A 57,671-nucleotide genomic window follows, 5' to 3' on the forward strand; every position below is an offset into this window, starting at 1 on the left:
AATAAGCTCTTAACAGATGTAACATTTCTCAGATATTTATGCAGTTTTTTAAGTGAGAAAGCAACTAAAATTTCAGCAAAGTATACACAAAATCAGGCCTATCCACTCGAGAACCGTCTTGCTGCCTTTATAATACTGTCGGCTGATGATAACTTTTATAAAGAAAAACATACTGAAGTATGTGAGTATTTAGGTGTATCATATCGCCATCTGCTACATGTACTAGCTCAACTATGTAAAAAAAATATTATTGAAAAGCAGTCACAAGGCTACATCATTAAAGACAGAGAATATCTTGAAAAACTAGCTAAATTAAATTGAAAATACTTATAATAATTTTGCTTTAAAATAAAGATAATTACATGTATAATTCATACATTTTTAATTAACATAATGAATGTTTTCGGAACACATCAAATATCCACGCAATAGGCTATTGCAAATTTGCTATGCAAAGGTTGCATAGCTGCTGCAACCTTTGAGCAAAATACTCAAGATGGGTAGCGTCCCTTCATTACACTTTCTATTTCATTACACCTAACAAACTACCTCGCCACCTTTCTAAACGGCTTAGGGGTAGTTTGTTTTTTTTAAAAAAACAAGTCATAGAACTTTAAAGACAAGCATATAATCTAAAGAAGGACTCAACATACCTATAAATTGAACTAGTCGATACCCCTTGAATGCATTTATTCAGGGGGTATTTGCTTTTTATATGAATTAAAACATCCTAACTAAAGCAAACTACTTAAAATGACTCATGACATAGTCATCTGTCCTTGATACTGGTAAAGTGTAAAGAAAGCTACTGATTAGGTGTCCCAGTAGCTTTTTTCTGTTTTCAACCTGTATATCGTATACAAGGTTAGTTACCATAATCACAGTTATCGGTGGTGAAAAATAAGCAGTCCTCTTATTAAGGACTGCTTATTTTTCTTATAGGTCTTTATATAGCTCTCCTGATTTAGAAGGAACAAAAACAATCGGATAGTCTATACCTAATTGTTTTTTTACTTGTTCAAAGAGCTGTAGGCCTTTTTTGTTATATTCCTTTTCCATTTCTATTCCGTTTTCCCTTAAAGAATCGGTACTAAAATCAATCCAGTTTCCGTAATCATCAACCCACTCTTCAAGCTCACCTTTGAGATTTTCAGACAAAGGAAATTCTTCAAAATCAAGGTTTTCTCCACAATCACTACACCAGATGGGATCTGCAGAGAAATCAGCTTCTAATTTATATGTATTATGTTTGCAGTTTTCCTTATTAAATAAGCTTTTAAAGAACATACATTACCTCCATTTATATTCTTTATAATACACTGGAATCTTTCCATACCCTATGTCAAAGTTAACATAATGTACCTTTAGGAATTAAATGCTAAAAGAGAGACCAAATATGGTGTCTCCCCATTGTTAATATGTATTTTGCTTAATATATCGTATCGCTTATTAGTATGTAGCTCCTAACCCTTAACTAGAATAACGCTCTGCAAGTTTATCCTTATGGGACTGAAAGATCTCTTCTAGAGGAATATCATACTTATTGGCAATCACAATTAAGTTGCCTAACACATCTCCTAGCTCTTCCGTCAATTCTTTCTTGTTTTCTTCCCAAGTACCAGCTACTTCATCTGGTCTATCTCTCCCAATCTCTAAAGCTCTAATAGCTCGTGCTACTTCACCTGTTTCTTCAGCAAGAAAGCCAATTCGAACAAAAATATCTAGGTCCGACCAACCTCTCATCTTATAGTAGTCCTTTACCCATCTTTGAAATTCTGTTAAATCCATTGATTGGTTCCACCTTCCATTTTTAAATACCAACCTAAGTTTAACAAATGATCCATTATTATGTATAATCATTAACGGTGATTTACTTAGGAGGGGATACTTTTGAAAAGACTAGCTGTATTTTGTGGCTCAAGTAACGGGGCATCTGATCTTTATATTGAAGGAGCAAAAGCTCTAGGAAGAGAGCTTGCTAAGCGTAATATTACGCTTGTATACGGAGGCGCAAGTGTCGGTGTAATGGGTGCTGTTGCCGATGCCGTTTTAGAAGAAGGTGGCCATGTAATTGGGGTTATGCCGAGCTTCCTTGAAGAAAGAGAAATTTCTCATAAAAACTTATCAGAACTTATTGTTGTCGAATCCATGCATGAAAGAAAAGCTAAAATGGCAGAATTAGTGGATGGATTTATTGCATTACCAGGTGGCCCAGGTACATTAGAGGAATTCTTTGAAATTTTCACATGGGCTCAGTTAGGCTTACACCAGAAACCATGTGGACTTTTAAACATTAATAACTATTACACACCACTTGTATCATTATTTAATCATATGACAGAAGAACAGTTTTTACAGGAAAAATATCGTTTGATGGCTCTTGTAGATACAGAACCACAGGGGTTACTTGATCAATTTAATACATACCAACCACCTTCAGTGAAAACTTATATTACAAAGGCTCAAAGCTAACATAATCACAGTTATCGGCACAAATAAAGGGCATGAGAATATAAAATCACTCATGCCCTTTATTTCGTTTAAGCTTCTCCTTGTACCTGATCCTTTATCATGACTCCAAATAAAGCAAAGAAGTTTAGCACAACTAGAAATCCATAATAAACTCCAAGTCCATCAAAAAATAGAGAGAGAATAGGAAATATAATAGATTCTAAGCCAAATAACATAATAATAATCCCAAATCCTTTAGCAAGCTGCTTTTCATTCTTAGGTGTAAACATCTTTCCATATCCAGCAATAAAAGTAGTTTTTCCTCTTCTCCATACAAGCTGCCCTACATAAATAATTAAGCAACTTAAGATACATACCAACAATACTTTCAGCATTAAGAACACACCTTCTTCCTAAACAAGGATCTCATTATATATGTAACATTTTACCATATATTTGTATTTAATAACATGAATATTATATACAGAGCTAGTTTACATAAAACGGATTATCGGAAATAAAAAAGCGTTAAGTTTATCAAAAAACTTACGCTCTTTTTACTCACAATTTATCAACTAGAGAAACTAAGTTTAGAATAGGTTGTGCCTCTTTCTCTTCTTGATATGGCTCAAAATTTATTTCACCAAGTTTTACACCTACATCATATTCACCAATTAAACTATCAAGCATAATAAACGTTGCAGCAATAAACTGATTATTTTCTTCACTATATCCTTTAATGTAAATAACAATATCTAAACAATCCATTTGTTTATTTTCTCTATACGTAAAGAAGATATCTTCTGTATTTAAAACAATATCTTCAAAATAAATTTCTTGTTCACTATTCTGTCTTTGTCTAAACGCCACAACGTTAAATTTCTCGAAGCTTGGAGCTTCTTCTACCAGCTTTATGACAGCAGGAAACGCTGAAACCATTCCTTCTGCGCTGATAATAAATTCTCTTTTTCCTTGGTTCATTTCTAGACTGAATTCAAAAGTTAAATCTTTATGATACTTGGATAATTGTAAGCCCAATTTGTTAAATAAAAGATCATAGTTCTTTTCGTCTAATTGGAAATAATCTTCGCTATTTTTTTCAAACCAAGACCAGAATTCTTTTTCAGTGATTTTTTTCTTAAATAAATTCTTTAACATAAGACCTCCAGGGGTTCTATATACATTTTTAATTCAAGTATATATCAAAAGCTTCACAAGAATATATGTATATTTCATATATCTTTAGTTAACATAAAACGTATTTCTAGGTAGTAAAAAAGCCTTTATACTAATAATAAAGGCTTTTTTGCTATTCTTTATATTTCTAATTCACATACTAATTATGAGAAAAGATTTTCAACAAAGATAATCCATCCAGTAAGTACAATTAATACGGCACTAAGTATAGTGGTTAAAACACTTCTCACAGCTGATTTGAAATTATGAACTCCAAAGAAGCCTATAATACCAACTAAAAATACAACAATTGCTACATAAAAATTTAATCTTAATAATGATGGATGAGCAAAAGTTATGAAAGTTAGACAGACACTTAGCAATAAGAAAACGAATGACCAAAGGTTTATCGCTTTTGTCATCTAAATTTATCTCCTTTATCTATAAAATCTACTGTATTATCTCATATTTATAATCTACAAATCTAGTTACCATAATCAAAATTCTAGGAACTACTATACTGTAAACATATATTGAAACTTCTTCCTCGTTAAGATGGTTATTTCGTTTGATTCTGTAAAAAATAGGCAATATAAACAAGGAACAAGAAGGAGGAATAATCCATATGAATAAAAAAATGATAATACTCTGTATTTCATTAGCTGGAGCTTTAACTACAGGATCTCTTACAGGTTGTTCTAATCAAAATGATTCATCCTCAAACACACCACAAAAAGAAAGTAACTCTGCAGAAAATAAATTAAATTTACAACGGTATTCCAAAGACGCTGATAGTAAACAAGATGAAGATTTTGATCTAGTGGGAACTTTAGAAAAAGAAACAAACGATGAGTTAACACTTGTTATTGATGATAAAAAGGTAAAGGTACCTAAGAGTAATGCGTTTAAAAAGGAAAAAGGTACACCTAAGAATAGTGATGGAAAACAAGTAAATGTAGAGATTAATGCTAAAAATCAAAATGCAGAAAGTTTAGAGTTAACTCCTCAGGCAAAAGCAGATTCAAATGGTATATACGAAAAAGATGCTGATGGAGATTACAGTATAATTGGAAAATTAATTAATGAAACCGATAATGATGTAACAATAGAAGTGTCTAGTGGAAAAAAGACTTATAAAAAATCTAAAGACTTTGAGCAAGATGACGACAATATGCCTGGAGATAGTAAAAACAAAGTTGTGCGATTAGAAGTAAAGAAGAATGATGAAGTTGAAAGTCTCGAGGTAAATCCAGAGGATCAATAAATGGAATAGAGAATTTAAGTAGCTTATTTGTGTTACCTATAATGTATGTTTTGTTCTTTTTAAAAAGGGTAAGAACCAAATAAGATCATGTTCATTCTTAAAGTGAACACTTTTCCCTTTTCCAAACTATTTCGTTGGATATAGGCGCCCTAATAGGCGTCATTTTTTTTGCACAAAAAAGGCAATCTACCACGTTTTCATGAATATAGATAGGAGAATAATAAAGAAAGGGAAGGTGTGAATGATAAGAAAGTTATCTATTCCTATTTTAACTTTAGTGATACTATGGACAATTATTCTTTGCCTAGAGAAACAAGTTATGGTGGCCTGTTTTCTATGGGTCGTTTATAGCGCCTTGCAGTTTTTCCGAAGGGAATAATTTTTATCTTCTACATAAAGATTTTTAGGAAAGTATATAAATGGTACATAAGAGGCGTTCTAATAGACCTTTGAATTTCTTTAGCAATACTACAAACTTAACCTCCTTCCATAAACAAAAGACACTGGCTCTTAACCGGTGTCTTTTGTTTATAATTTTATTTTATGCTCAATAAATTTTATAGAAATGTCATTTATATAAATTATTAGACACTTTTCAGTTCCCTTGGATCTGTTACTTTATTTTTGTATTTCTTTTCAAATTTATTAAACATGGATATATTCGCTAGTACTCCTACAGCAAACAGAAGCAATGTAAGAGAAGAGCCGCCATAACTTACAAAAGGTAACGTTACACCTGTGATAGGAAGAAGGCCCGTTACTGCTCCTAAGTTAACAAATGCTTGAATGCCAATCATGACCGAAATACCGATAGCTAATAAGGCACCAAAAGGATCGTTGCATTTTTTAGCAATTTTTAAGCCTTGCAAAATAATGAAAAATAGTAACCCTAATACAAGTAACACTCCCCAAAAACCTAACTCTTCAGCAATAACTGCCATAATAAAATCTGTATGAGACTCAGGTAGATAACCAGCCTTTTGAATGCCTTGGCCTAACCCTTCACCTGATAGCCCCCCAGTTCCTATAGCTAGGTAGGAGTTAACCAATTGGTACCCATCCCCTTGCTGATTCGCAAATGGATGGAGAAACCCAGTAAAACGAGCTAAACGAACAGGAGAAAAAACGGTAGCCATCTGTCCTGTTACTAATAAAACGATGAGCATAACAAATATTCCTACTACTCCTAACAGAGCAATCTTTAGCATGGATTTTCTAGAAATACCTGAACATAAGACAATAGCTGCAACTGTACCTAAAATAAGGAGAATTCCACCGTAATCGGGTTGTAAAGCAATTAAGAAACAAATAAAAAATACGATAAGAATAGGTGGAATAATAGCACGCTTTAGATCATTGATATACTCTTGTTTATTCGCAAAAACAGCCGATAAATATACAATGATCGTTAGTTTCGTAAATTCTAGTGGTTGTATTCTAATCGGGCCCAGTATAAGCCAACTTTGTGCATTTCCCGCGGTATGTCCAAAAATAAGGACCAAGGCAAGAAGTGTAATCACTGTTATTAATAAGATTTTTAATACTTTTTTCTCTCGATAAATTTTATAGGGAATAAAGGCAGAAACACAGAAAAAGAAGAATCCTGCTATCAGAGCAAGTTTTTGCTTTTGATAAAAATAATCCCCTTCAACACCGTAACGACTAACCGCCGTTACCATACTAGCACTGTAGACCATGACTAAACCGATGAGGCTTAGAACAATTAAGGCTACAATAAATTTGTAATCATAACATTTTACTATTTTCTTAAACATAAAAACTCCTCGTTCCTTGCAAGTGTAAAAATCTTGTTTTTATCATAAAACAAAGATTCTTAGTAGATTATATAGAGTAAAAAGAACACTCAATAGTATAATAACAGTTCCTCGTGCTTTGTTCTTTCCTACGATATAATCATTTATACCATGTAAGAGAAAAGATACTGAAACCATAAGAACGGCTATATTGTACCAGTAATCGCTATCAAAAAGCCAAGCTATACTCATACAAATAAGCAATACAATCAACGTTGCATTTCGAATTCGATTATCAATAAAAATTTGTGCATATTTCATAAAAATCTCCCACTACTATCTCTTTTATTATATATCGTTACGTTTTATCCTCTCCGTCTCACCTTATTAACTTATACACTTCTTAGACGTTCCTGTTTTAAGATTAATAATCCTCTTTCTTCCAAGAACTCAGGACATATAGAACATTTTGTTATATAATAAGTTGTTTTGTATGTTTTAATTATAAACATTAGGATAAGGAAAATAATAAAAAGCGAATCCTTTCTTTTTTATGCTATTCGTTATTATACAGCTACATTGATTTTAGAGCTTTTTTTACCTGATTAAAATATGAAGAGAGACTTATTTAGTATTCTCACACTTGAACGTGAGAAATAAGGAGAATTCCTATGTCATTGACTACTACAGATAATTTCTTTCATTTCTTAATACTAGATATCATTCTTAGTTTCCTCGTGCTTTGTTTTATTATTTTTATAGATAAATATTTTGGTGAAAATAAAGATACAAGTGAAGAAAAGAGAAGAAAGTATCAGAAAGATTTCATTGCCTTGTTAGCAGTTGGATTAATCGTTTATTTTATGTAACATACTATAATGTATAGAATCGTTAATCATATGGAGGAGCAGCAGCATGATTCGAACAATCGCTATTACACAAGACTTACATGTCAAAGAAGATATACCTCTTGATCACTTGTCTGATCCTTCAATTAAGTGGTTCTGGGTAGACCTTGCCTCTCCATCTGAGGAGGAAGCAGAAGTATTAGAGACGTTTTTCCATTTTCACCCTTTAGCTATCGAAGATTGTCTTCATTTATTACAACGCCCTAAACTTGATTATTATGAGGATTACAGCTTTTTAGTTCTTCATTATTTAAATAGCCACACATTAGATGTTGAAGAAGTAGACGTATTTATCGGAGACAATTATTTAGTGACCTTTCACTTTAAACCATTACTTAGTATTGAAACAGTACAACAACGTCTTTTGCAACATCCTAATGGATTTAATAAAGGAGTGTCCTATATTGCCTATGCGATTCTGGATCAATTAGTGGATGATTACTTCCCAATTGTGTATGAAATTGAGGATAAATTAAATGAAATTGAAAGCAAAGATGCCAAAAAGTCAATTGCTTTACTAATGAATGATGTTTTTGATATCCGAAGTGATTTATTAAAGCTTAGAAAAACCGTTCTTCCTATGCGTGATCTGCTATATCGAATTATTAATTCTGAACGTTTACATATACCTGCAGAGCAGAAAGCCTATTTCAATGACATCTACGATCATTTAATAAAATTAACAAGCATGGTGGAAGCCAATCGAGATATGACATCAGATATGAGAGATAATTACCTTTCACTCAACGCCAACCGGATGAACTCTATTATGATGACATTAACCATTATCTCCTCTATTTTTATCCCTCTCACCTTTGTTGTAGGGTTATATGGGATGAACTTTGATCATATGCCTGAACTTCACTGGCACTACGGATATTATATTGTTTTAGGAATTATGGCTTTAATGACAATTGGCATGATTCTTTGGTTTAAACAAAAAGGCTGGTTTAACGTCAATAAGTAGCAGGATTTTTTCTTTCTATACATAAGTTTTTAGTACATTGAGAAAACTACTCAAGACGCCGTGAGGCATCTGCGAAAATCCTTACTGCAATAGAGCAGAAAAACCTACTAATCTCTGGGGTGAGTCCCCTGTCCAGTAGGTTTTTCACTTTTTTTAGCTGTATACGATATACGCCTGTAGTTGACGGAATGTAAATTTTCGGCACAAAAAAGCCTTTAGATTTATAAATCTAAAGGCTTAAAATATGCTTAACACTTTATTAGTTATATCTGATTAAAAGCTTAGTAAAAATAAGTCCACTTAATGATGGGAACAATAAATAAGCTCCTAGTGCTCCTAAAGCCATTCCATCCCATCCGCCTACTACCAAAATGCTAATTGCAATTATAGTTAAAGAAATGACAAATCCAATGTTAAAAACTTTATCCCCTATGTGTTTATCAGAGTTTCTTTTTCTTTGAAGCGAATGAAATATATACGCCAATATTAAAGCAGCTATAATCGTCCCTAAAATGATCTTAACATCCATAGAATACCCCTTTTATCCTTTTAATTCCATTTTAACAATAATATTGGGTAAAATCACTATGTATATGATATGCATTGCTAGTTTACATAAACACTCTTTCCGGAAGACACGAAAAAGAGAACCCTGTGCGCCACTTGGGTTCAGCTAAGAGTCCCTTTTCCGGAGTATACATCTTTTTATACATTGTTGATATGACTACATTCTTTGGATAGTTGAAAGAAACGAGAATGTATAAAAAGCGCTCCTTTTATACATATGTTAACCCCTATAAAAAATAGCCTATATGCGAAAAATATGATGAAAATAGCTTATTCCATACATCAAATATGTATGAGCTCTACTAAAAGCAGCCGAAATAATCACGGTTGCTCTTTTTTTGCCTAAAATCGTGTTGCTAGCGAACTCATACGTAAAATTAAAAGTCTTTTCGTGAGTAGTTGTATTAGTAATTTTCTCATACTACCTCTTATTTTCTTCAACACAAATCAAATAATACGTTTAGGAGGTGTTTTTATGCCAGAACACAGTTTCAATAAAACACATAATAATAACAATCATAGCAATAGTTATGATACAAACGGTGGAAGTATCCAACCAGTAGATGTACCCCAATCTGTCGGAAATAAAATTCCTGCTGAAAACGATGGACTAACTGGAAAAGTAAATGCAAACCTCGGATACCCTCCAAAAAAATAGCACGAAAAAACCGCCCTACAAAAGTAAGGCGGTTCTCCGATAAGTTTTATCTTACAAAACTAAAACCATGTAGAATCTTTATATTTTGGAGATTATACCATTTAACAAAAAAAAGAGCAACCCTAAAGTTACTCTTTTTCTCAGCAAAAACTAAAACAAAATGTGTGCATTGGTGCTCAAGGAGTGTTCAATAAAGTATAAGTTCAGGAATAATAAGAGCTTCATCATAGATAAAAATAGACCATTTTACCATGTTGTTGCAGATAAAATTCATTATGATGCCTGACTTTTTTAGATAGCGAGCTTTTCTTAAGTCATTAATATAAGTGATAACTGTATTTTGTATAAATAATCAAGTTTTAAAGAAGAAAGCTCCGTTATGAATCAACAAGCCCTGAAACTGTTAATTATCTATTTTTTTAATTTAAAGTACGCATATGCACTCAACATGATAGCTACCATCATTATACAAGTAAGAGGAAACAGGATAGTATTAACAAAATGATCATAAAACCAACTATACAGAAAAATCACCTCACATAGTTTAAATTCACATTGATAAGCACTAGTTTAGAAGGATTCACGGATTGTAAGAGTTATTTCCTCCTCAGAAAAATCAAGCAAATGAACCTGTTACTCTCTCTGCTTCTTTCTATTTTTCAAGAAAGCAACAAGAAGCAGCAGAAGAGGAATAATCGCAGAGAGGGGAATATACAAAACAAACATCTCTATCCCCAATCCTTCATGGAGGTGTTCTTGAAAATTGCTAGAAATCGTCATTGACATAAATAGAATCATAAGCCCTATAGGATATGAAAGTCGTGAAGGTGATTTAATCTTAAATAAGTTGGCCGTTCCTATGACAGCCGCATAAAGCAACACACTTATCTTAAAGAAGCCACCGGTAACTAAAGCAATCATAAAAAACACATCAAGACGTTCTAAAAAGTTAGCTACTTGGATGCTTTGTATGGTGCTAAGAAGAGGAAATTGGGAACGTTCAGTCAAATCAACCCCAAGTACACTAATGTTAATCAGCATGGCAATAGTCAAGTTGATGCCAGCTAATCCTGATGCACATAACATGGTCACTTTGGCTTTCTTTGGGTTTTTTAAATACGGTAAAATCATTGTAAACACAATCGCTTCACTGAAAGGAAAATACAAGATTTGAGTAAAAACAACTTTCAAGGGTTGGAATATCCCTTCTTCAAGTACTGGTTGTAAGTTCGTAATATCGATTAATCCTGAACATACAATCAGAATAAAGCCAGTGATGGCTAGGATATACATGATTATAAAAAAGATTTCTCCGGATCGCGCTATTACTTCGATACCTTTGCGAACTGTATAAATAATAACAAGAATCAATAAAGCATTCGCAATAAACAAAGGGGTATCGGGATAGGCAAAGGTTAACAGCATCTCGCCGATATCACGTAGAACCCTTGCTACATTATAGATAAAATAAAAGATATAAAGAAAGGCCAGTACGCTTCCTATGGCTTTACCTAAGATTTTCTGCATGTACTCTGTAGGTAAAATATCTGGATAGTACGAGTAAAGTTTATTATAGACTAGAAACAGAACAAAACTGAATACGGTTCCAAGCAGAATCGCAAGCCAAGAGTCCTGTTTTGCGTCCATAGCAATAGGTAACAATAAAGTAGTACCCAGCTCAAACAAAACCATTAGGATAAAAAGCTGACTGGCACTAATTTTAGCTTTTTCCATTCAACTGGCCTCCTTTTCGATTACGTTAAAGCGATTTTCTGTTTCTTTTAAATTGTTCTTTAACCTTCTTATCACTTGAGATTCTTTGAACATTATGTAGTGGATAGTAGATTTAATTTAAAGTTAGTTCTAGGCTAAAAGCATTCTTTCTATGAATGAAGCTTTCATTAGGCAATTTAACAAGGATGACAATATTCCATATGAAAATTAGCTAGTTAAATTTGTTTTTCCCATGCTTCTTCCTATTTTTAAAGAAAGCTACAAGAAGAAGAAAAGGAGGAACAATTCCAAGCAGAGGAATATGTATAACAAACATGGCCACCTTTAGTCCTTCATGATTATGCTCTTGAAGATTGCTCGCAATGGTAATAGACAAAAAGAGAATGATTAGCCCCAAAGGATATGATAACCGTGAAGGTGATTTAACTTTAAATAAACTAGCAGTTCCTACGACAGCTGCGTAAAATAATACACAGATTTTAAAGAAGATAGTGATGATTAAGGCAAGCATAAAAAATACATCAAGACGTTCTAAAAAATTAGCTACTTGGATGCTCTCAATTGTGCTAAGAAGTGGGTATTGTGAACGTGCAGTTAAATCAACACCCAGTACACACACATTAATAAGCATGGTAATAATTAAATTGATTCCACTTAATCCTGTTGCGCATAACATAGTTACCTTTGCTTTTTGGGGATTGTCTAAATAGGGCAAAATCATCGTAAATACAATGACTTCCGTAAATGGGAAATACAACGTTTGAGTAAATACCACTTTTAGGACAGGGAATAAGCCTTCTTCCAAAATAGGTTGCAAATTTTTAATCTCAATTAAACCAGAAGAAACAATTAAGATAAAGCCAGCAACCGCAAGGACATACATAAAAATAAAAAGCAGTTCTCCTGATCGAGCTATGACCTCAATTCCTTTTCTAATGGTATAAATAATGACAAGCATTAATAATGCATTCGCGATGAATAAAGGTGTGTCCGGATAGGCAAAGGTTAACAGCATCTCACCAAAATCGCGTAGAACCCTTGAGGCGTCATACATAAAGTAAAGAATGTAAACAAAAGCCAGTACGGTTCCAAGTACTTTCCCGAGAATCCTTTGCAGATACTCTGTAGGCAAAAGATCGGGATAATAGGTATAAAGCTTGTGGTAGATTAACAATAGAACGAAACTGAATACCATTCCAAGCAGAATCGCAAGCCACGCATCTTGTTTTGCATCTATTGCAAGAGGTACCAATAAAGCACTACCCAGTTCGAATAGAACCATTAAGATAAAGAGCTGACTAGAACTAATTTTAGCTTTCTCCATGCAATTGGAACCTCCTTTTTGTTTTTATTTAAAGCAACCTTTTGTCTTCTTGAATCTTTTTTTAACGTTTTCATCACTTGCTATTTTTGAACATTATGTAGTAGATTGCTTTAAGGTTAACTCTAGACTAAAAAGATTCTTTCTACTGGTAAGTACCTTACTAAGGAATATAACGATAACGAAAATGTTCTATATGAAAATTAGTTCATCAAATGTGTTTACCCTGATGCTTCTTCTTGTTTTTTATGAAAGCTACAAAAAGAAGGATAGGAGGAATTATTGTGAACAGAGGAATATGTAGAACAACTTTGGCTACATGTAATCCTTCATGAAGGTGTTCTTGGAAATTACTCGCGATTGTGATAGATAAAAATAAAATAACGATACCTAAAGGATACGATAGCCTTGAAGGTGATTTAACTTTAAATAAGTTAGCTGTCCCTATGGTGGCCGCATAAAATAATACGGTAATTTTTAAAAAAATCCCAATCACCATAGCAAGCATAAAAAATACATCCAGTCGTTCTAGAAAATCAGCTACTTGGATGCTTGCTACTGTACTAAGAAGAGGAAATTGCGAACGTGCAGTCAGGTTAACGCCAAGCATACTAATATTGATGAGCATCGTAATAACCAAATTGATTCCACTTAATCCCGTTGCACATAGCATGGTCACCTTTGCCTTCTTAGGATTATTTAAATATGGCAAAATCATCGTAAATATGATAGCTTCGGTAAACGGAAAATATAAAGTTTCAGACACTGCAACCTTTACAGATGGTAAAAAGCCATCTTCCAAAACAGGTTGTAAATTTTTAAACTCAATTAAACCAGAAGAAATGATTAAAATAAACCCAGCAACCGCAAGAACATACATAAAAATAAAAAGCAGTTCTCCTGATCGAGCTATGACTTCAATTCCTTTTCTGACTGTATAAACAATGACAAGCATTAATAATGCATTGGCGATGAATAAAGGCGTATCAGGATAGGCAAAAGTCAACAACATTTCACCAAAATCACGTAGAACTCTTGAGGCATCATACATAAAATAAAGAATGTAAACAAAAGCCAGTACGGTACCTAGTACTTTACCTAAGATTTTTTGCATATATTCTGTGGGTAAGAGGTTGGGATAATAGGTATAAAGTTTATGGTAAACTAAAAATAAAACGAAACTGCCTAACATTCCCAATAGAATCGCAAGCCATGCATCCTGTTTGGCTCTGATGGCAAGAGGTACCAGTAAAGCACTCCCCAGCTCAAATAAAACCATTAGAATAAAGAGCTGATTGGCACTAATTTTTGCTTTCTCCATTTAACTGGCACCTCCTTTTCCTTATTTTTGATTCTCTTTTACTCCTGAAAGAAATGACTTGTTTCGTAAGCCAGCGCGACGTACATAGGCTTCCACTGTAATATCTACATCTAACTTCGGAAAGTACACATCATTCCATTCCATTTTCATTTTCTTAAATTGATTTGGTCTAGTACGGTGAACTACTTCTCCAAATCCCAAAATATCCGTTTTGTTTTTTTGGGCACGTTCAATAGCTGTCTTTAGCTCTTTTTTAATTTCTTTCCTCACGGATTGTTCGATTTTTGTAATGACCTTTGGATTGGTGATATCAACAGGTACCTCCATGTCACCGATATCTCCTTCAACACGTGTATGAACAGAAATATGAGGTTTGCCATTCTTCACTTGAGTAGACACACTTGTTTTTTGTCGTACAGTTTGATAAGCAATAGCTTCTTTCTTTCCTGCCCAATCAATATTAATATCCGTTCCTTGGATTTTATCAAGAATCCATACCGTTCCTCTTGCTGGTTTTCCATACAACCAATCTACTAGCTTTCCCTGTTTTAAGACAGCAATTCCAGAAGCACGAAGCGTTGCTTCGGGTGCACTTTCCTGAAGGTTATCCAGCTTTTGTGCTTGCTGGGGATTTCCATCTAGACGAAATCCTGATACGACAGTTCCTCTTCCAGGAGATTCAAGGCTCTTCATCACCTCTTGAAGCGATGTTTTTACATTCTCTCCCCATTTTCTTTCCGTAAATTCTAAGGTTTTCAGCACTTTATTCGCTGGAATCTTATCAACCGGCGTTAACGTTTTCACTAGATCAGCTGCGGACGAATGGTTGGCAATCACGAGGGTGGAAGTATTTCGAAATTCTGGATCTCGATCAAACGCATCAATTAATGTATCAAGCCCTTCTTCTTTAGCCAATTTTTCACCAACCACGACCAAGTTTGTATGAGCATAATACAATCGTCGAGAAATTCTGCCCGAAGCCCGTCTACTTGCTTCGACTACATTGTCTCCTGAAGCTGAATAAATGGTAATAGGAGGGCTTTGAGTACCGCCTCCCCCTCCTTGTATACCAGCCACATTCCCTGGATTAATAATTTGGAGCGTTATGTGATATCTTCCATCTTTTGTTTTATCGACGCCCAGAGCTGCCACGATAGCAAGGTCAGTTAACTCTTTTTTACTCCAACAACTGGTGAGCAAGATGGTTACCGTCATCATCAATAAAAGAAAAACTCCTTTACGCTTCATTGTTGTCACCTTCTTCAAAATCACGATTCACCATACCACGAGATGCAGGGGGGTGCGGGTTTTGATTTGATCCTTCTCGAACCGTGTTAGCAGTAATTAATCGCGGTCTTTGTCTCAGTGTCCACCACGGTAATCTTATAACGGTATCTCCATTGTTTACAGGGATGAAGGGAGCAAATGGAGCCATATAAGGTACCCCAAACGAACGTAAACTGCATAAATGTACAACCATCATTAAAAGGCATAAAATGATGCCATAGAAACCAAATGTTGCTGCGCCAATCATAAACAAAAACCGAATTAAGCGAGCTGAAATCGCCATATCAAAAGAAGGTGTGGCAAAACTGGCAATGGCTGTGATCGATACAATGATAACCATTGCTGGTGACACAATACTTGCTTGAACGGCTGCTTGACCAATTACAAGGGCCCCGACAATGGATACGGCTGAACCAATAGCTTTAGGTAAACGTATCCCTGCTTCTCGTAAGATTTCAAAGGTTAGCTCCATAAGAAGGGCTTCCACAAATGCTGGAAAAGGAACAGCTTCCCTCTGTGCCGCAATTGCTACAATGAGCGTGGTTGGTACCATTTCCTGATGGAAGGTTGTTACCGCGACATAGGTAGCAGGCGCGATTAACGAAATCATAAACATAAAAATACGTAAAAGGCGAATTGAGGTTGCAATGTCAAAACGCGCATAATAATCTTCAGCCGATTGGAAGAATTGCATGAACAAAGCAGGTGCAATCAGTACAAAGGGGGTTCCATCCACAAATATAGCAATCCGCCCTTCTAGTAGGTTTCCTGCTACAACGTCAGGTCTCTCCGTGTTGTACATAGTTGGAAAAGGGGTGAATGTTTGATCCTCTATTAGTTGTTCAATATAACCTGATTCCAAAATGCTATCGATATCAATTCGCTTCAATCGCTGACGAATTTCTTTAACGACTTTATCATTGGCAATGCCATGTATGTACATAAATGTCACATCTGTCTTTGTTACGCGTCCTACTTTTAAAGACTCCATCCATAAATCAGGGGTTTTAATGATGCGGCGTACCATAGCTGTATTGGTCCCAAGAGACTCGGTAAAGGCCCCTTTTGGTCCTCGAACCACCATTTGAGTAGTAGATTCCGCGATGGAACGTTTTTCTCCACCTTTGGTGCTAGCACTTAGTGCTTGTTTTACTCCATCCACTAGGATAAGAGTATCTCCTGCCATTAAAGATGCAAATAAATCATCCAAGCTAGTGATGGAGGATATGTTTCCAATTGTCATTATATCTTTAGAAAGGAGGTCTATCGCATTGTGCTGATTTAATTCTTCTTTATGATCATCCTTCATCATAGATTGCAGTAGATAATCTTGAATCGACTGATTGTCTACAATTCCTTCTACATAGACAATCGCTGTTTTTATGTCGGAAGCCCCTCCCATTTTTATCTCACGAATAACGACATCTGAACTATTTCCGGTTTTCTGCTTAATCATGTTAAGGTTGTCTGATAATGAAAATTGTATCCATTCTATTTGATGATCAGGAGTTTGATTTTCTTCACTCTGTGATCGTTTCTTTTTTGGTTTGCGATCTTTAAAAAACGAAGGCATAGATTTAAGCACCCTTCTTTAAATTTTTATTAATTTAACCATATAGAAACTTTTTATGTAAAAATTAACAATAAATATTTATGTATCATCATAGAAGAAAAAGAAAAACCTATTAAATGGAGCGTGATTGATATGAAAATCATAGGTATTAGCCTTTTAATGATGGGATGCTTAATGGGATTTTCTTTAGGCATTGATATTCTTCAAGGATTTGATGTTTCTCAGGCGTTGTACAACGCCTTGAGTCCTTTTCGAGTAATGGAAGTTGCCGAATTATTTGTGCTCTTTTTTCTTCTTTTTCTTTTTTTTGCTGAATCTGCATATCTTTTTATAAAGAAGAGGAATCAAAGCAAGTAACTGCATACTTATAAATCGCTTTTTGAAAAAAGGAAATGGAAATAATAGAGATGTAGTTCAGGCTATTCGTTTCAATTGGTTCTTTTATTAATCAAGATTCACATAAGATAATTCATTGTCTATATTCATTAACTGGTTTTTTATCCACTCCTTCACATTGTTCATTCTGGAATCAAACGCCATTTGAAAGAGACCAGTTAACTGAAAATCGGTGAAATGACTTCCTTTTAATTTGAGAAAAGCCTCCTCATAAGAAGAGAAATGAAGCTGTCTGAATAAAAAATCGACCATTGCCTCCCGAACGTATTCTTCATTTTTCCAACAATTCATGGGAACATGAGCAAATTGCCAAGGTTTAAAGACTCCAGGATAAACAGCCTCTACTACTTGAAAAGGGGATTGGCCGAACAGGGAAAAGACACCTCTCAGGCTATGTTGACTAAAAAAGTGAATATTAACCTGAATAGGAATCTCTTTAAGAGGGATTTTTAGTTTTTCCTCTATTACGTACTTTACTGCTTCAATAGCTCGTTTTCTTCCTTCGTCTCCATCCCAATATTTATCAGGAACTTGTTGAAACTGCCAAGCTTTAAATCTTCCTGGATAAGCGTTATCAATGACTTCGTAATAATTCCATTCATAAAGCATAGCAGGTGGTTTAAGACGGTTAGACCATAAAGTGCCTGCCGTTACCTGTAGAGGAATCTCGTGAATAGGAATCGATAATCGTTGCTCAAGTAGATAGCATGTCATATAGCGCATATATTTTTTTCCTTCATTACCTACAAAGAAATAGTTAGGAAAACGTTTTCTTTTCTTTTCTAGAACATCTTGGTAAATATCGATGACTTGTTCTCTATTCACTATCCGAAGCCCCTTTTGAGAAAGTATATTTGTTTATTATTATGTATAATAATGGGATTTATATACGGATGGAGCTGAATCTGATAAGATACATAATGAAAAGAAAAGCTACTGATCCTTTATCAGTAGCTTTTCTTTTCATTATGTAAATAGGGATATGGGAATTGATAAAGGAAAAATAATATACGTGTGCATATTGATTCTTGAAACCAAACTCCAACAAGTCCGCCATCCTTTCTAAGCTACGATTTTTTTGTGTTTAAAACAAAAATGTAATCGCTTTCCACTTTGAATTGTTGTAAAATAAAAAAGGCATGTTAATTGGAGATTTTTCGAAATGTCATCTTAACTCATTGAGCCTATTCCCACATAACAGCACAAGGGAATAGGTTTTTTTATGCAATTATAGATATAATATTTAAACCCAAATTTGAAATAGGATTATTTGTATAAATTTAACAATAACACAAAATATACCGTTCATAAAAGTATACTTTTACGAACTTTTCTTTTATATAAGAAATCTATCATTCTCACCGTCCGTTTAACTCAAATAACAAAATACGAACGTCCTTTTAAATACATGCACCTTAACGAACGTTTGTTGATAAAACAAAAGATATTTATATGTGAAAAAACTCGTCTAAAAATTGCTTACCTCTTAGAGGTAAGTTTATTTTAGACGAGCTTCTATAATAATTATAAAACAAACGTTAATAACGAAGCGTACAATATAAGAGATTAATATGCATTCACAGCTAGTTTAGAGTCGTTAAAATAAATAACCTCCGAAAGGATCTTACAGCCTTGGATTTCTTTAAAAGCTCTTCTTGCTTCTATTTCGTTTTCATATTCAAACATCGTAGTATTGTTTAAATTTGAATAAGTAGTGATTATCCACATAAAAATAGCTCCTTTATTTGTATTGACTTTAAATTTAAGAGATATTTTTCTCTACTTCTATTTTTGTTATATTCCTTCTGTTTTTTGTAAGAAAGAAAGATCCTACAATGAATAAAGCTATTAGTAAAGTTAAAAGGAACTGTGTACGTAAAGAATCAATAAAAGGCATTGCGATAAAAATACTAGTAATGCCAGCAATCGTGCCGTATGTTAAGTAAGGAAACAGCCACATTCTTATTTTGAGTTTCTCAGGCTGCTCCTTTTCATAACTTTTACGCATACGTAATTGAGAGAAAGCGATTACCAAATATACAAGAAGAGCGACTCCCCCAGAAGCATTGACTAGAAACAAAAAAATCTTATCAGGAGAAAGATAATTAAAACCTACGCTGATATAAGAAATAATTGTACAGCCTATAATTGCATTAAAAGGAATTCCTTTTCTATTTACCTTTAAAAACAGTTTAGGAGCATCTCCTTTCTGAGCCATAGAAAATAACATACGAGAACTTGTATAAAGACCTGAATTTAAGCAAGAAAGTACAGCTGTTAACAAGATAAAATTCATTACTTGAGCTGCTGCTGGAATATTGACAATTTCTAAGAGCGATACAAAAGGGCTTTTCATCAAACTTGAAGAATCCCAAGGAAGAACTGTTACAAGAATCAGGATAGAGCCAAGATAGAAAAGTAAAATTCTGTAGATGACGGTATTTGTTGCGGATATAATTGCTTTTTCTGGATGAGGTGATTCACCTGCGGCTGTGGCTACAATCTCTGTTCCCATAAATGAGAACATTACAACAGTTACTCCTAAGAAGATCGAACTTATTCCATTGGGAAGGAATCCACCTCTGTCGAGAAGGTTTGATGTACCAGGTGATTCTACTCCTGGTATAAAACCACATATAATAGCTCCTCCAAGGATTAAAAACAGACCCAAACTTACTACTTTAATTAAAGAAAACCAATATTCAAATTCACCAAAAGATTTAACAGAAAATATGTTAGTTAAGGTTAACAGAAAGGTAAGAATTAGGCTCACGGACCAGGATGGCAAAGAAGGAAACCAATATTGAATAATTGTTGCACCAGCTATTGCTTCTACTGCAATAACAATAACCCAAAAGAACCAGTACAACCAACCAATAGTATATCCAGCCCATGGTCCAAGTGCCTCTCTGGCGTAAGTAGCAAACGACCCACTCGATGGATTGGCTGTTGACATTTCACCTAGCATCCGCATTACTAAAATGACTAATAAACCAGCAAATGCGTACGAGATAATCGAACCAGGTCCTGCAGTATTAATTAATGTTCCACTTCCAATAAATAGTCCAGCACCAATGACACCACCAAGAGAAATCATGGTGATATGACGTGTTTTTAGTTCTTTTTTGAGCTCAGGCTGTTGATCATGCATATCCTATAACCTCCTTTGTAAAAATTAATATTCCTATCCATAAAGTAAGGAAATTTAATAGTTGAGTAGAGAAGAAAGTCGTCAGAAAAAGCCTTTGCTCACATAACAAAGGCTATTTAATTTTTTTGACAGAACCTCAATTAAATCTAAATATTATGAAAATTTAGATATTTATTTAGAAAAAAAGCCTTTTAATGCAAATGCAACATTTTGTGGTCTTTCTGCCATACGACGCATAAAATATCCAAACCAGTCATTTCCAAAAGGGACATAAACACGCATTTTATAGCCTTCTTTAGCTAGACTCAACTGCATATCGGTTCTAAATCCGTATAGCATTTGAAACTCAAATTGATTACGATTGATGTGATGTTTTTCAGCAAATTCTTTTACTTTTTCGATAATATTATGATCATGAGAGGCAATAGCTGTATAGCTTCCACTTAATAAATGTTCTTCAATAATTCTCATGTAATTATTATCTATTTCCTTCTTTTCTTGGTAAGCTACTGTAGGAGATTCTTGATAAGCCCCTTTAACCAATCTAAGAGAAATGCCTTTTAAGTCTTTTACATCTTGCTCAGCTCGAAATAAGTATGCTTGAATAACTGTACCTACGTTATCATAACTATAAGTTTGACGTAATTTTTTTAAGATATCTAACGTAATTTGGCAATGTGCATAGTCTTCCATATCAATTCGTACAAAATTATTATATTTTTTTGCCGTTTCAAGGATTCGACGCATATTTTCCATACAGAAATTTGGATCAATATCCAGACCAAGCTGGGTCATTTTAACGGATAGATTACAATTTACCCCTGATTTCCCCATAGCTTCTAATGTACGTACGTTATATTGTGTTGCTTCTATAGCTTCTTCTCTACTAGATACAAATTCTCCTAGATGATCAAGAGTGCAAACTAACCCCTTTTGATTTAATTGATTTACTTTTACCATGGCACTCTCAATTGTATCCCCCGCCACAACTTGAGAAGCTCCAAATTTAAGACCCCATTTTTTTGCAGCCTTATTTAGTACTCTATTTTGAGAAGCATGAAGAAAAACATTTTTTGAAACCTCTGCTAACATGAAAATCCCCCCCTAAATATATGTACCTTTCTTTAAACCCGGGACAGCCTCGAAAAGCTGTCCCATTGTTTTTAAAGTGATGTACTTGTTGTTTTTGCTTGCATGTGCAGGATTAAGTAATCCGGTCCTCCTGCTTTTGAATCAGTTCCAGACATGTTAAATCCACCAAACGGATGATAGCCTACAATTGCACCTGTACAACCACGGTTGAAATAAAGATTACCTACATGAAATTCTTCTTTTGCTCTTTCAATATGGGCAGGTGTATTAGAAAGTAACGCACCTGTCAAAGCATAGTCAGTGTTATTTGCAATCTCCATCATATGATCGAAATCGCGTGCTTTACAGAAAGCCACTACTGGACCAAAAATCTCTTCCTGCATTAGGCGTGCTTTTTCATCGACATCTGCAAAGATTGTTGGCTGAATGAAGTAACCCTTAGAGTCATCTGCTTCTCCACCTGTCATCAAGCGCCCCTCTTCTTTACCGATTGCAATATAAGATAATACTTTGTTGTAAGAAGCCTCATGACTAACAGGTCCCATATAAGTAGATACATCTTCTGGATTCCCTACTTTTAATGTTTTTGTTAATGCAACTGCTTTTTCAAGTACAATGTCATACACATCTTGATGAACCACAGCACGAGAACCAGCTGAACATTTTTGTCCTGAGAAGCCGAATGCAGAGTAAACGATAGAAGATGCTGCTAAATCTAAATCTGCATCTTTATCAACAACCACTGTATCTTTTCCACCCATTTCAGCAATAACACGTTTTAACCATTTTTGCCCTGGTTGTACTTTTGATGCTTTTTCATAAATACGGCAACCAACTTCACGAGAACCTGTGAATGAAACAAAACGTGTTTTAGGATGTTGAACTAAATAGTCGCCAATCTCAGGTGTAACGCCTGGAATAAAGTTTAGTACTCCTTTAGGAAGACCAGCTTCCTCCATTACTTCTACAAATTTCGCTGCTACGACAGGAGTTGCATCAGCAGGTTTTAATAAGATTGTGTTTCCTGTAACGATTGCTGCAGCTGCAGTCCCTGCCATAATAGCTAACGGAAAATTAAATGGAGAAATAATGATTCCTACACCAAGTGGGATATAATTAAATTTATTTTCTTCCCCTTCACGACTTTGTACAGGTACCCCGTCTTTTAACTTCAACATTTGGCGTGCATAAAACTCTAGAAAATCAATAGCTTCTGCTGTATCTGCATCAGCCTCATTCCAAGGCTTACCAGCTTCCTTAACTAAATAGCTTGAGAATTCATGTTTACGACGACGGATAATGTCAGCTGCACGGAATAAAATGTTTGCGCGTACTTCTGGATCTTCTTTTTTCCATGTATTGAATGTAGAAAGAGCTGTTTGCATAGCTTTTTCAGCTAATTCTTGATTCGTTTTAGACACTCGTCCAATAATCTCTACTTTATTTGCTGGGTTAATCGATACAATTTTTTCATCTGTTGTAATTAACTCTTCACCAATAACTAGAGGATAATCTTTTCCTAGTTCGGCTTGTACAGTTTCTAAAGCTTTACTAAATTCTTTTTTATTTTCTTCAAGTGTAAAGTCTGTAAAAGGCTCATGTTTATATGCTTTGATTTCTGTAAGAGTTGTTGTCATTGTACTATTCTCTCCCTTAAAAGTTTTAATAGATTTCTGATTTTAAAATCGATGTGTTTTGTAGTACTGGCCAATACTATCTTCAAATTATCAATACTTATTAGATAATTAGTTCTAAAAGTTTGAAATAATAAATTAATTTATAATTTTTAGAACATTTACTCTTTATAAGAATGTATTATAAACACCTTTGATGGGTTTTGTACATACTTTTTTTTACGAAAGTGTTCAATTCTATATTTTTGAACACTTTTGTTCATAAGATAGAATGATTATATTACTTTTAAGGTTTTATGCAAATATATGGTTAGATAATCTGACATATTTTTTATATTTAATATTCAGGTATTCCAGCATGAGCTAATAGCTTTCCTAATTGACTATCCTTTTAAAAAACGTTGTCTAATTAAAACTTTATTTTGATAAAGCTCACCCTTGTATTCATTTGAAACTGTTACAAAACTATTTTTAAATATGATTACAAATAAGAAACTATGAATAAAATTATGTAATATCTTTACTGCTATAGCTCTTAATAAATTAGATTACAGCAGAAAATTGAACTTGATACGTTGATGAAGCTTTAACAGAGGATACGAACAATTCCACTGAATTAAAACTATTGACACTACATTTACTAGCGTCATTATGATAGATAAGTCTCTAACTTACAAATGTTATCCAATCATGTAAATATGAAGTTATTTATAGTTTTTAAATTCCCCTAAAGGTAAAAATCACTATAAAATCATCTTCTAGTCAAGTAATTTGGAATAAGGAATATAGAAAGATTCCTTCACCCTAAATACTCTTTTAGTAAAATGATTGTCTTTGGAAATAAGAATGACAGCTATGTTTTAAACACCTTAGTTTTTAACGAGAATTAATCTTGGATTAACTACATTTATTTTTTATAGAAAAGATTTTAATTGGTTCCTAAAATCAAACTTATGGAAACCAAAATTACTATTTTAAATTAGTTAATGTTTTAAAATAAAGGTTAATCAATCCAAGTTAGTGAATGCCATTTCAAACATAAGTTAGATAATATATAATTGTATTATTAATTTTGACCAATATTGACTTAGGGAGGAAGAACATAATGTGTAGTAAGAGAACATTCCCTTTAGTTTCTGGCTTTCTTTCTATTGATTTGGTAAATACAGAAGTTATAAGTCATGGTCGTCGCCATGAATTGATGGTTCATGAACAAGATCTTTTAGACTGGCTTCATACAATGTATGAACAAATTCCTTCTCTTGATAGGGAGATTTTAAATATATCCAGGGATGAAGCAACTGAAATACTACCTCATATTCATGAGTTTCGCTTTACACTAAGAGAAAATTTCGAAGGAATAGCAGATGGGAATTCTATTAATAACAATTGGATCTCAAACTTAGAAAAAAACATTGAGAATGCCCCTTACGTATATCAATTTGAGTCAGGTGAACTAAGAGAAGTTCCTAAAGGCAGCAAACTAAATAAAATTTTATCTCTCTTATCATTAGATGCTTTGCGTTTGATTGCTGATGGTAAGCTACAAAAAATCAAAAGATGTAGTAACCCTGATTGTGTGCTATTATTTATTGATTTAACAGGCAGACGTAAATGGTGTTCAATGAAAATATGTGGGAATCGAAAGAAAGTAGCTCGATTTCAACATAAAAACAATAAAAAGGCTTGAATTCTTAAAATGAATTCAAGTCTTTTTTGTTACCGTCATAAACTAACCTATTAAATCAATATTGACAGGTTAGTTTTAATGAATGTAAAATAAATGAAAAATAAAAAGGAGTGAAGCATATGAGTGTCACAGGTTCAGTTCAATCAAAAACAGAAGGTACAGCTATACCTAAAAGGAGTTTCTTTTCAAAAATGGTTACTAATACAAAAAGTCCATTAAAGATTAATCTTAAGGATGCTTCCACAGGATTAATTGGAGGTCTTATTAGCATTTTAGCTCTAGGATTATTGACAGACATGACTCCAACGCCCTGGTTGATGGCGCCATTTGGAGCAAGTTGTGTATTAGCATTTGGGGTATGGAATGCTCCTTTGTCTCAACCACGAAATATCATCGGAGGACATTTAGTTGCTACTCTTGTGGGTTTAGTGATATATCATGCATTTGGAAATAATGCTTGGACTTTAGGAGTAGCTGTTGGCTTAGCGATTGCGTTAATGATGCTTACTAAGACAACACATCCTCCAGCAGGAGCCGATCCAATTGTTGTTATCTTAGGTGGGGTATCGTGGAGTTATATTATTACGCCTGTTCTAATTGGATCTTTACTTATTGTGCTTGTAGCCTTAGTCGTAAATAATTTACGAAGTGATAGAGCTTATCCAACTTTTTGGTTGTAAAGGAGGAAGAAGATTAATGATGGAACATTATATTTGCAATCAACTAAATTTTGCGCGAGAAAATACAATTAAACTAGTTTCTCATATGGATGATGCTTTCACAGAGATTATCCCAGATGGGCTAAATAATAATATAAAGTGGAATCTAGGCCATATATACGTTGTACAAGAGAAATTTGCTTTTTCTTTTGCTGGAGAAGAAATAAATATACCGGAGCATTATAACAATATATTTGCACCCGGTACCAAGCCATCAGAATGGTCTATAGAACGACCAAGTTTAATTGAACTGTTAAACTTATTAACACTACAGAATCAGCGCTTGAATCTTATACTACCAAAAAAATTAGGCGAAAAGAGCTTACAGCCATACATAACCTCTACTGGTCTAAAGTTAAGGTATATAGATGAATTTCTGAGTTTTTGTCTATATCACGAAGGAATGCATTATAATGCTCTTAAAAATATCAAATCTATTTTAAGTTAACTGGAATAATGTGTTTTTTAATATGGGGTTAACCTTAAAATAAACACAATTCATTTTTTATAGAAAAGGTTTTAATTAGTTCTAGAATTAAAATCATGGTAACTAAACACGAAAAGAAAAAGCCTGTATCTAAGGAGATACAGGCTTTTTTCTCACTCCACTTTTAAATGATAGTTTGTATTCCTTTTCCTATAGGATAGCAATAATCGGGAAAAGGTATGATATTCCACTGGATAAAGAACGTTTGTTCGTATATAATATACAGAACAAACGTTCTTTTATTTGAGGAGTATTTTCAATGGAGGATGAACAGTTACCAAACAGAATCATTATATGTATCGACATGAAGGCGTTCTATGCGCCCGTTTCTTCTGTCATAAGAGGATTAAATCCGTTGAAAACAAAGCTTGCGGTAGTAGGAGATATCAAACGGTCGGGATCCGTTGTATTAGCTACCACGCCATTATTAAAGAAAGAAGGGGTCAAAACAGGAAGTCGTCTTTTCGACATTCCTAAAAGGAAAGATATTCATGTGGTGAATCCATCTATGGAAAGATATATCAAGGCTTCGACCTATATTTTGAGCTTGGTGTTACAGTACGTGGCTCCTGAGGATTTTCATGCCTATAGTATTGATGAGCTGTTTATTGATGCGACAGCTTCGCTACATCTATTCGCTCATACACCAGAAGAATTAGCCCATAAGATTATTAATGAGATTTATCGTAAGACACGCCTGACAGCTACGGCAGGCATAGGCCCTAATCTCTTACTGGCCAAGGTAAGCTTAGACCATGAGGCAAAGAATAGCCCAACAGGAGTGGCGTATTGGCGATATGAGAATATTCCCTTTAAATTGTGGGCTATTCATCATCAATCGCACTCATTATAGCGTTGACTCCTTCATTTCCGTTAAGCTTATATGTACCAAAACCTATAGCAGGCTAGGTTACCCCGTCATTAAGGGTTATTTCAGGAATTACTTTACTCATTATTATCCACTCCTTTCGATCATGCTCTAAGATTGGCATATATTATCCAATACTTGAATAAATTTGCACCACTCATTTTCACAAAGGAGTGGTGCTGTCAAACAATCAAAAAAGTGATTACGGAGAAACCTCCGTTTTAAACTCATTAACTTCGCACTTTTCTGTTTCTTTCTTGTTTTTAGTTAACGTAAAGAAAGCTACAAAACCTAAAAGCGCCGTACTAAATAAAATAGCAGCCATCGGAATAGCTGTGGTTTCGTTAATACCCACTAAAGGAGAAACAATTGATCCTAAAGTTAGTGGAAGCATGCCTAACACGGCACTCGCACTTCCTGCTCTATGTCCTTGATTTTTCATTGCCAATGTCACCGAGCCTGTGATTGTCATTCCTATAGAGATCATGTAAATAAAAATGGGAATAACAATCGTAGCCAGCGGCCCTTTAAGCATGGTCATGATAAGAAGTACGCTAGTAGCACTTACAGCCGTAATCACGGCAATGCGAAGCAGGCTTCTTTCATGAAGAATTCCGCTAAAGCGCCCAATAATAAAGCTTCCAGTCACAATGGCTAAGCCGTTAATGCCAAACAAAATGCTAAAAACTTGCGGAGAAACATGGTAGATCCCTTGATAGACAAATGGAGTGCCTGATACATAAGCAAAGCTACCTCCGTGGACCAGTCCGACAATTAAGGCATACCCAATAAAAGAACGGTCTTGTAATAGACTGCCCATCGTGCGAATGGAATGACCAATTGAACTTGGCGTTCTATTTTCAATTGGCAAAGTTTCTTTTAAACGCATTGAAATTGTTAAAACAATTAAAAGGCCTATTAAACTTAAAAACAAGAAAATAGTATGCCAGCTTGCAAAAGGAAGAAGCAAAATAGCACCTCCGGCCATTGGTGCTATCATTGGCGCAAAGGCATTGATAACCATTAACAGAGCAAAAAACTTCGTAAGCTCTCTTCCACTAAAAACGTCTCTGACAATGGCTCGAGAAAGAACAACTCCTGCCGAAGCTGTAAACCCTTGTAAAAAGCGTGCGATGACTAAAGCTGTAATAGTAGGAGCCAAAGCACAGAGCAAGGACGATATCATAAATAAAGAAATGGAAATGAGTAAAGGTCGTTTTCGTCCCTTCGCATCACTGATTGGACCGATCACGATTTGACCAATGGCAAGGCCTAGTAAACACGATGTTAAACTAAGCTGAACAAGTGAAGCTCGGGCATCTAAATGATCAGCAATAGCAGGGAAACTTGGCAAATACATATCGATATTAAGCGGACCTAATATCGCAAGCGTGCTGAGAAGAAACGCCAATCCTAGACGTTTTTTTCCAGTTGGGTTATGAAGCATAATAGCAGAGCACCTTCCTTGCCTAAATATTGTATTTTCACAGATAATCTTTAGTCTATTGAAAGGCATCTCTTCTGTCTAGGACATTTGTCTAAAGATGTAGGTAAAGTTCCGTTCGCAAAAAAGGATGTATGACTGATGACATACAGTTGATATTCAAAAAACAACGCTTGAAATATCCTTAAGATACTTCAAGCGTTGTTTGAGCGTTTGTTATATACTATCTAATGCCTGCTGTAAATCTCTCATAATATCTTCCCAAGCTTCCAGGCCAACTGATAAACGAAGGAGTTCATTTGAGATTCCCATTTCTTTTCGAGCTTCTTCCGGCACAACTGCATGCGTCATCGAGGCAGGATGCTGAATAAGTGTTTCAGCATCTCCAAGACTCACCGCAATGGAAATGAGCTTAAGCTGATTAACCACTTTTGCGGTTTCTTCATAACCTCCTTTCACTTCAAAAGAGAGAAGCCCCCCTCCTTTTCTCATTTGCTTTTGCATGAGAGAATAAGCAGTGCTCTTTTTATCACCTGGATAATAAACGGCTTTCACCTTGGGATGGAGACTTAATTGTTTTGCGATATGTTCAGCATTTTCACAGTGACGATCCATTCGAACGGCCAGCGTTTTTAAGCCTCTGAGTAACAGCCAAGCATCAAACGGTGAAAGAATGCCTCCGATATCTTTTTGCGTCGTTTTGCGCAGTACGGAAATAACCTCTTTGTTCCCTACTACAATTCCTGCGACAACATCTCCGTGTCCACCAATAAATTTTGTTGCGCTATGAATGACTAAGTCGCACCCAAGCTTCAGCGGCTGTTGCAAATAAGGAGTTGAAAAGGTATTGTCTACTACCACAGGAATTCCTTTTTGTTTGGCGATAGAAGCAACTAACTCTAAATCTACTAAAGTCATAGTCGGGTTAATCGGTGTTTCAATATAAATACATGCTGTATCTTTTCTGATAGCAGCAAGAATTTCTTCCTCAGTTTCCAAGTTGGAGAAAGAATGATGGATTTGATATTTTTCCTCAAGCATTTCTAAGAGACCAAATGTGCATCCATACACTCCTTTAGAACATAAAATATGATCGCCTGCTTTTGTAAGTCCAATCAATACAGCCGATACTGCAGCCATTCCCGATCCAAATGCCAAAGCGGCTTCTCCTTCTTCAAGCTGTGCCATACGCTCTTCTAAAATGGTGACCGTTGGATTCGATAACCGGGAATATACATAACCATCTTCTGCTCCGCTAAACCGGTTTGCACCTTGTTCTATAGATGAAAATGTAAATGTAGACGTTTGATAAATAGGCGGAGCTAAGCTATCAAAATGATGTTTTGATTCATACCCTGCGTGAATGGCTTTTGTTTCAAACTGATATTTCTCTTTTTCGTTCATACGGCTTCCCCCTTATGCACACAAGCACTATGTCATTTTTTAAAAAAATGTAAGCGTTTTCCTTTATTATATTTCTCTTTTCTTTTTTCGTTCCCTGCCTCTCCATATAGATAATCCCACCGTAGAGAAAGAAGCGACATGCACCCTGCACCTCGCTTTACTTCATCATTTGTTTAATTAGTGCTGAATTACGTTTTTTGAATACTTCATTATGAGAAGAAACCATAGCCGCCTTAGCAGCAGAGGGCTGAACGAATTGTTTTGCTTTGTTTACGGCATTAGCAGCGTCTTGAAAAGCACCTGTAATCAAATGGACTTTTCCTTCGTGCATGAGAATGTCTCCCGCTGCATACACGCCTTCTACCGACGTTTCGCTTGCTGCGTTACCTGCAACATAGCAGTCATCAATGGTTTTAATATATACTTCACTGTTTTTTAACAGCTCTGTATCTCTTTCATAACCGTGATTAATAATGACTTCGTCAATCGGTAAATAAGAAATTTCACCGGTTTGATGATTAGTTAGCTCAACTTTTTCAATAAATTCATGCGTCCCATCAGCCACTAATTTTGTAATAGATGTGTTAAGCAGACACCGAGCTGAACTGTTTATTAATTGTCTCACTTGTGCTTCATGACCGTTTAGTTCACTGTTTCGGTACGTAATATATACTTTTTTAGCAACGGACTCTAGCTCATTTGCCCAATCAATGGCTGAATTTCCTCCCCCGGAAACAATCACCGTTTTATTTTTAAAATGCTGCAAAGATTTAACCGTATAGTTTAAGTTTGATATTTCAAATCGTTCTGCCCCTTCAATTTTGAGCTTTTGCGGATTTAAAATACCTCCTCCGACAGCAAGGATAATGGTTTTAGAGTAATGATGTTCACCTGAAGAACTCGTCAGCTGGAAAATACCATCTTCTAAGCGAGAAATCGATTCAATCTTCTCATTTAAAACAACAGTTGGATCAAACGTCAGCCCTTGTTCAACAAGCTGTTCAATAAGCTTCGCACCAGAAATAGGCGTTTGCCCTCCTACATCCCAAATCATTTTTTCAGGATAAACGTGAAGTTTTCCGCCTAATTTTGGCTGATATTCAATCAGCTTTGTTTTCATTTCTCTTAGTCCACTATAAAAGGCAGAATAAAGGCCGGCCGGTCCCCCGCCTATAATCGTCACGTCAAACAGTTCGTTATGTGTCATGAACACCCGCTCCTTGCAATTAATTGTTATTGATTATCATTCTCATTTGAATATACATCTTCTTCACCGTTTTGACAATAAAAATAACTATTGACATCCGGAAACGTTCGAATTATAGTATGTAAAGTAAACGATATTGATAATCATTATCAAGTATTTGTTGTATTAAACGTAAACGGAGGGTCAGATATGGTTCGCCTATATACAGAGAAATTACATATTAGTTATGGTGAACGTCTAATAGTAAAGAATTTAAGCGTTAACATTCCAGACAAAAAGATTACCACGATTATTGGTTCAAACGGATGCGGCAAATCAACGCTTTTAAAAGCCGTCACCCGCATTATTTCTCATCAATCCGGTTCCGTCATTTTAGATGGCGAAAATATTTCAACAGAACATACAAAAGCACTCGCTAAAAAAATGGCCATTCTCCCTCAAACCCCTGAAAGTGCCAGCGGCTTAACTGTTGGAGAACTTGTATCTTATGGGCGATTTCCCTATCAAAAAGGGTTTGGGCGTCTGTCGAAACAAGACTATCAAACGATTGACTGGGCGCTTGAAGTAACCGGAACAAAAGATTACAAATTTCGTCTCATTGACTCTCTTTCAGGCGGTCAGCGTCAGCGAGTGTGGATTGCAATGGCTTTAGCTCAAGAAACAGATATTATATTCCTCGATGAGCCGACTACCTACTTGGATATGGCTCATCAGTTAGAAGTGCTTGAGCTGCTTCAAAAGCTAAACAAAGAGCAAGAACGTACCGTCGTAATGGTACTTCACGATTTAAATCAAGCCGCTCGTTTTGCAGATTATATTATCGCTTTAAAAGATGGAGAAATTGTTAAAGCCGGAACGTGTGACGAAGTCATCACGCATGACGTTCTAAAAAAAGTGTTTCATATCGACGCTGAAATCGGACGAGACCCGAGAACCAATAAACCAATGTGCATCACGTATAACTTATTAAGAGGAGATAACTAAATGAAAAAATTACTGCTTCCATTCATGCTCATATTCGTACTACTTATTAGTGCCTGCAGCAGCGGTTCAACTGAAAGCAAAAATGATTCTAGCAAAAATGGCGAATCTAAGACAATCATATATCAATCTGAAGACGGCCCTGTAAAAGTTCCGGCTAACCCGAAACGTGTTGTAGTGTTAGGCTCCTACGCAGGTAACGTCATGTCGTTAGGTGTCAATATTGTCGGAGTTGATTCATGGTCTAAAATGAATCCCCGCTTTGAAAAGAAATTAAAAGGCGTTGAAGAAGTATCAGATGAAAATTTAGAAAAGATCATTAAATTAAAGCCTGACCTAATTATTGGCTTATCTACTACAAAAAACGTTGATAAATTGAAAAAAATTGCTCCTACCGTCACGTATACATACGATAAAGTAGACTACCTTACTCAGCATGTAGAAATCGGAAAACTATTAAATAAAGAAAAAGAAGCACAGTCATGGGTAAACGATTTTAAAAAGCGTGCGGCAAAAGCTGGTTCTGACATCAAAGCTAAAATTGGCGACGATACCACGGTTTCAGTTATTGAGAACTTTGACAAGCAGCTTTATGTATTTGGCGATAACTGGGGACGCGGAACGGAGATTCTTTATCAAGAAATGAAATTAAAAATGCCAGAGAAAGTAAAAGACATGGCTTTGAAAGATGGTTACTATGCAATTTCACCAGAAGTTCTTCCTGAATATGCCGGAGATTATTTAATCTTCAGTAAAAACCAAGATGGAGATACATCATTTGAGAAAACAGATACGTACAAAAATATTCCTGCTGTAAAGAATAATCACGTATTTGAAGCAAATGCAAAAGAATTTTATTTTAATGATCCAATCACATTAGATTATCAACTAGATTTCTTTACTCAAAAATTTCTTGGCAAGTAACTCATTCAAGAGGAATTCTTTTTAGAATTCCTCTTGCTTTGTTTTACTAAATTTATTCTTACATGAAAAGATGGGTGTTTTATGAAAATAGACAATCAGCGTTTCATTCCTTTTTTATATAAATTAATAGGTGCCTTGCTCGTATTCATCATAATGTTTGGTTATTCAATGATTTTTGGCGCTGCTGATATATCGATAAAAGATGTGTGGCTAGCACTTTCATCAAGCAGTGTAAACGAACAGATTTCGATCATCCGAGATATTCGTTTACCTCGTGAAATCGCCGCTGTTTTTGTTGGCGCTGCTTTATCAGTATCAGGGGCGATTATGCAAGGTATGACAAGAAATCCTCTTGCAGATCCAGGACTTTTAGGCTTAACTTCTGGCGCAAATGCAGCTTTAGCTGTAACCATTGCCTTTATCCCTTCTGTAAATTATTTAGGTATTACGATTGCTTGCTTTATCGGAGCTGCGGTTGGCGCAATTTTGGTATTTGGAATTGCTGCTATAAAAAGAGGCGGTTTTTCTCCGCTTCGAATTGTACTAGCCGGGGCTGCCGTTTCAGCGTTTCTTTATGCGATCGGAGAAGGCGTCGGTATTTATTTTAAAATTTCAAAAGATGTATCGATGTGGACTGCTGGCGGAATGGTAGGCACTTCTTGGGAACAGCTTCAAATCATTGTTCCTTTTATTGTGGGAGGTATATTCATTGCCCTTTTGCTTTCCCGGCAGCTTACTATTTTAAGCTTAAACGAAGAAGTCGCTGTGGGGTTAGGTCAGCAAACAACAAAGGTCAAAACCGTTTTATTTGTTGTCATGATTCTTCTTGCAGGTGCTTCTGTTGCGCTAGTCGGAAACATGGTGTTTATCGGCTTGATGATTCCTCATATTGTACGAGGAATTGTAGGAACCGACTATCGTTATATTATCCCTATGTCCGCTGTCACTGGCGCAGCGTTTATGCTGCTCGCTGATACGTTGGGCCGAACCGTAAGTGCGCCTTATGAAACACCGATAGCAGCAGTTGTATCCATGATTGGTTTACCTTTCTTTTTAGTCATTGTTCGTAAAGGAGGAAAAGCATTCTCATGATCCACCCAGCGCTTATTAGAAAACAACGAATAATTATGATGCTGCTCACTGTTTTGATTCTTGGAACGATTGTAATAGGGATGGGGCTTGGGGATGCCTCCCTTCCTTATAATAAAGTATTTCCTACTCTTTTTGGCAAAGGGGATTTTGCAGATGAGTTTGTTCTTTTTTCAATTCGACTTCCGCGAATTATCATTACTCTTTTAGCAGGAATGGCTCTAGCTTTATCAGGCGCTATCTTACAAGGTGTTACGCGCAATGACTTAGCGGAACCTGGAATTATAGGAATTAATTCGGGAGCAGGCGTCGCAATTGCCGTATTCTTTTTATTTTTTCCAATTGAAGCTGGCTCTTTCGTGTATGCTCTTCCGTTAGTAGGGTTTATCGGTGCCTTGTTTACAGCTTGTCTTATCTACCTTTGTGCATATAGTAAAAGCCAAGGACTGCAGCCTGTAAAACTTATTTTAACAGGCGTAGGTTTTTCGATGGCTCTTTCTGGAATGATGGTGGTGATTATGTCATCAGCTGATCGTGCTAAAGTTGATTTTATTGCTAAATGGATTGCAGGAAACATTTGGGGGACAGACTGGCCTTTTATATGGGCACTTCTACCTTGGCTGCTTGTCTTGATTCCTTTTATATTGTACAAAGCAAATTCATTAAACATTTTTAACTTAAATGAAGCTGCAGCTATTGGAGTCGGTATCGCTATGGAGAAAGAGCGTATCACATTGCTTCTAGCCGCGGTTGCATTAGCGGCAGCCGCAGTTTCAGTTACAGGCGGCGTGGCCTTTATTGGGCTTCTTGCTCCTCATATTGCCAAAGGCTTAGTCGGACCGAGAAACCAGCTTTTTATTCCCGTTGCCATTTTACTTGGCGGCTGGCTCTTGCTGATTGCAGATACAATAGGACATAACATTGCCGATCCTAACGGTGTACCAGCAGGAATTATTGCCGCCGTAATCGGTGCTCCTTACTTTGTTTATTTACTTTTGAAAAAATAATAAACGAGGCTGAGAAATAACGAACCACTAATCAAACATTTCGATTAGTGGTTCGTTTTTCACTTGGGCTAAAATACTTTTATCTCAGCTTTAGTTTTGCTTTTTTTGTCTTTCATCTGCAGCGTTCGCTCTAGCCTGAGCTTCTAAATCGTCTTGGTCTGCTAATTCACGAGAAAACTCTTCGTCTACTCCATCTGCTTTAGATGAAGGATAATCCGCTACCTTTTTTAATTGTTTTTTCAACTCTTTTTCATTCATTATAAACACTCCTTTATTTTAGGCTGTTACTAGTATGCGTTTGTCGTTTCTGCACTATGTGGAGAAAGAAGGAATTTTACCAATAAGAACGAAAGCATACGTAATAAGAAAAAGAAAGGACGTTTTATATGATCATCATTATTACGCTCTCTATTATCATTGTATTTGTTATTTTACTGCTATGCATAGTTACTACTTCGAAAGCTTACGATTACAAACATACGGTAGATCCGCTTACAAAAAAACAAGACGAAAAAAAGTAGGTGCGCTCGTTTCACACCTACTTTTTGTATTACCCTTGCAGTGTTTTTAAATCGTGATCGTTCAATTGAAATGCTTGCTTAATTTTGTCTTCCAAGTTTTTTGTTACTCTTCGCTTCCCCACTTCAACCAGTGCAATTAAAGAAAAACTGCAGTTTACTGCTTGAGCGAAGTTTCGCTGATTCATATTGTAGTTTTTTCGAATGTTTTTTACCGTTTCTTTATTCATTTACACTCACTCCGCTTAACTCAATATACTTTTTTCTACTCAAGTTCAAGTCACATGTTCATCTAGCTGTCGACAGAGCGTGAGAAATTGCTGCTGTTCTTCTTCTTTATAGCAAGCAAACAGTTTTTCAACCCCTTGCTGCATGTCTTTTTCAGCAGCTTGAATCACTTGCTTCCCTTTGTTTGTAAGCTCGACCATAACTTTACGCCGATCTCTTTTTGAATGGTAGCGCTCCACAAGATTCAGTTCATACAAACGTGTAATCGATGCTGTAATAACGCTTGGGCTCGCCTTTATCTCGTCTGCCACTTTGGTGACAGGCATTGTATCTGCACGTTCAACAATCAGTAAAATATGATATTGAAAAGGGGTAATTCCGTAATGCTGTAAAAGGCTTTTTACATTTGTCATTACTTTTTTGTTTAAAGATATTGAAATTCTTTGAATTTCTTCACCAAATATCAATGGATCCATCCGCCTCACTGCCCCTTTCTCTCCAACATTTTTATGATGAACTTTAGATTTCTATAGCTCCTTATGAATTTATACTTTTCGGAGCTGGAAGCATACGAATATCTTCCTCTTGAGCTTTTGATTTCTTTTCTTCGACTACTTTATCTTTACGTACGTCACGAAGGAAGAAACTTAAAATTAAACCAATAACAGAAATTGCTGTTGCCCAGTAAAAGGCATCGTTGATACCTTGGATCGTACCTTGCTGCGTCATTTTTCCAGATAAAACCTTCAGCGCTTGCTGCTGAGCCTGATCTTGTGATAAATGCAAAGTAGCAGCTACTTTTTGTACAAATAAATGAAAGCTGTTCATAAAGAATGGATCAGACGTATTCATGGAACTGCTGATTTCATTTACATGATACGTTGTACGGTTCGTAAAAATGGTCGTCATTAAACTAATACCAATTGAACCACTTACTTGACGAAGCGTATTAGACATTGACGTTCCGTGACTGCTTAGTCGCTGCGGAAGCTGATTCAAACCGGCTGTCATAATCGGCATCATTAAGAGTGACATACCGAACGAACGGATAATATAAATCGCTAAAATATGATTAAACGGTGTATCCATCGTCAGCTTCGTAAATTCAAACGTTGAAATAGATGTAATGAGCATACCAACGATTGCTAGCGGACGAGGTCCCACTTTATCAAACAATGTACCTGAAATCGGCGACATAACCAGCATAACAAGTGCGCCAGGAAGCAACAGCAGTCCTGAATCAAAAGCAGAATATCCGCGGATATTTTGCAAGTAAATTGGAAGCAAGAACATGCCTGCGTACATACTGATTGTAATCGCAATACTAATAATATTTGATAGTGAAAAAATATTATATTTGAATACACGCATATCCAATAGCGGCTTTTCAGATTTAATTTGTTGAAGAACAAATATAATTAAAAGAACTGCCCCGCCAATGATTGTAGAAAGAACAACTGAATCCGTCCAGCCGTCATTTCCAGCTTCACTGAATCCATAAAGCAATAATCCCATACCTGCAAGTGATGTCACAACAGAAGGCATGTGAACTTTTACATCCTTTGGAGGCTGAATGTCTTTTAATTGAAAGAAAGCAATAATTAATACAATGGCACCTAATGGCACCATGCCGTTAAAAAGGATGTGCCAATCATAGTTTTGAATAACCCATCCAGATAACGTTGGTCCAATAGCCGGTGCGAACATCATGGCTAAACCAAAAATCCCCATCCCTTTTCCTCGCATGTGAGGAGGGAAAATAAACACGATAATGGTCATAACAAGAGGCGATAAGACACCTCCGCCAATAGCTTGAATTAAACGGCCGGTAAGCATAATCGAAAACGTAGGTGCAATTCCGCAAATCAATGACCCTACTGTAAAACAAAACATTGCAAATAAGAACAAACGACGCACACCAAATCGTTCAATTAAAAAAGCTGAAAGCGGAATTAATGCCCCGTTCACAAGCATATATCCAGTTAACAACCACTGAGCTGTATTTGCCGTTACGCCAAACTCAGTAATCAAATGCGGGATGGCTACGTTCAGTAACGTTTGGTTTAATATCGCAAGAAACAAACCAAGCATTAAAACAATCAATAGCGGAATATGCTTTTTGATGGATCCATCACTTGTGTTTTCTATACTGGCTGTCATCATATTTCCTCCCTTCTTGAACTGTTGTAGTAAGAATTAGTCTTTCGAAATTTTTACTTCTGCGTTCATACCTGGCAGTACATGCTCTGAATAATTAGAAATAGAAATTTTCACAGGAACCGTTTGAGACACTTTTGTGTAGTTTCCATCTGAGCTTGAGTTCGATGTTAAAGATGAAAGTGAATTGGTTGCATATCCAATTTCTTCGACTTTGCCGTCGATTTTTGCACTGCTGTCTCCGTCTACCGTTACATCTACATCGTCGCCTTCTTTAATATCCTTAAGCTGATCTTCTTTAATATTTGCTACGATAAATAGGTCTTTCATATCTACTTCCGTTGCAATTTGCTGTCCAGCTTGAACCATTTGATTTTCTTTTACGTTTGTTTGAATAATTTTTCCATCTGCTGGCACTTTAGCAGCTACAGACCCTTTTTCAGCTTGAATTTTAGCAATTTCAGCATCTTTTGATACATCATTTCCTTCTTCTACTGTCCAGCTTGCTACTTTACCTGCTGCAGGTGCAACTACATTGTATACATCTCCGGATACTTTAGCGTTATCCGTTGTAATATAGTTCGATTTTTGAACGTAATAATATCCTCCTCCAATTAATAAAGCTAAAATAACGATAATTCCAATAAAATTTGTTACCATTAAGCGACTTCTAGACATTCATTACTCCTCCTTAATACTTCACTAATAAAATTACTTTTTTATATAGCTTTTTCATAAAGATATAATCTCCATCTATTATGAGATATGTTTCTTTACAATCATCTATTTGGTTAACCACCTAAATAACTTTATCATAAAGATATTTTTTCGTAAAGATATTAATTTAAAAATAATAATGGTGGTTAAAGATAATCATTGCCATCCTTTACAATTGTTTCATTTTATTTTAGAGTTAGTTTATATACGTCCGTAGTGTACAAGGAGATGGAAGCTAGCATGGATAACAATTTAGATTCAAAAATTGAACACCTTTATCAAATTAACACATCTTTTTTTCAATATATGCGGCATTTAGTCGAAGAAACATTAAAAACACAGCCTTATCACTTAACACCCACTAAATTTTATATCTTAAACTACATTGCCAGCGGCACAAAGTATATGGTAGCAGATATTTCAAATAAACTTCACTTAACCTCGGGCGCTACAACTAGCTTATTAAATCAATTGGAAGAAGAATCTCTCATTCAGCGCGTGCGAGACGAAAAAGACCGGAGAGTCGTGTGGGTTTCACTGACCGATGAATCAAAGAAACTTGTTTCAATGATTACAGAGAAGCGAAATGGATTTTTAAAAGATATGCTAGCAGCTCTAAGTGTAGAAGAACAAGAAGAATATTTTCGCTTATTAAATAAAATGGACGCCCTTTTAAGTGATAAATATGGATTTTCATATTAGATTATCCAAAAGAGCTCCGCTTCGAATTGAAGCGGAGCTCTTCGCTATTTTAGAAAGCAGAACTCATTAACGCACCTGCTTTGTCAGGAAAATCGATAAAAGGATTTCGGTTGCCTTGCAACTCAAAGATTGCTGCATTGCGATGTTTTTCATAAAGTAAAACAGTAAATTCTTCATGCCATTTTAGTAAAAGAGGAAGATCTACTCGCGAAGAGTCAATTTTATTATGATAGCGAATTAAAAAATAAAGAGTTGATCGAGCCACAATTCCTTTTCCATATTCAGGTTCAAACTTACCTTTTTCTGCTTTGCCACATCCTTCTTTCACATCTGATTGTTTTACTTCCGGCGTATAATCCGTGAAGTCAATATAAGAAGAATTACCTCTTCGACTGTTACAAGAAGGTTCACACGCAAATAAATGATGCAAATCGCCTCTCATAGGCTCTTGTTTCCCAAACCAAGATTGTGGGACAACGTGCTCACAGTTTAGCAGTATATCATTGCTTGAAAGAGAGGAGTTACTAAGCGACTGAAGTTGATCAATATCTTGCTGTATAGTTTCTAACGGATCCATCCCTTTCCCTGAGTATAGACTTTTCAGCTCCCCATTCTCCTGTAGATCCACCCAGGGATATACATATTTATGCGGCGAATAACTTAGCAAATGCTGATGCGTTTCCTTTAACAACGTTTGCATGGCTTCTCTTTCAAAGAGCGTATCTTGATAATAAAGATTTTTATTTTCTTCATCTGTCTTTTCATCATAATAACTTCGATTGTTTGCGTATTCGTGATAAAGAGCTTTTGCCTGCTGCTTTTCCATCATTAGCATATCTAAACTGCTTCTCATCCGATCACCTCTGAAGTCATTTGACGTTGAATTTCACGCAACAGCTTTTCAACAACGGTCAAGTGCACAAATCCGTTTCCTACTTCTCTTGGTGATTCATTTAATGGAAGGGTTCTTCTGATTAACTGTGCATAAAGCTCTGGTTCTGTAAGTTCTCTTCCAAACATTTCATTTGAAAGAACTTTTATCAATCCTAAGGCCCCTGCTACGTGAGGTGTTGCCATAGAGGTTCCGCTCAGTGCGGCATACTTTCCATTCAAGTAAGTTGATACGACCTTCTCTCCCGGAGCTACTACATCTACTTCGTTGTTTGAGTTGGAAAATACCGAAGATCGTTTCTCTGAATCAACAGCTCCTACGCTAATCACTTCATTATATGAGCCTGGGTACGCAAACTCATCTGTGGAGCCTTCTCCATCTCCTTCATTTCCCGCTGCGCAGACAACTAAAATATTCTGATCAACAGCATCTTGAATCGCTTCATGTAGCTCAGGCACATCCGACGGACCTCCAAGCGACATCGAAATGATATCTACTTTTTGCTCGATGGCGTAGTTAATACCTTGAATAATCCACTCGTATTGACCTGAACCATTTCCATCAAGTACTTTTAGGATAAGTAAGCCCACTTCAGGAGCCACTCCTACAACACCCGTTCCATTATGCGCTGCTGCAATTGTGCCTGCTACGTGAGTGCCGTGACCATTATAATCTTGAAAAATATCTGGATTTTGTTGATCATCTTGTGTAAAGTTTTTTCCTCCAATAATTCGCTCCTGCAAATCTGGATGTGTAACATCACAGCCGGTATCCAAAACCGCTATGGTTATTCCCCGTCCCTTTGTTTGCTTCCATACTTGCTCTGCTCCAATTAGAGCGACTCCTTCTGGGACTTCATTAAATTGATTCAATTGTTCAACTACTTGAAATGGGATAATGCGCACTTTGCTCTTCATTCAGATTCCCCCTGCAGGATTAAATGGAAGGTAGTTCATGGTGGGATCACTTTTAATCGCTTATTTTTGGAGCTTACTCATCGAGGTTTGTTGCTTCTAAACTTATTATAACACAAAAAACAGAACATATGTTTGTTTTTGTGAATTTTTTTGCAAATAAATAAAAAGCAGAAGCGGAAATTCCGCTTCTGCTTTTTATTTATTGTTGGTTTTTAGAGGAATCAGGAACGGCACATTGACCATCTGCACAAAAGGCATCATCTGCGCCTTCTGGAGAAAGGCTCTTCAAAGCGGGAGTCGGATTTTCTTCTTCCCATACTTGTTGGAGAGCTCCTACAAATGTTTCGACTGGCTGTGCACCTGAAATCGCATATTTTTGATTAACAACAAAATATGGAACACCGCTAATGCCATATTGCTGAGCCGTTGCTTCATCACTGCGCACTTCATTTGCGTATGCGTTTTTATCCGCGAGAATTTGACGTGCTTCTTCTCGGTCAAGACCTGCATCTTCTGCAACAGCAACCAGCGTCTCTTCTTCACCTAGATGTTTTGATTCAGTAAAGTATGCATATAAGAGTTTTTCTGTAATGGCTGCTTCTTTTCCTTGAGCTTTTGCAAATTTAGCTAAGCGGTGAGCATCAAATGTATTAGTTGGCTTCATATCGTCAAAATTAAAGGATAAGCCCACACTAGCTGCCTGCTGTCCGATTCCTTCATTTGCTTGCTTCGCTTGTTCAATCGTCATTCCATATTTAGCAGCAAGAGCTTCATTAATTGTTTTGCCAGTATTAACTGGGGCGTTTGGATCTAGCTCGAAACTTTTAAATTCAACCTGCACATCATCTTTGTGTGCAAATTGCTGAAGCGCTTGCTCTAATCGGCGCTTTCCAATATAACAAAAAGGACAGACAAAATCTGACCATACTTCTATTTTCATCGTGACACCTCTTCAATTCAAGATAATTCTTATCGTAGCATACCTTTGAAGAAACTCCATCATAACTTGCTCACACAAAGCAAAAAATAAGGTGTTGATTTACATACTAAGTATATTAAATCAACACCGTACTTTTATCTCACTTATTTTAAATTCATTGCTTTTAGAAGAGCATCATGTAAATACGTATTTTCGTATACTCCAGTAAATCTTTCTGAGCCGGCACCCATTGCATTTAAAGGAACGTCTGATGACGTATGCTCTTCAGTTGTCCAATCCGCAACGAACTGCTCTTTTGAATGAGCGATTGCAAATGGTCCATCTTCTTTTGATGCTTCATCTCCACCGTTATCTTTATTGTCTACTTTTTCAAGTGCTAAACCTCCGGTTGCATGGTCAGCTGTTACTAATACGAGAGTGTCTGGGTGTGTTTTAGCATAAGCTTTAGCCATCTTCACCGTATCATCAAGCTGCTTACCTGCTTTAATCATAAGTTCAGCATTATTATTATGAGCCATTTCATCAATCGCTTCCTCTTCTACTACAAGAAAGAACCCTTTTTTATTTTGTGATAGCGTATTGATTGCTTTTTTTGTCATGTCTTTTAGAGATACTTGAGGGTTGTACACATCACCTTGGCCTTCAGGAGCTTGTTGAAACATTTCTTCATTAGCAAACAGACCGAGCAATTTTGTTCCTTTAGCATATTTTAATTCATTTTCGTTATTAACGTATGTATACCCAAGTTTTTGTGCTTTGTTTACTAAGTTTCCTTGCGTTCCTTTGCTTCCTTCAGTTTTATCTTCTGGCGGGGCATCTGGATGTGCACCTTCATTTCCTTTTGTGTACCAATAATCTTCTCCGCCACCTAGAATCACATCTATCTTACTGTTTTCAAGATACTGCTTCGCGATGTCACTTTGAGCACTTCGATCTTTAACATGTGCGCCAAAAGCAGCTGGAGTTGCGTCTGTTACTTGACTTGTTGTCACAAGCCCCGTCGTTTTCCCAGCTAATTTTGCTTTTTCTAAAACTGTTTGAACAGACTTTCCTTTCATATTTACGCCAATAGCGCCATTATAACTTTTAACTCCTGAAGCCATGGCTGTAGCAGCTGCTGCAGAATCCGTAACAAATGAATTTCCTGAAGATGTATGGACTCTCCCTACTGCCGGCATATCATCCATTGCTAACTTTCCATTTGCTCCTACGGCGGCCAGTCGGATCGCATCACGATGATCGGTACCCATACCGTCTCCAACAAAAAGAATAACATTTTTAGCTTTTTGGTTATTTACGCCTTTAGCTGCTTTAGCATCTGTTGGTGAATTTGTTCCAAATGCCAGCGCTGCTACAGTTACCGCTGATAATACTGCCGCTCCAATTGCACGTTTTTTCATTGTTTACACCCTTTACTGTTTATTATTGACATAACTTAACTGTACACGCAGTCTGTTAAATCAACTTGAATAAAAGGTTAAAGGTGTGTAAAGATATATAAACTTCCATTTACAATGCATGAAAGAGGCTTTCCTTTTAGCTAATCAATACTTGGCGGAACTTCAAGCCAGCCTTTTTTAATCATAATTTCTGTTGCTTCGCTTGCATATTGAAACGCCTCTTCTCCTATCAGCATCATTTTAGCCACAATATCTCTTCGAAAACTAAATGCTGCTCCAAACGCCTGACTTCCGATACTGAAGTTACTTAGTAAAATATCGCATGTCAGCATCAAACGATCCGAAAAAGCAGGCGTTTCAGAAGTCGTTATGCTTCCTGTTGAGGCAACAGAAGGTGAAATATCGTCTTGTATAATTATTTCTTCAAGTCGCGTAATAATTTTTTTACTAAGCTCTTTTCCTTTCAAAAAATGCTTTTTCACTTCGGCATCTTTCGCCGTTTGAGAAAAAGCCTTCATTAACTTCATCCCGACAATGTTTGTTTCGACTCCATGATAAATCTGCGCTAGCTCCATCGTATTTAGTACTCTTTTGTCCGCAAATACATTTAAGCCGCTCAGATATTTTCTATCCGAAACAAACTCAACGGTAGTTGGCATCGGAATATAGGGTGGGCGGGATAAAATTCCTTTTCTCAATAAGTACTGCGTACAGGAATCGTAGCACTCTTGCGTAATTTTTGTTAAATCTTGATAAAATTTCACCACATCTTCTCTGTAGGCCTTGCCTAAACTTAATGTATACATCCCCATACTAATTTCTTTGATGACACGAAGAAACATAATATCAAATCCGTTAGTAAATAGTTTTGGAGCCTGTACATTTACGTCTTGAGATGAAAGCCCCGTTGGCACTACCGCTCCTTCTTTTTCAAATATTGTTTTTATTTTTCGTATGTATATAATGAGCTGCTCACGCAAGTCCGTCATAATTGTTTTAGCATCTTCATCATCCGCATGTTCAATCATATAATCTAACAAGCAAATAATTAACGTTTTCTGCTGATATGTCATCCACAGCGTCCCAATTTCGCTTGAGGTAATACTAGGTTTGTCAGGCACTGTTACTTCCCTCCGCTTCTTCAGCTTTGTTGAGTACGTCTGTTTCTTTGAAAATAGAGCATACTCATTGTACATTTACTTATCATTATGCTATCCAACATTCTGTTTTTTATTTCCCCCCTGACCTATAGCTTTTGGGCAATAAAAAAACAGCTCTAATTACAGAACTGCTTCTTACGTTTGATTTGCACAGTTAAGATACTAATTAATATGAAAAGGCTCATTTTTCATTAGATCACCACTATAATAAAAATTAATTAAACAGAGAATTTGTATTCTTCAGATTGGGCGGGATCAATGAAAATTTCTCTTTTAATATTGTCCATTTTCTTTTAGCTATTACTCCAATGAAACTAAGCTGTATATTCTCATCTATTGCTATCTCTTTTTAAATATGTCTTTATTACAGATGAGGTATACAGGTGCACTGTGGACAATTACAGCATCCGTATCAAAACTAAAAGCTAACTGATTCACCTTTACCCTTTTTGTCGTTTAAAGATTGTCACGAAAAAATTTTACTTTGTCCATAAATCTTTTTACACGGTCAACATCCACATGGTTTTCAAATTTACCGTCGTATTTAAATGTTGTACCTACAACTGCCCCATCAGCAATAGATAACTGTTCTTTGAAATTAGTGAAATTAACTCCTGTATTAGCAAGTAAAATTGTATTAGGAACAGCCTCCTTTACGCGCATTAATAACTGCACATCCGTCTTAGCCCCTGCTGTTAATCCAGATACACATAGCGCATCTGGTCGATTGTTAAATACCGTAGATGCAGCAATACTTTCAATTTCCCGCTCAGCCAAATACGCAGCAGATTCAGGAACAACATTATATAATAATTTAACGTTTTTGGCCCCAATTCGATGCTGATGTCTAATTGTTTCTCCAACGTTGGTATTCCAAGTACCAAAATCACTTGCATATACGCCTGTAAAAATTTCTCTAACAAACTTAGCACCAGTAGCAGCCGCTAAATCCAAAGATTTCTTAGCATCCCACAATACATTTACTCCAAAGGGCACTTTAATTTCCGACATCAATTCACCTATAATTCGTGCCATCGCAGCTACAGTTTCCGTTTTAACATCCGTTAAATACGGCATGCTAAACTCATTTGAAAACATAATAGCATCTACTTCGCCTTCTTGAAGAGCATGCAAATCCTTTCTTGCCATTTCTACTACATAGTCCATACCTTTTTCACTATTAAAATATGGATCTCCAGGCAGCGGTAACAAGTGACACATAGCAATAATAGCTTTTTCTGTTCCAAGTATTTCTTTTAACCAGGTCATATACATTGCCTCCTTATTCTACAAATACTATATATCAAGTCAACTAGTAAACCTCCTTCCAAAATAATCAGAAGGAGGAAATTTTCAAATAAAAACATCAAATAATAGAACGCTTCCAAAAGCAATAAACGAAAGCAGTGTTTCTAGTACCGTCCATGTTTTAAACGTCTCTTTTACTGTTAGACCTAGATATTCTTTTACTAGCCAAAAGCCTGCATCATTTACATGAGAGAACATTAGTGATCCTGCTCCTGTCGCAATAACCAGCAGTTCCAGATTGACTCCAGACATATGCACAATGATTGGTGAAACAATGCCGGCAGCTGTTGTTAATGCAACGGTTGCCGATCCGGTAGCAATACGAATTAATCCTGCTACCATAAATGCTAAGACAATAGGAGAAAGCGATATTTGCTCAGACATTTGAGCAATTGATGTACCTACACCGCTATCAATTAAAATTTGTTTAAATCCCCCTCCAGCTCCAATAATTAAAATAATAGATCCAACCGGAAGCAATGATTCTTCTACTAATCTTTTAATTATATCTTTCTTCATTCCCTGACGCATGCCCAAAAGATAAAATGCGGCAAAGCAAGAAATTAAAAGTGCGATGACAGGGCTGCCTATAAATACAAAAAATTTAGTTAAAAAGCTAGAAAGCGGTATATACGGAGCCATAACAGATAACACCATTAATAACACAGGTAATAAGATAATGAAAAATGAAATACCTGTGTTAGGTAATTTTTCAGATGAAGTGCTGATACGAATTAATTCAGGTTCCCCTTCAGGAATCACACGTTTATGTACCCATTTTGCGAATACAGGCCCTGCTACTATTGCTGCTGGAAGAGCAATAATCAATGAATAGAGCAAAACTTTTCCTAAGTCTGCATTATATATTCCAATGGCTGTCATCGCTCCCGGGTGGGGGGGCACAAGACCATGTACAATCGATAGGCCTGCAATTACAGGCAGTGCAATTAATAGAATATTTTGTCTTGTTGTTTTATGAATAGAAATCACTAACGGCAGTAAAATAACAATTCCAACTTCAAAAAAAACTGGAATACCTATTATAAAACCAGCAAAGAGCATCGCCCATGGCAACTTTTTGATTCCAAAAAACCTAATGAAAAACTCCGCCACCTGCATGCCAGCCCCTGAGTCTGACATCATTTTCCCTAAAATCGTTCCAAGCGCCAAGATTCCAACAAGGTGACCTAAAACACTGCCGACTCCTGTTTCATAAGCCCCCACAATTTTGTCCATCGAAAGCCCTGACATAATAGCCAGAAATAAACTGGCAACGGTTAAGCTAATAAAAGCATGCCACTTCCACCAAGAGACTCCTAATACAACAATAACAATTGCTAGGCATGTCACAAGCAATAGATACATATCCATACTAAATTCCTCTTTTCCCCCATTTAGTAAACGCTCTCATTTTTCAGGCGAAAAGAATATGTATTCTTCTCGCACTTCTTAAATATCGTAATTCACAATGTATTGCTGCATCTCTGTATTATAATAGCCCTCACTGTATTCGATGATATTTCCTTCTTCATCATAGGAATACCGTGATCTCTTTAATAGCGCTTCTCCAGCCTGCACATTCAGTCTTTCGCCTACATAAGAATCAGCTTTTGCAACAGCAAACTGATCTCGAAATTTCTCCAATGTAATATCTTGTTCTTCAATCAAATCGTATAACGACTGTGCATTTAAGTGTGTTAATTCTATCCCTTCCATACGTTGCATGGTTAAATAATGCGTGTAATGAATATAAGGTTCATTATCTAAATAGTAAAGACGTTCTATTTGAATACATTGCTCACCAAACAGCGTATATAAAGTTGTTTCTGGTGCATTTTCAATTGTCTCCGCCCCAAGCAACTTTTTCTGAATGATATGCCCTTTTTCCACCAACACTTCGGTAAAGCGTTTTCCTTTTGAGAGCCTTGAAATAGATGTATTTCGAATAACTCTTGTTCCTTTACCGCTTTTTGTTTCTAAATATCCATCTTTCACAAGTTCTTTAATAGCATTTCGAACCGTAATTTTACTTACTTGAAATTCCTCTTCCAGCTGCGGCTCAGAAGGAATATTTGTTTGAATGGGATACACGCCATGCAAAATTCGATCTTTTAAGATATTTTTTATTTGTAAATACAGTGGTCCTTTTTTTCGAGATACGTTCACTATTACATCCTCTACCTTTCTACATCGCCTACTGATTCTGTCATCGCTTTTTGTATATCGTACTGGGATGACATAGGAGTATCGCCTACGATTGTATGAGCAAGCATTCCCGCTGTTACAGCGAATGCCACAGTCTTTTCTGCTGAAAAGCTCTCTAACTCGCCATATAAAATGCCGCTTGTATAGGCGTCTCCTGCGCCTATTCTATCATAGACAGAAAAAGTAATCGTATCAGAAAATGTAAATGTATGATTTTTATATATAAAACCGCATAAAGAGTGCTTATTGTTCTTATTAATAGATCGGTGCGTACCGGCTACGACAAAAAGACCGTACTTCTTTGCTACCTTTGGAATTAGTTTCATCAGCTGCTTTCTTCTGCTTATTTCTTCTGTTTCCATCTTAAGAATGTGCATAGCATCTTGTTCATTCATCATTACGATATCTGCAAGGTACAGCATATCTTCATAATGAGGCTTTGCGCTTTCATATCCTTCATCTCCCCATAGAGACGGGCGGTAGTTACAGTCAAATACGACCATACCACCGCGTTCTTTTACCGCTTTGGCAAATGATTTCATATAGGATCGGACGGAATCATTCATTGCTAGAGAGATTCCACAAAAATGCACCACATCTACTTTCTCCGCAATATTCTCAAAATCATATATGCCTTCAGGAGCTCTGTTGAAGCTGCTTTCTGAACGGTTGGTATATGTAACTCGGCTAGATCGGGACCCAAATCCATTTTCTAAAAAATACATACCGACATGTTTTCCGCTGCGTTTAATAAATGACTGCGAAATACCTAACTTTTTAAGATAAGATACAGCCGCATCTCCCACAGCGTTATCCGGTAAAGCAGTGATCAAATATCCCGTATATCCGAAGTTCGCCAACCCCGCCGCTACATTTACCCCTGTACCAGAAAACGAATAGCTTAATGTATGAGCTTGAGAGAGTAATTCATATCCTGGTACTTGTAAACGCATCATTACCTCTCCAAATGCTGCAAAGTTCTTAGCCATGCTGATCAACTAACTTTTTCATCTTTTCGAGGAGCTCACGTACATCATTTACTTTTGTTTTTCCTGTTTTCTGGTCAATGATTGACGAATAAACATGCGGAATAATTTTTGGGACGTCGGCTTCCAAAGCAATACGCAAAATTGTTTCAAAGTTTTCTTTATCAATTCCTCCAGTTGGCTCTAAAGCGAATTCTTCTTCCCCGCAAGCGTGTGCCACAGCTCGGAATTCCTCTTCATAGCTTAACCCTTTCATAGGAAAATACTTGAGCGCGTTTCCTCCCATATCACGTACTAGGGCAATAGCTGTTTTGACTGGTACAATAGCTTGTTCATTATGCGCTGCGCTAACTGGGCCAGTCGAAATATTTACGTAGCCGACTTTGCCGGTTGGGGATACTAAACTATTAATCCAGCTATCCTTTTCACCTAGATTAGCACGTGTTGCTCCAACAGCAGGAAATACTTGATTAATATGGCTGCCAGCATAATTCTTTGCAATTTCTGCTACTACAGCTGCTTGACGATTGTCTCCAGCACCTAAACCAATTGATACTGCTCCATCAATTTCCTTTCCGTATTCTTTCATTGCTTTTACTGCTTCTTCTACAGTAGAATAATCCTTAGATAACACGCCTACTAATACATGCCCTTCTGCAGCCTCAAATACTTCTTTGGCATTTTCGACACTGTTTGCTAATACGTTTAATGCTGCACGCTCTTTATAAAAACGTTTTGTAATGTTTGACATGTCAGTTTCCTCCTACAATTTCGCGTATTCTAGACTCAATTACATGTATATCATCGCCCTTTAAAGGTCTTGGGTCGATGTCAAAATATCCTTGTCTTATCCCGTAATCACGTGTATAAATAGCAATTTCACCTTCACTCAACTCTTTTACAACTTCTTCTGCAGTTATATTAGCCTGTTCTGGAATGATTTGAATTCTAGCTCGGAATATAGCTCGGCCTGCCTCATCTTGAACAATTGTTACGTTAACGCCTTCTATGTCTTTTAATGACAGTAGCGCTTGTAAACTCTCTTTTTCTTTTGCACTTTTATCTTTCTTTTCTCCATACTCATCAAGTGCTTGAAGTAACCCAAATATTGTTTCCTTTCCTACTTTCATACTTCTTCCAATACAATGTAGTTGAACTTTCAGCCATTCGATATATTTACGTTCACCTCCAACAATTCCAGAAGTTGGTCCTTCAATTGCTTTTGAGCCACTGTAGATTGCAAGGTCTGAGTACTTTACATATTTTTGAAGGTTTTCTTCTGCGGCAGCATCCACAATTAACGGAACATTGTTTTTCTGTGCAATTTCCCACGTTTCTTCCACAGAGATCATATTTTTTTGAACTGTATGATGAGATTTCACATAAAGAATGGCGGCTGTGTTTTCAGAAATCGCTTCTTCAATATGAGTTGCTCTTCCTTCATTAGCGTAGCCAACTTCAATAAGCTTTCCTCCACCTAAATAAACCATTGTTTCAACTGGTGCCCCGTATTGTACGTTATGACCTTTCAGAATAATAATTTCTCTTTTAGGAATTTCTTCTTGATGAAGACGCTCGCTCTTGCGGCGATTTCCCTGTGTAACAAGAGCAGCTACAGAGAGAGCAATTCCACTTGAAGCTGAGTTAACAACCACACCTGCTTCTGCTCCTAAGATCTCAGCAATATAATCGCCTGCTTTATCAACTAAATCAGCGATTTCAACGTAATTTTGTCCTCCTTTTTTCATTGCATCCATTACTGTATCAGTCGGTGCTGATACACCTAAAATACTCATTCGACCGCTCGCGTTAATTACTCGTTTCAAGCCATATTTAGCATTCAATGAACGTTCCATTTACAACTACTCCTTTTGCTTTAATTATTTGCTTACCTTCTCTCTTCTCTCCTTCGGAATCAACAAACAGAACAGGCTTGTCTTCTATAGTAAAAAGAGTTAAATTGGCACGGTCTCCAACTTGTATCCTTCCTAGCTCCGGTCTATTAAGCCACTTTGCCGCATTAACAGTAACGCCATTTACTACTTCTTCAAGGCTGTATCCTAAATAAAGAAATTTAGATAATACATGAGCTAAGCTGTATACAGGCCCATTTAGTCGATTCTTTCGATAAATATCTGTGCTAATTGTATTGAATTTAACATTATGTTTTTTGGCAGCTTCTGCTACTTGAAACGAAAAACTTGCATTTCCGTGCCCTACATCTAAATGAACACCTCGTTGGATGGCCTCCATTAGGAGTGGAAGCGGCTTTCCTTCATCATCAAATAGATTATTAGCTTTTCCATTCAAATAGTGAGTAATAATGTCTCCTTTTTCTAGAATCGAAACAACTTCCTCAATAGCAGGAGGACCAGACCCGACATGAACCATTAATGGAAGTGAAATTTTACTAGACATTTTTCGAGCAAAATATAAAGGCTCAATACCGCTTTTACCTACTACACTTTTGCTTATACGGGCTTTTAAACCTACAATATTGTTTCTATATGCCTTCATGGCTTCAAAAATGTTTTCCGCTTTTAGCCAGTCCATATTTGAAAGCTCATCTGTGCGTTTTAAACCAATATGTGAAATGTTTAAAAACGCTAACAAATTAGTTTTTGCTGCATATTGGCTTTGAATTAAATCTGCTATTTGATCAGCACCGCAGCTTCCTGCATCCACTAGTGTTGTTACTCCTTGCTTCACTCCTATCTCGTCTATCTCATCTCCATATGGTTCGAAATCTGGAAACGCATGAACATGTAAATCAATCCATCCGCTGGATATGTAGGTTCCTGAGTAATCATAAACAAGCGGTGCTTTTCCTTCACCAGCTTTTGCTATCTCAGAAATTTTTCCATTTTCTATAACAATATCAAACTCTTTTTCAGTGACCGATTTGACATTCCTTAATAGAAACCGATTCTTCATTTCGTTCACTCCTCTTATGGTAGCGCTTACACTAATATTAATTATTTTTCTGTTTTTACAAATGTAGAATAACATACAGAAATAAATAAGTAAATATAACGTTATAATGTTTAAGTTTAAAAAAAATAAAAAGCGACCAATAGCCGCTGGTTTTTATCTTTTCTTGAATATATATGTCACTTTTGTTAATTCTTCCGATATGCTCCATAGCCTTTCAGCTACGTCCGGTTTAAATAAAACATCTCCCATCCTATCTTTTGCAGGATATCCTTTTTTAGCATCTTTTCCGTCTGGCCCAATATATGTACCGCCTTCTATTGATTCAGTGGCTGCATAAAGAGTAGGCAGCGCGCCCATTTCTGCAGATTGACTAAATAGCTTGACTAAAAATTTCAGCAAGCCGTTTGGCTCTTTACCTGAACCTCGTGATAATAGGTTAGTATTTGAAATACCCGGATGTACCGCAGCACTAATTGTCGTCGATCCAGCTGCTTCTAAGCGGTTTTGCAGTTCTTTAGCAAACAATAGGTTGGCGAGTTTACTTTGCCTATAGAACTTCATTGGACTGTAGCCTTTTTCCCCGTCTAGATTATCAAAATAGATTTTTCCAGAATTAGCAGCTATACTGCTTACCGTTACGACTCTTGAATGTGGAGTTGCCATTAGTAAAGGAAGCAGCAAACCCGTAAGCGCAAAATGTCCTAAATGATTACAGCCAAACTGCAGTTCAAATCCGTCTTTCGTTTTGCTGTGAGGCGGAACCATCACGCCTGCATTATTAATGAGAAGGTCCAAAGACGAGTATTGTTGAAGAAATTGATTAGCAAAATGCCGAATAGAGCTCAAGTCACTGAGATCTAATGACATAATAGTCACTTTAGCATTTCCGTTATCCGCTTTAATTCTCTTCTTAGCTTCTTTCCCTTTTTCCTCATTACGCACAGCAAGAATGATTTCTGCTCCGCGAGCTGCTAGAGCCCTTGCTGCTTCAAATCCAATACCGCTGTTTCCTCCCGTTATAAGGGCTGTTTTTCCCGTTACACCGGGCATTCGTTCAGCTGTCCATTTTGTTATCATATAGGTTCTCCCTTTCAGCTATAGCTGTTTTTCTAAAATTCACGCGTCTAAGTCACACTAAATTAACGTTTTTTTAAAATTAAGGTATGTATAAAGTATAATGTCTTCAAAACAAAAGGGACAAGCTTTTTCAAAGCTTGTCCCTTTTGTTTGTTTATGTGGTTCGCGGAGAATCGTAGCGTCCAAACCAGTCGTATCGGTTTGTGGAGACCCATTTGTATAGCGGACTAAACGCTTTGTTCATTAATGGTAAATGCAAAAGCACACCTATTGGGAATGTAAGAGGCAAAACAGCTAAAAGCCGTCTGACCGTTTCAAATCCTGCTAGAACTTCCCCTTTTTTGGTCACCATATGAATTTGATCATATAAGTCTCTTCCCTCTTCTTTTAAGTAACTATACTCCGTTCGTTCAATGTATTGAACTGGAATCCACTGAATTTGGTTCGTCCAGTCCAGCGCTTTAATTATTTTTTTTACGTTGTAACATAAAGGACATTGCGCATCAAAAAATACTTTGTGTTTCATTGTTTCCACCTTTCTTCTTTTGTTTCTTTTTCCTTAATTTATAAATACCCTTTTCTCCTTTTTAATAACCACTATTGGGAGGCACTTCTTGTGCATCCTGGCTTTAAAACAAACATTTTTTGTGGGGTTTCTTTTGTGAAGCCGCGAAAGAAGACAGGATTTTTTTATAAAATATCACTTTTTTGGTTTAAAGCGCTAAAAACATGTTAGAATAGATTTCATATTGATTTGAAGCAGTAGGTGCACGCATTTAGTCACATACTAAAAAGGACTAAATAAATATAATGATAAAAGGTAAAGGTAATGTCTTCATAAACTTATCATGGAAGTAGGTTTATAAATAACGAAGAAAAAAGGAGGAACGGGTGTTACTTTTATCCCTTTCATATAAGCTTTTTTACGTAAGGATGTGTAAACGATGAAAAATAAGTACATGCTGTCAGCTTCAGGTATGTATATTAACTACTTTCTACTGGGCATGGTCAATATCATGCTTGCATCAAATATGTCATTTTTGACAAAACAATTAAATACCGACGGTGCTGGAATCAGCTATATCATTTCTGCTATCGGAATTGGAAAATTGCTTTCGTATTCTCTATCAGGCGTCTTGTCTGATAAAGTCGGACGAAAGCCTTTGATTATTGTTTCGTCTCTGACGATGGCGATTTTTTTAATTGGCATTCCATTATCGCCAAATTATCAAACAGCCTTTATCTTTGCTATTATCGCTGGTATTGCAAACTCTGCTATGGATGCTGGAACGTACCCTGCTTTGATTGAGGTCTTTCCTAAATCTTCAGGTTCAGCCAGTGTTCTTGTAAAAGCATTTATTTCTGCAGGAGCGGCACTTCTGCCGTTTATGATTGCCTTTTTTGCAGATCGTGATTTGTTTTATGGGTATGCTTTTTTTCTTCCTGCTCTTATTTATTTACTAAATATGATCTTTATGTTCAAACTGCCTTTTCCCAATCATAAACGCGAACAGAGTACAGTTCAACAGCAAAATACAGCAGAGAATAAATTTATCTCTGCTCCTAAAATGAAACAAGAAGGAATTGCTCTTATTGTGATTGGATTTACTTCTACAGCGCTTTTTACGGTGGCTCAAATTTGGCTCCCTACTTACGGTCAACAAGTATTAGGTATGGCTGAAAGCAGCTCGGTCCGCCTTTTAAGCTACTACAGCATTGGAGCTTTAATCTCTGTTTTAGTATTAGCTGTATTATTAAGCAAAGTGCTTCGTCCTGTAACGGTTATTCTCGTTTACCCGATGATTACCCTTATAGCCGTACTTACGCTTCTTTTTGTTAAAGTACCTGCTATTGCAATTGCAGCTGCTTTTTTCATGGGATTTTCTACGGCTGGGGTCTTTCAATTAGCGATTACTGTTATGACCGAGCTTTTCTGGAACAAAAAAGGAACGGTTACTGGAATTGTAGCGACGGCTGCTGGACTAGCTGCTATTTTATTGCCTTTAGCAACAGGGCTTATGTCTAAAACGGGACATATTTCAATTATCTTTATTTTTGATGCGATGCTTTCAGTAGTAGGTATGGCAGCGGCAGCTTTTGTTAATTACCGCTACCGCAAAATTTTAAATAAAAATCGCAGCGAACAAATTCAAGAAACAGCCTCATAAAAAAGAGGCTGGGGCAAAAATATTTTAGAGAAAGTAAAAAAACGAACCATTAATCAATGGTTCGTTTTTTTGCTATGGTGAATGTATGTGTCATTTGTTTAGGTCCTTCTAACAGTTGATTGGGGAGCAAGGCGAAAATTCCTGCGGGAAAAGTGGAACAGATCAGACCCCGCAGGAGCGCAAAAGACGAGGAGGCTCATCGGCCACCCGCGGAAAGCGAAGACTTGTACGGAAATCAACTGCGGTGGCACAAGCAATCCATACGAGCTCATGTATACTATTTGTCCGCCTTTAGATTGAATTAATTGGGTAATGTCTCAACCTCTTCTTAACTTTTCTTTTTAACTCATTTTCTCAGCTGATTTTTGCTTCATAAACAGGAACATCACACCTGAAATAACCGCGAAAACAGCTAAAATGTAAAAAGTAGAAGGCAGCGGAATCACGCTGACTAGTGACCCCATAGCTAAGCTGCTGACAACTGCTGAAGTTTGTATAGCCGTCATATATGCCGTTGTGGCTAGTCCAATTTGACGCGGAGCCAGTGACTGAGCATATACCATTCCCACTCCCATTGTAGCGGACAGAATAAAAGCATAAAATACTTGAAGCACAATTAACCCACTCAGCGGTAAATGAAGGCTCGTTAAAATAAAATAAAGCACTTGGCAAGCAATTCCAATGATAAAGAATCGTTTAACTCCGATTTTATCAGAAAAATAGCCCCCTAACGGCATAAATACTAGCTCAAAAACAGATGTAACGGTAAAGAGAATCCCTACAATCGAAACGGATTGTTTTAACGTATCCGTTATGTAGAGCGGCAAATACATAGAACGCCCGGAATCACCCGCAAAAATGAAAAGAGCTGCTACGAATACAGCTATTAATACAGAAGGTATACCGGCTGGCGCTTTTGAAGATGCATGAGCCGAAGTTTGAGGCATACTGTCTTCTTTAAGCGCAAAAAGAACCCACCCTAAAGTTGCTAGCGATAACAACCCTGATAATAAAAATAAAAGAGTATACCCTCCGTGATCAATAATTAAAGCGCCAAGCATAGGTCCAAAAATATAGCCTTGTGAAAAAGCCATTCGCACGGTACCAGTAATCGTACCTGCCTGCGATTTGCTTTCTTGCTTTTTAACAATAAAATCATTCAGCAGGGCAAAGAAAAAAGAAAACGCATTAAACCCTCCTATAGCAAGTAAAATGAGTGCTATTGTATAAGAATGCGTAAACGCTAACGGCACTCTTGAAATGGTTCCAATCAGTAACGCCCAAATAATAAATGGCTTTCGTTTCCCCCATTTGTCTGATAACGAAGCTAAATAAAACGATACGATTAAACCAATAATGCTCATTGGCACAAATAAAAATCCTGCTTGAAAAGAAGTGGCATGCAATGTATTTGTTGCCCAAACCGTTAAATAAGGCATAAAGCCGCCAACGGATAATCCAATAATAAATAATGAAATAAAAATCGTTCGAAAATCCCGGTCTGTAAACACAATCTTTATGCCTGATACAAACGAATTTTCTATTTTCGACATAAACTCATTTCAACCCTTTCTATCCAGCTGTCAAACGTTCCATTTCCGCAAAAAAATGCACCTTTCTTCAAGAAAAAGTAGAAGAAAGGTGTGTAAATGAAGGTTATTTTCCAATTTGTACAGCAATTTTTTCTTTTTGTTCTTCTTTGCTGATAAGTTCTTTGAATTTGGTCAAAAGAGGTGCTTTTAATTCTTCATCTTTTAATGCAAAAGCAAGAGTCGTAAAAATAAAATCTAACTTTTCTCCTGCATCATAACGTTCGCCCTCGAATTCGTAAGCATAAATAGAACGGTCTATATTCATACGCTGAATAGCATCTGTTAGCTGAATTTCCCCGCCTTTTCCAGCTTCCTGCGTTTCAAGATACTCAAAAATGTCAGGTGTAAATACATAGCGTCCAATAATTCCTAAATTAGACGGAGCTTCTTCGACTGATGGTTTTTCTACAAAACCATTCACTTCGTATAACCGGTTTTTATTTGCTTTTGGATCTATAATCCCGTAACGGTGAACGGATTCTTCCTCTACGCGCTGTACGCCGATAATCGATGATCCCGTTTGGTTATACTGGTCAATCAGCTGTTTTAAACAAGGCTGATCTGGGTCTGTTAAGTCATCTCCAAGTAAAACTGCAAACGGTTCGTTTCCAATAAACTGTCGAGCACAGCCAATTGCATGGCCAAGGCCCTTCATTTCTTTTTGACGAACGTAATGAATATTCGCTAGTTCAGAGA

General features: G+C 36.4%; 57 protein-coding genes and 2 pseudogenes (1 of these 59 running past the window's edge). 18 read left to right on the forward strand and 41 right to left on the reverse strand.

From position 1 onward, the window contains the following. Positions 1 to 321 (forward strand): helix-turn-helix domain-containing protein (locus AC0KUU_RS12485; protein WP_473452324.1); only part of this gene is annotated, 321 nt, incomplete at its 5' end. Positions 322 to 936: 615 nt separating this feature from the next. On the opposite strand, the gene AC0KUU_RS12490 is transcribed toward AC0KUU_RS12485, so the two are convergent. Continuing rightward, complete coding sequence (locus AC0KUU_RS12490) at positions 937 to 1,287, reverse strand: hypothetical protein (RefSeq protein WP_322551918.1); 351 nt, start codon at positions 1,285 to 1,287, stop codon at positions 937 to 939. A 183-nt stretch (positions 1,288 to 1,470) separates the two neighbouring features. Beyond that, positions 1,471 to 1,788: a MazG-like family protein gene (locus AC0KUU_RS12495; RefSeq protein WP_322551917.1), complete on the reverse strand. Its 318-nt coding sequence runs from the start codon at positions 1,786 to 1,788 to the stop codon at positions 1,471 to 1,473. Positions 1,789 to 1,890: 102 nt separating this feature from the next. On the opposite strand from AC0KUU_RS12495, the gene AC0KUU_RS12500 reads away from it, so the two are divergent. Beyond that, positions 1,891 to 2,472 (forward strand): LOG family protein, encoded by a 582-nt coding sequence (locus tag AC0KUU_RS12500; RefSeq protein WP_098599586.1) that lies wholly within the window; start codon positions 1,891 to 1,893, stop codon positions 2,470 to 2,472. Positions 2,473 to 2,540: 68 nt separating this feature from the next. Here AC0KUU_RS12500 and AC0KUU_RS12505 read toward each other — a convergent pair whose 3' ends face one another. The 3 genes from AC0KUU_RS12505 to AC0KUU_RS12515 all read right to left on the reverse strand — a co-directional run bounded on the left by AC0KUU_RS12505 (position 2,541) and on the right by AC0KUU_RS12515 (position 4,049). Next, entirely contained in the window at positions 2,541 to 2,846 is a 306-nt protein-coding gene (locus AC0KUU_RS12505) for a hypothetical protein (RefSeq protein WP_322551916.1), read from the reverse strand. Positions 2,847 to 3,012: 166 nt separating this feature from the next. Continuing rightward, positions 3,013 to 3,609 carry a hypothetical protein gene (locus AC0KUU_RS12510; RefSeq protein WP_322551915.1) on the reverse strand — a complete coding sequence of 199 codons (597 nt, stop codon included), beginning with the start codon at positions 3,607 to 3,609 and terminating at the stop codon, positions 3,013 to 3,015. Between the two features lie 182 nt (positions 3,610 to 3,791). Next, the gene (locus AC0KUU_RS12515; RefSeq protein WP_074683070.1) at positions 3,792 to 4,049 is read right to left on the reverse strand and encodes a hypothetical protein; all 258 of its coding nucleotides are present in this window, start codon (positions 4,047 to 4,049) and stop codon (positions 3,792 to 3,794) included. A 203-nt stretch (positions 4,050 to 4,252) separates the two neighbouring features. On the opposite strand from AC0KUU_RS12515, the gene AC0KUU_RS12520 reads away from it, so the two are divergent. Beyond that, positions 4,253 to 4,891: a hypothetical protein gene (locus AC0KUU_RS12520; protein ID WP_322551914.1), complete on the forward strand. Its 639-nt coding sequence runs from the start codon at positions 4,253 to 4,255 to the stop codon at positions 4,889 to 4,891. Between the two features lie 584 nt (positions 4,892 to 5,475). Here AC0KUU_RS12520 and AC0KUU_RS12525 read toward each other — a convergent pair. Then, positions 5,476 to 6,666: an FtsW/RodA/SpoVE family cell cycle protein gene (locus AC0KUU_RS12525; RefSeq protein WP_322551913.1), complete on the reverse strand. Its 1,191-nt coding sequence runs from the start codon at positions 6,664 to 6,666 to the stop codon at positions 5,476 to 5,478. Positions 6,667 to 7,316: 650 nt separating this feature from the next. Here AC0KUU_RS12525 and AC0KUU_RS12530 point away from each other — a divergent pair. Together AC0KUU_RS12530 and corA are read left to right on the forward strand one after the other, a co-directional pair. After that, positions 7,317 to 7,514, forward strand: a complete 198-nt coding sequence (locus tag AC0KUU_RS12530) for a hypothetical protein (protein ID WP_322551912.1) — start codon at positions 7,317 to 7,319, stop codon at positions 7,512 to 7,514. A 46-nt stretch (positions 7,515 to 7,560) separates the two neighbouring features. Continuing rightward, positions 7,561 to 8,520: a magnesium/cobalt transporter CorA gene (corA, locus tag AC0KUU_RS12535; RefSeq protein ID WP_322551911.1), complete on the forward strand. Its 960-nt coding sequence runs from the start codon at positions 7,561 to 7,563 to the stop codon at positions 8,518 to 8,520. A gap of 259 nt (positions 8,521 to 8,779) precedes the next feature. Here corA and AC0KUU_RS12540 read toward each other — a convergent pair whose 3' ends face one another. Next, a complete protein-coding gene (locus AC0KUU_RS12540; protein ID WP_318619211.1) occupies positions 8,780 to 9,049 on the reverse strand; it encodes a YesK family protein in 270 nt (89 codons plus the stop codon). Between the two features lie 513 nt (positions 9,050 to 9,562). On the opposite strand from AC0KUU_RS12540, the gene AC0KUU_RS12545 reads away from it, so the two are divergent. Then, positions 9,563 to 9,745: a hypothetical protein gene (locus AC0KUU_RS12545; protein WP_322551910.1), complete on the forward strand. Its 183-nt coding sequence runs from the start codon at positions 9,563 to 9,565 to the stop codon at positions 9,743 to 9,745. A gap of 633 nt (positions 9,746 to 10,378) precedes the next feature. Here the strand turns inward: AC0KUU_RS12545 and AC0KUU_RS12550 are convergent. The 5 genes from AC0KUU_RS12550 to AC0KUU_RS12570 form a co-directional block, all read right to left on the reverse strand. After that, positions 10,379 to 11,479 carry a GerAB/ArcD/ProY family transporter gene (locus tag AC0KUU_RS12550; RefSeq protein ID WP_028410103.1) on the reverse strand — a complete coding sequence of 367 codons (1,101 nt, stop codon included), beginning with the start codon at positions 11,477 to 11,479 and terminating at the stop codon, positions 10,379 to 10,381. Between the two features lie 211 nt (positions 11,480 to 11,690). Then, positions 11,691 to 12,803: a GerAB/ArcD/ProY family transporter gene (locus AC0KUU_RS12555; RefSeq protein WP_322551909.1), complete on the reverse strand. Its 1,113-nt coding sequence runs from the start codon at positions 12,801 to 12,803 to the stop codon at positions 11,691 to 11,693. Positions 12,804 to 13,011: 208 nt separating this feature from the next. Then, the gene (locus tag AC0KUU_RS12560; RefSeq protein WP_322551908.1) at positions 13,012 to 14,121 is read right to left on the reverse strand and encodes a GerAB/ArcD/ProY family transporter; all 1,110 of its coding nucleotides are present in this window, start codon (positions 14,119 to 14,121) and stop codon (positions 13,012 to 13,014) included. A gap of 21 nt (positions 14,122 to 14,142) precedes the next feature. Then, positions 14,143 to 15,369, reverse strand: coding sequence for a Ger(x)C family spore germination protein (locus AC0KUU_RS12565; RefSeq protein WP_322551907.1), 1,227 nt, complete (start codon positions 15,367 to 15,369; stop codon positions 14,143 to 14,145). After that, positions 15,359 to 16,981: a spore germination protein gene (locus AC0KUU_RS12570; RefSeq protein ID WP_322551906.1), complete on the reverse strand. Its 1,623-nt coding sequence runs from the start codon at positions 16,979 to 16,981 to the stop codon at positions 15,359 to 15,361. Before AC0KUU_RS12570 ends, AC0KUU_RS12565 begins: the two co-directional genes overlap by 11 nt. Before the next feature lie 132 nt (positions 16,982 to 17,113). On the opposite strand from AC0KUU_RS12570, the gene AC0KUU_RS12575 reads away from it, so the two are divergent. Further along, positions 17,114 to 17,338, forward strand: coding sequence for a YczF family membrane protein (locus AC0KUU_RS12575; RefSeq protein ID WP_029325680.1), 225 nt, complete (start codon positions 17,114 to 17,116; stop codon positions 17,336 to 17,338). Between the two features lie 87 nt (positions 17,339 to 17,425). Here AC0KUU_RS12575 and AC0KUU_RS12580 read toward each other — a convergent pair whose 3' ends face one another. From AC0KUU_RS12580 to pruA, 4 genes are all read right to left on the reverse strand, one after another. After that, positions 17,426 to 18,202, reverse strand: a complete 777-nt coding sequence (locus tag AC0KUU_RS12580; protein ID WP_322551905.1) for a DUF4046 domain-containing protein — start codon at positions 18,200 to 18,202, stop codon at positions 17,426 to 17,428. Positions 18,203 to 19,139: 937 nt separating this feature from the next. Continuing rightward, positions 19,140 to 20,528: an amino acid permease gene (locus tag AC0KUU_RS12585; RefSeq protein ID WP_322551904.1), complete on the reverse strand. Its 1,389-nt coding sequence runs from the start codon at positions 20,526 to 20,528 to the stop codon at positions 19,140 to 19,142. A gap of 171 nt (positions 20,529 to 20,699) precedes the next feature. Continuing rightward, complete coding sequence (locus AC0KUU_RS12590) at positions 20,700 to 21,620, reverse strand: proline dehydrogenase family protein (RefSeq protein WP_043979283.1); 921 nt, start codon at positions 21,618 to 21,620, stop codon at positions 20,700 to 20,702. A 71-nt stretch (positions 21,621 to 21,691) separates the two neighbouring features. Then, positions 21,692 to 23,257 carry an L-glutamate gamma-semialdehyde dehydrogenase gene (pruA, locus tag AC0KUU_RS12595; protein WP_028408064.1) on the reverse strand — a complete coding sequence of 522 codons (1,566 nt, stop codon included), beginning with the start codon at positions 23,255 to 23,257 and terminating at the stop codon, positions 21,692 to 21,694. A 1,102-nt stretch (positions 23,258 to 24,359) separates the two neighbouring features. On the opposite strand from pruA, the gene AC0KUU_RS12600 reads away from it, so the two are divergent. The 4 genes and pseudogenes from AC0KUU_RS12600 to AC0KUU_RS12615 form a co-directional block, all read left to right on the forward strand. After that, positions 24,360 to 24,944 carry a CGNR zinc finger domain-containing protein gene (locus tag AC0KUU_RS12600; RefSeq protein ID WP_043979286.1) on the forward strand — a complete coding sequence of 195 codons (585 nt, stop codon included), beginning with the start codon at positions 24,360 to 24,362 and terminating at the stop codon, positions 24,942 to 24,944. A gap of 119 nt (positions 24,945 to 25,063) precedes the next feature. Further along, entirely contained in the window at positions 25,064 to 25,624 is a 561-nt protein-coding gene (locus tag AC0KUU_RS12605) for an HPP family protein (RefSeq protein ID WP_043979289.1), read from the forward strand. 16 nt (positions 25,625 to 25,640) lie between these two features. Then, complete coding sequence (locus tag AC0KUU_RS12610) at positions 25,641 to 26,111, forward strand: DinB family protein (protein ID WP_322551903.1); 471 nt, start codon at positions 25,641 to 25,643, stop codon at positions 26,109 to 26,111. A gap of 298 nt (positions 26,112 to 26,409) precedes the next feature. Then, positions 26,410 to 26,979 (forward strand): annotated as a pseudogene (locus tag AC0KUU_RS12615) (Y-family DNA polymerase); the annotation flags it as partial. A 4-nt stretch (positions 26,980 to 26,983) separates the two neighbouring features. Here AC0KUU_RS12615 and AC0KUU_RS12620 read toward each other — a convergent pair. The 4 genes and pseudogenes from AC0KUU_RS12620 to AC0KUU_RS12635 form a co-directional block, all read right to left on the reverse strand. Further along, positions 26,984 to 27,103, reverse strand: a pseudogene (locus tag AC0KUU_RS12620) (aldo/keto reductase); the annotation flags it as partial. Positions 27,104 to 27,220: 117 nt separating this feature from the next. Continuing rightward, on the reverse strand, positions 27,221 to 28,465 hold the full coding sequence (locus AC0KUU_RS12625; protein ID WP_043979293.1) for a Bcr/CflA family efflux MFS transporter: 1,245 nt from the start codon (positions 28,463 to 28,465) through the stop codon (positions 27,221 to 27,223). Between the two features lie 213 nt (positions 28,466 to 28,678). Next, on the reverse strand, positions 28,679 to 29,866 hold the full coding sequence (gene megL / locus AC0KUU_RS12630; protein WP_322551902.1) for a methionine gamma-lyase: 1,188 nt from the start codon (positions 29,864 to 29,866) through the stop codon (positions 28,679 to 28,681). A 157-nt stretch (positions 29,867 to 30,023) separates the two neighbouring features. Next, positions 30,024 to 31,073, reverse strand: coding sequence for an NAD(P)/FAD-dependent oxidoreductase (locus AC0KUU_RS12635; RefSeq protein ID WP_322551901.1), 1,050 nt, complete (start codon positions 31,071 to 31,073; stop codon positions 30,024 to 30,026). A 189-nt stretch (positions 31,074 to 31,262) separates the two neighbouring features. Between AC0KUU_RS12635 and AC0KUU_RS12640 the strand changes: the two genes are divergently transcribed. The 4 genes from AC0KUU_RS12640 to AC0KUU_RS12655 all read left to right on the forward strand — a co-directional run bounded on the left by AC0KUU_RS12640 (position 31,263) and on the right by AC0KUU_RS12655 (position 35,074). Further along, entirely contained in the window at positions 31,263 to 32,057 is a 795-nt protein-coding gene (locus AC0KUU_RS12640) for an ABC transporter ATP-binding protein (RefSeq protein ID WP_237074702.1), read from the forward strand. Next, complete coding sequence (locus tag AC0KUU_RS12645; protein WP_162213909.1) at positions 32,058 to 32,978, forward strand: iron-hydroxamate ABC transporter substrate-binding protein; 921 nt, start codon at positions 32,058 to 32,060, stop codon at positions 32,976 to 32,978. An 81-nt stretch (positions 32,979 to 33,059) separates the two neighbouring features. Next, entirely contained in the window at positions 33,060 to 34,070 is a 1,011-nt protein-coding gene (locus tag AC0KUU_RS12650; protein ID WP_098791553.1) for a FecCD family ABC transporter permease, read from the forward strand. Next, positions 34,067 to 35,074, forward strand: a complete 1,008-nt coding sequence (locus tag AC0KUU_RS12655) for a FecCD family ABC transporter permease (RefSeq protein ID WP_322551900.1) — start codon at positions 34,067 to 34,069, stop codon at positions 35,072 to 35,074. Before AC0KUU_RS12650 ends, AC0KUU_RS12655 begins: the two co-directional genes overlap by 4 nt. Before the next feature lie 90 nt (positions 35,075 to 35,164). On the opposite strand, the gene AC0KUU_RS12660 is transcribed toward AC0KUU_RS12655, so the two are convergent. Continuing rightward, positions 35,165 to 35,332, reverse strand: coding sequence for a YfhD family protein (locus tag AC0KUU_RS12660; RefSeq protein WP_081085297.1), 168 nt, complete (start codon positions 35,330 to 35,332; stop codon positions 35,165 to 35,167). A 128-nt stretch (positions 35,333 to 35,460) separates the two neighbouring features. Here AC0KUU_RS12660 and ytzI point away from each other — a divergent pair, with 128 nt between their 5' ends. After that, complete coding sequence (gene ytzI / locus AC0KUU_RS12665) at positions 35,461 to 35,595, forward strand: YtzI protein (RefSeq protein ID WP_016763550.1); 135 nt, start codon at positions 35,461 to 35,463, stop codon at positions 35,593 to 35,595. 29 nt (positions 35,596 to 35,624) lie between these two features. Here the strand turns inward: ytzI and AC0KUU_RS12670 are convergent, their stop codons facing one another. The 4 genes from AC0KUU_RS12670 to AC0KUU_RS12685 all read right to left on the reverse strand — a co-directional run bounded on the left by AC0KUU_RS12670 (position 35,625) and on the right by AC0KUU_RS12685 (position 38,655). Then, positions 35,625 to 35,822: a helix-turn-helix domain-containing protein gene (locus AC0KUU_RS12670; protein ID WP_013082432.1), complete on the reverse strand. Its 198-nt coding sequence runs from the start codon at positions 35,820 to 35,822 to the stop codon at positions 35,625 to 35,627. Positions 35,823 to 35,867: 45 nt separating this feature from the next. Then, positions 35,868 to 36,296: a MarR family winged helix-turn-helix transcriptional regulator gene (locus AC0KUU_RS12675; protein ID WP_043979311.1), complete on the reverse strand. Its 429-nt coding sequence runs from the start codon at positions 36,294 to 36,296 to the stop codon at positions 35,868 to 35,870. A gap of 61 nt (positions 36,297 to 36,357) precedes the next feature. Then, positions 36,358 to 37,983: a DHA2 family efflux MFS transporter permease subunit gene (locus tag AC0KUU_RS12680; RefSeq protein WP_034275603.1), complete on the reverse strand. Its 1,626-nt coding sequence runs from the start codon at positions 37,981 to 37,983 to the stop codon at positions 36,358 to 36,360. 33 nt (positions 37,984 to 38,016) lie between these two features. Then, positions 38,017 to 38,655: a biotin/lipoyl-containing protein gene (locus AC0KUU_RS12685; RefSeq protein ID WP_013082429.1), complete on the reverse strand. Its 639-nt coding sequence runs from the start codon at positions 38,653 to 38,655 to the stop codon at positions 38,017 to 38,019. Between the two features lie 279 nt (positions 38,656 to 38,934). Here AC0KUU_RS12685 and AC0KUU_RS12690 point away from each other — a divergent pair, with 279 nt between their 5' ends. After that, positions 38,935 to 39,396 carry a MarR family winged helix-turn-helix transcriptional regulator gene (locus AC0KUU_RS12690; protein ID WP_016763546.1) on the forward strand — a complete coding sequence of 154 codons (462 nt, stop codon included), beginning with the start codon at positions 38,935 to 38,937 and terminating at the stop codon, positions 39,394 to 39,396. Between the two features lie 49 nt (positions 39,397 to 39,445). Here AC0KUU_RS12690 and AC0KUU_RS12695 read toward each other — a convergent pair whose 3' ends face one another. From AC0KUU_RS12695 to AC0KUU_RS12760, 14 genes are all read right to left on the reverse strand, one after another. Further along, on the reverse strand, positions 39,446 to 40,249 hold the full coding sequence (locus tag AC0KUU_RS12695; protein WP_322551899.1) for an endonuclease I family protein: 804 nt from the start codon (positions 40,247 to 40,249) through the stop codon (positions 39,446 to 39,448). Then, positions 40,246 to 41,205 (reverse strand): S8 family peptidase, encoded by a 960-nt coding sequence (locus tag AC0KUU_RS12700; protein ID WP_043979318.1) that lies wholly within the window; start codon positions 41,203 to 41,205, stop codon positions 40,246 to 40,248. Before AC0KUU_RS12700 ends, AC0KUU_RS12695 begins: the two co-directional genes overlap by 4 nt. 199 nt (positions 41,206 to 41,404) lie before the next feature. Continuing rightward, entirely contained in the window at positions 41,405 to 42,145 is a 741-nt protein-coding gene (locus AC0KUU_RS12705; RefSeq protein WP_034653288.1) for a DsbA family oxidoreductase, read from the reverse strand. A gap of 143 nt (positions 42,146 to 42,288) precedes the next feature. Continuing rightward, positions 42,289 to 43,545, reverse strand: a complete 1,257-nt coding sequence (locus AC0KUU_RS12710) for an alkaline phosphatase (protein ID WP_162213904.1) — start codon at positions 43,543 to 43,545, stop codon at positions 42,289 to 42,291. Positions 43,546 to 43,685: 140 nt separating this feature from the next. Next, positions 43,686 to 44,666, reverse strand: a complete 981-nt coding sequence (locus AC0KUU_RS12715) for a DUF3231 family protein (RefSeq protein WP_043979324.1) — start codon at positions 44,664 to 44,666, stop codon at positions 43,686 to 43,688. Between the two features lie 495 nt (positions 44,667 to 45,161). Further along, the gene (locus AC0KUU_RS12720; RefSeq protein WP_097823924.1) at positions 45,162 to 45,974 is read right to left on the reverse strand and encodes a BtpA/SgcQ family protein; all 813 of its coding nucleotides are present in this window, start codon (positions 45,972 to 45,974) and stop codon (positions 45,162 to 45,164) included. Positions 45,975 to 46,058: 84 nt separating this feature from the next. Beyond that, complete coding sequence (locus tag AC0KUU_RS12725; protein WP_473452337.1) at positions 46,059 to 47,384, reverse strand: GntP family permease; 1,326 nt, start codon at positions 47,382 to 47,384, stop codon at positions 46,059 to 46,061. A 78-nt stretch (positions 47,385 to 47,462) separates the two neighbouring features. Further along, complete coding sequence (locus AC0KUU_RS12730; protein ID WP_043979332.1) at positions 47,463 to 48,179, reverse strand: GntR family transcriptional regulator; 717 nt, start codon at positions 48,177 to 48,179, stop codon at positions 47,463 to 47,465. A gap of 11 nt (positions 48,180 to 48,190) precedes the next feature. Then, on the reverse strand, positions 48,191 to 49,207 hold the full coding sequence (locus AC0KUU_RS12735) for a sugar kinase (protein WP_043980571.1): 1,017 nt from the start codon (positions 49,205 to 49,207) through the stop codon (positions 48,191 to 48,193). Beyond that, the gene (gene dagF, locus AC0KUU_RS12740; protein ID WP_043979334.1) at positions 49,200 to 49,955 is read right to left on the reverse strand and encodes a 2-dehydro-3-deoxy-phosphogluconate aldolase; all 756 of its coding nucleotides are present in this window, start codon (positions 49,953 to 49,955) and stop codon (positions 49,200 to 49,202) included. Before dagF ends, AC0KUU_RS12735 begins: the two co-directional genes overlap by 8 nt. A 1-nt stretch (position 49,956) precedes the next feature. Continuing rightward, entirely contained in the window at positions 49,957 to 51,060 is a 1,104-nt protein-coding gene (locus tag AC0KUU_RS12745) for a DgaE family pyridoxal phosphate-dependent ammonia lyase (RefSeq protein WP_043979337.1), read from the reverse strand. After that, positions 51,038 to 52,138, reverse strand: coding sequence for an amidohydrolase/deacetylase family metallohydrolase (locus tag AC0KUU_RS12750; RefSeq protein ID WP_097823928.1), 1,101 nt, complete (start codon positions 52,136 to 52,138; stop codon positions 51,038 to 51,040). Before AC0KUU_RS12750 ends, AC0KUU_RS12745 begins: the two co-directional genes overlap by 23 nt. Positions 52,139 to 52,291: 153 nt before the next feature. Continuing rightward, entirely contained in the window at positions 52,292 to 53,215 is a 924-nt protein-coding gene (locus AC0KUU_RS12755; RefSeq protein WP_043979342.1) for an oxidoreductase, read from the reverse strand. A gap of 154 nt (positions 53,216 to 53,369) precedes the next feature. After that, positions 53,370 to 53,741 carry a thiol-disulfide oxidoreductase DCC family protein gene (locus tag AC0KUU_RS12760; RefSeq protein ID WP_028408045.1) on the reverse strand — a complete coding sequence of 124 codons (372 nt, stop codon included), beginning with the start codon at positions 53,739 to 53,741 and terminating at the stop codon, positions 53,370 to 53,372. Positions 53,742 to 54,159: 418 nt separating this feature from the next. On the opposite strand from AC0KUU_RS12760, the gene AC0KUU_RS12765 reads away from it, so the two are divergent. Beyond that, positions 54,160 to 55,383 (forward strand): MFS transporter, encoded by a 1,224-nt coding sequence (locus AC0KUU_RS12765; protein WP_043979346.1) that lies wholly within the window; start codon positions 54,160 to 54,162, stop codon positions 55,381 to 55,383. Positions 55,384 to 55,724: 341 nt separating this feature from the next. On the opposite strand, the gene AC0KUU_RS12770 is transcribed toward AC0KUU_RS12765, so the two are convergent. Next, on the reverse strand, positions 55,725 to 56,936 hold the full coding sequence (locus AC0KUU_RS12770; protein ID WP_043979348.1) for a sugar efflux transporter: 1,212 nt from the start codon (positions 56,934 to 56,936) through the stop codon (positions 55,725 to 55,727). Positions 56,937 to 57,039: 103 nt separating this feature from the next. Further along, a protein-coding gene (galU, locus tag AC0KUU_RS12775; RefSeq protein WP_322551898.1) for a UTP--glucose-1-phosphate uridylyltransferase GalU crosses the window boundary here: on the reverse strand, positions 57,040 to 57,671 show its 3' portion. 277 nt of this gene lie beyond the right edge of the window; 632 of the gene's 909 nt are visible here — the last part of the coding sequence; its start codon lies beyond the right edge, outside the window — the gene reads right to left on this strand; it ends in the stop codon at positions 57,040 to 57,042.

The sequence above is a fragment of the Priestia sp. ST2 genome, assembly GCF_055810735.1.

Bases quoted from the DNA above. Each gene is read 5' to 3' on its own strand.
- AC0KUU_RS12490 (WP_322551918.1), bottom strand. From the start codon at position 1,287: ATGTTCTTTAAAAGCTTATTTAATAAGGAAAACTGCAAACATAATACA.
- AC0KUU_RS12495 (WP_322551917.1), bottom strand. From the start codon at position 1,788: ATGGATTTAACAGAATTTCAAAGATGGGTAAAGGACTACTATAAGATG.
- AC0KUU_RS12505 (WP_322551916.1), bottom strand. From the start codon at position 2,846: ATGCTGAAAGTATTGTTGGTATGTATCTTAAGTTGCTTAATTATTTAT.
- AC0KUU_RS12510 (WP_322551915.1), bottom strand. From the start codon at position 3,609: ATGTTAAAGAATTTATTTAAGAAAAAAATCACTGAAAAAGAATTCTGG.
- AC0KUU_RS12515 (WP_074683070.1), bottom strand. From the start codon at position 4,049: ATGACAAAAGCGATAAACCTTTGGTCATTCGTTTTCTTATTGCTAAGT.
- AC0KUU_RS12520 (WP_322551914.1), top strand. From the start codon at position 4,253: ATGAATAAAAAAATGATAATACTCTGTATTTCATTAGCTGGAGCTTTA.
- AC0KUU_RS12525 (WP_322551913.1), bottom strand. From the start codon at position 6,666: ATGTTTAAGAAAATAGTAAAATGTTATGATTACAAATTTATTGTAGCC.
- AC0KUU_RS12530 (WP_322551912.1), top strand. From the start codon at position 7,317: ATGTCATTGACTACTACAGATAATTTCTTTCATTTCTTAATACTAGAT.
- corA (WP_322551911.1), top strand. From the start codon at position 7,561: ATGATTCGAACAATCGCTATTACACAAGACTTACATGTCAAAGAAGAT.
- AC0KUU_RS12540 (WP_318619211.1), bottom strand. From the start codon at position 9,049: ATGGATGTTAAGATCATTTTAGGGACGATTATAGCTGCTTTAATATTG.
- AC0KUU_RS12545 (WP_322551910.1), top strand. From the start codon at position 9,563: ATGCCAGAACACAGTTTCAATAAAACACATAATAATAACAATCATAGC.
- AC0KUU_RS12550 (WP_028410103.1), bottom strand. From the start codon at position 11,479: ATGGAAAAAGCTAAAATTAGTGCCAGTCAGCTTTTTATCCTAATGGTT.
- AC0KUU_RS12555 (WP_322551909.1), bottom strand. From the start codon at position 12,803: ATGGAGAAAGCTAAAATTAGTTCTAGTCAGCTCTTTATCTTAATGGTT.
- AC0KUU_RS12560 (WP_322551908.1), bottom strand. From the start codon at position 14,121: ATGGAGAAAGCAAAAATTAGTGCCAATCAGCTCTTTATTCTAATGGTT.
- AC0KUU_RS12565 (WP_322551907.1), bottom strand. From the start codon at position 15,369: ATGAAGCGTAAAGGAGTTTTTCTTTTATTGATGATGACGGTAACCATC.
- AC0KUU_RS12570 (WP_322551906.1), bottom strand. From the start codon at position 16,981: ATGCCTTCGTTTTTTAAAGATCGCAAACCAAAAAAGAAACGATCACAG.
- AC0KUU_RS12575 (WP_029325680.1), top strand. From the start codon at position 17,114: ATGAAAATCATAGGTATTAGCCTTTTAATGATGGGATGCTTAATGGGA.
- AC0KUU_RS12585 (WP_322551904.1), bottom strand. From the start codon at position 20,528: ATGCATGATCAACAGCCTGAGCTCAAAAAAGAACTAAAAACACGTCAT.
- AC0KUU_RS12590 (WP_043979283.1), bottom strand. From the start codon at position 21,620: ATGTTAGCAGAGGTTTCAAAAAATGTTTTTCTTCATGCTTCTCAAAAT.
- pruA (WP_028408064.1), bottom strand. From the start codon at position 23,257: ATGACAACAACTCTTACAGAAATCAAAGCATATAAACATGAGCCTTTT.
- AC0KUU_RS12600 (WP_043979286.1), top strand. From the start codon at position 24,360: ATGTGTAGTAAGAGAACATTCCCTTTAGTTTCTGGCTTTCTTTCTATT.
- AC0KUU_RS12605 (WP_043979289.1), top strand. From the start codon at position 25,064: ATGAGTGTCACAGGTTCAGTTCAATCAAAAACAGAAGGTACAGCTATA.
- AC0KUU_RS12610 (WP_322551903.1), top strand. From the start codon at position 25,641: ATGATGGAACATTATATTTGCAATCAACTAAATTTTGCGCGAGAAAAT.
- AC0KUU_RS12625 (WP_043979293.1), bottom strand. From the start codon at position 28,465: ATGCTTCATAACCCAACTGGAAAAAAACGTCTAGGATTGGCGTTTCTT.
- megL (WP_322551902.1), bottom strand. From the start codon at position 29,866: ATGAACGAAAAAGAGAAATATCAGTTTGAAACAAAAGCCATTCACGCA.
- AC0KUU_RS12635 (WP_322551901.1), bottom strand. From the start codon at position 31,073: ATGACACATAACGAACTGTTTGACGTGACGATTATAGGCGGGGGACCG.
- AC0KUU_RS12640 (WP_237074702.1), top strand. From the start codon at position 31,263: ATGGTTCGCCTATATACAGAGAAATTACATATTAGTTATGGTGAACGT.
- AC0KUU_RS12645 (WP_162213909.1), top strand. From the start codon at position 32,058: ATGAAAAAATTACTGCTTCCATTCATGCTCATATTCGTACTACTTATT.
- AC0KUU_RS12650 (WP_098791553.1), top strand. From the start codon at position 33,060: ATGAAAATAGACAATCAGCGTTTCATTCCTTTTTTATATAAATTAATA.
- AC0KUU_RS12655 (WP_322551900.1), top strand. From the start codon at position 34,067: ATGATCCACCCAGCGCTTATTAGAAAACAACGAATAATTATGATGCTG.
- AC0KUU_RS12660 (WP_081085297.1), bottom strand. From the start codon at position 35,332: ATGAATGAAAAAGAGTTGAAAAAACAATTAAAAAAGGTAGCGGATTAT.
- ytzI (WP_016763550.1), top strand. From the start codon at position 35,461: ATGATCATCATTATTACGCTCTCTATTATCATTGTATTTGTTATTTTA.
- AC0KUU_RS12670 (WP_013082432.1), bottom strand. From the start codon at position 35,822: ATGAATAAAGAAACGGTAAAAAACATTCGAAAAAACTACAATATGAAT.
- AC0KUU_RS12675 (WP_043979311.1), bottom strand. From the start codon at position 36,296: ATGGATCCATTGATATTTGGTGAAGAAATTCAAAGAATTTCAATATCT.
- AC0KUU_RS12680 (WP_034275603.1), bottom strand. From the start codon at position 37,983: ATGATGACAGCCAGTATAGAAAACACAAGTGATGGATCCATCAAAAAG.
- AC0KUU_RS12685 (WP_013082429.1), bottom strand. From the start codon at position 38,655: ATGTCTAGAAGTCGCTTAATGGTAACAAATTTTATTGGAATTATCGTT.
- AC0KUU_RS12690 (WP_016763546.1), top strand. From the start codon at position 38,935: ATGGATAACAATTTAGATTCAAAAATTGAACACCTTTATCAAATTAAC.
- AC0KUU_RS12695 (WP_322551899.1), bottom strand. From the start codon at position 40,249: ATGAGAAGCAGTTTAGATATGCTAATGATGGAAAAGCAGCAGGCAAAA.
- AC0KUU_RS12700 (WP_043979318.1), bottom strand. From the start codon at position 41,205: ATGAAGAGCAAAGTGCGCATTATCCCATTTCAAGTAGTTGAACAATTG.
- AC0KUU_RS12705 (WP_034653288.1), bottom strand. From the start codon at position 42,145: ATGAAAATAGAAGTATGGTCAGATTTTGTCTGTCCTTTTTGTTATATT.
- AC0KUU_RS12710 (WP_162213904.1), bottom strand. From the start codon at position 43,545: ATGAAAAAACGTGCAATTGGAGCGGCAGTATTATCAGCGGTAACTGTA.
- AC0KUU_RS12720 (WP_097823924.1), bottom strand. From the start codon at position 45,974: ATGACCTGGTTAAAAGAAATACTTGGAACAGAAAAAGCTATTATTGCT.
- AC0KUU_RS12725 (WP_473452337.1), bottom strand. From the start codon at position 47,384: ATGGATATGTATCTATTGCTTGTGACATGCCTAGCAATTGTTATTGTT.
- AC0KUU_RS12735 (WP_043980571.1), bottom strand. From the start codon at position 49,207: ATGGCTAAGAACTTTGCAGCATTTGGAGAGGTAATGATGCGTTTACAA.
- dagF (WP_043979334.1), bottom strand. From the start codon at position 49,955: ATGTCAAACATTACAAAACGTTTTTATAAAGAGCGTGCAGCATTAAAC.
- AC0KUU_RS12745 (WP_043979337.1), bottom strand. From the start codon at position 51,060: ATGGAACGTTCATTGAATGCTAAATATGGCTTGAAACGAGTAATTAAC.
- AC0KUU_RS12750 (WP_097823928.1), bottom strand. From the start codon at position 52,138: ATGAAGAATCGGTTTCTATTAAGGAATGTCAAATCGGTCACTGAAAAA.
- AC0KUU_RS12755 (WP_043979342.1), bottom strand. From the start codon at position 53,215: ATGATAACAAAATGGACAGCTGAACGAATGCCCGGTGTAACGGGAAAA.
- AC0KUU_RS12760 (WP_028408045.1), bottom strand. From the start codon at position 53,741: ATGAAACACAAAGTATTTTTTGATGCGCAATGTCCTTTATGTTACAAC.
- AC0KUU_RS12765 (WP_043979346.1), top strand. From the start codon at position 54,160: ATGAAAAATAAGTACATGCTGTCAGCTTCAGGTATGTATATTAACTAC.
- AC0KUU_RS12770 (WP_043979348.1), bottom strand. From the start codon at position 56,936: ATGTCGAAAATAGAAAATTCGTTTGTATCAGGCATAAAGATTGTGTTT.